This is a genomic window from Streptomyces sp. NPDC090119 (assembly GCF_044747085.1).
Classification (GTDB): domain Bacteria; phylum Actinomycetota; class Actinomycetes; order Streptomycetales; family Streptomycetaceae; genus Streptomyces.
Genome location: NZ_JBIVDK010000002.1, coordinates 895,547 through 952,638, shown reverse-complemented (window position 1 = coordinate 952,638; position 57,092 = coordinate 895,547). Strand labels below are relative to the sequence as shown.

The 57,092-nt window shown below is 71.5% G+C and carries 47 protein-coding genes (2 of these 47 running past the window's edge); 20 read left to right on the top strand and 27 right to left on the bottom strand.

What is annotated here, in order from left to right; all coding sequences use genetic code 11:
* On the top strand, positions 1 to 130 hold the end of the coding sequence (locus ACIPPM_RS11680) for a universal stress protein (RefSeq protein ID WP_388993983.1). The gene continues 398 nt to the left of window position 1, outside the view; the window shows 130 of its 528 coding nt (coding positions 399-528); the start codon falls outside the window, past its left edge; it ends in the stop codon at positions 128 to 130.
* 219 nt (positions 131 to 349) lie between these two features.
* On the opposite strand, the gene glmS is transcribed toward ACIPPM_RS11680, so the two are convergent.
* On the bottom strand, positions 350 to 2,167 hold the full coding sequence (gene glmS, locus ACIPPM_RS11675; RefSeq protein ID WP_401445950.1) for a glutamine--fructose-6-phosphate transaminase (isomerizing): 1,818 nt from the start codon (positions 2,165 to 2,167) through the stop codon (positions 350 to 352).
* Positions 2,168 to 2,192: 25 nt separating this feature from the next.
* Complete coding sequence (locus tag ACIPPM_RS11670; protein ID WP_030816599.1) at positions 2,193 to 2,450, bottom strand: hypothetical protein; 258 nt, start codon at positions 2,448 to 2,450, stop codon at positions 2,193 to 2,195.
* A gap of 163 nt (positions 2,451 to 2,613) precedes the next feature.
* Here ACIPPM_RS11670 and ACIPPM_RS11665 point away from each other — a divergent pair, with 163 nt between their 5' ends.
* Together ACIPPM_RS11665 and ACIPPM_RS11660 are read left to right on the top strand one after the other, a co-directional pair.
* Positions 2,614 to 4,182, top strand: coding sequence for a purple acid phosphatase family protein (locus ACIPPM_RS11665; protein WP_401446450.1), 1,569 nt, complete (start codon positions 2,614 to 2,616; stop codon positions 4,180 to 4,182).
* A gap of 113 nt (positions 4,183 to 4,295) precedes the next feature.
* Entirely contained in the window at positions 4,296 to 5,927 is a 1,632-nt protein-coding gene (locus ACIPPM_RS11660) for a beta-N-acetylhexosaminidase (RefSeq protein ID WP_401445947.1), read from the top strand.
* A 70-nt stretch (positions 5,928 to 5,997) separates the two neighbouring features.
* Here the strand turns inward: ACIPPM_RS11660 and ACIPPM_RS11655 are convergent, their stop codons facing one another.
* The 10 genes from ACIPPM_RS11655 to ACIPPM_RS11610 all read right to left on the bottom strand — a co-directional run bounded on the left by ACIPPM_RS11655 (position 5,998) and on the right by ACIPPM_RS11610 (position 18,847).
* Positions 5,998 to 7,767 carry an IucA/IucC family protein gene (locus tag ACIPPM_RS11655; RefSeq protein ID WP_401445945.1) on the bottom strand — a complete coding sequence of 590 codons (1,770 nt, stop codon included), beginning with the start codon at positions 7,765 to 7,767 and terminating at the stop codon, positions 5,998 to 6,000.
* Positions 7,764 to 8,294, bottom strand: a complete 531-nt coding sequence (locus ACIPPM_RS11650; protein ID WP_401445943.1) for a GNAT family N-acetyltransferase — start codon at positions 8,292 to 8,294, stop codon at positions 7,764 to 7,766. Before ACIPPM_RS11650 ends, ACIPPM_RS11655 begins: the two co-directional genes overlap by 4 nt.
* Positions 8,291 to 9,565 (bottom strand): lysine N(6)-hydroxylase/L-ornithine N(5)-oxygenase family protein, encoded by a 1,275-nt coding sequence (locus tag ACIPPM_RS11645; RefSeq protein WP_401445940.1) that lies wholly within the window; start codon positions 9,563 to 9,565, stop codon positions 8,291 to 8,293. The genes ACIPPM_RS11650 and ACIPPM_RS11645 overlap by 4 nt, the downstream gene beginning before the upstream one ends.
* A complete protein-coding gene (gene desA / locus ACIPPM_RS11640; protein WP_401445938.1) occupies positions 9,549 to 10,991 on the bottom strand; it encodes a lysine decarboxylase DesA in 1,443 nt (480 codons plus the stop codon). Before desA ends, ACIPPM_RS11645 begins: the two co-directional genes overlap by 17 nt.
* A 131-nt stretch (positions 10,992 to 11,122) precedes the next feature.
* Complete coding sequence (locus tag ACIPPM_RS11635; RefSeq protein WP_401445936.1) at positions 11,123 to 11,962, bottom strand: siderophore-interacting protein; 840 nt, start codon at positions 11,960 to 11,962, stop codon at positions 11,123 to 11,125.
* Between the two features lie 41 nt (positions 11,963 to 12,003).
* Positions 12,004 to 13,050 carry an ABC transporter substrate-binding protein gene (locus ACIPPM_RS11630; RefSeq protein WP_401445933.1) on the bottom strand — a complete coding sequence of 349 codons (1,047 nt, stop codon included), beginning with the start codon at positions 13,048 to 13,050 and terminating at the stop codon, positions 12,004 to 12,006.
* 118 nt (positions 13,051 to 13,168) lie between these two features.
* The gene (locus ACIPPM_RS11625) at positions 13,169 to 14,329 is read right to left on the bottom strand and encodes an acyl-CoA dehydrogenase family protein (protein WP_401445931.1); all 1,161 of its coding nucleotides are present in this window, start codon (positions 14,327 to 14,329) and stop codon (positions 13,169 to 13,171) included.
* Between the two features lie 5 nt (positions 14,330 to 14,334).
* Positions 14,335 to 15,285: a hydroxymethylglutaryl-CoA lyase gene (locus tag ACIPPM_RS11620; protein WP_401445929.1), complete on the bottom strand. Its 951-nt coding sequence runs from the start codon at positions 15,283 to 15,285 to the stop codon at positions 14,335 to 14,337.
* Positions 15,282 to 17,213 (bottom strand): acetyl-CoA carboxylase biotin carboxylase subunit, encoded by a 1,932-nt coding sequence (locus ACIPPM_RS11615; RefSeq protein ID WP_401445926.1) that lies wholly within the window; start codon positions 17,211 to 17,213, stop codon positions 15,282 to 15,284. Before ACIPPM_RS11615 ends, ACIPPM_RS11620 begins: the two co-directional genes overlap by 4 nt.
* Before the next feature lie 17 nt (positions 17,214 to 17,230).
* Positions 17,231 to 18,847, bottom strand: coding sequence for a carboxyl transferase domain-containing protein (locus ACIPPM_RS11610; RefSeq protein ID WP_401445923.1), 1,617 nt, complete (start codon positions 18,845 to 18,847; stop codon positions 17,231 to 17,233).
* A gap of 86 nt (positions 18,848 to 18,933) precedes the next feature.
* On the opposite strand from ACIPPM_RS11610, the gene ACIPPM_RS11605 reads away from it, so the two are divergent.
* The 4 genes from ACIPPM_RS11605 (at position 18,934) to ACIPPM_RS11590 (ending at position 22,541) form a co-directional block, all read left to right on the top strand.
* Positions 18,934 to 19,536 carry a TetR/AcrR family transcriptional regulator gene (locus ACIPPM_RS11605; RefSeq protein ID WP_401445921.1) on the top strand — a complete coding sequence of 201 codons (603 nt, stop codon included), beginning with the start codon at positions 18,934 to 18,936 and terminating at the stop codon, positions 19,534 to 19,536.
* A 112-nt stretch (positions 19,537 to 19,648) separates the two neighbouring features.
* Positions 19,649 to 20,806 (top strand): acyl-CoA dehydrogenase family protein, encoded by a 1,158-nt coding sequence (locus ACIPPM_RS11600; protein WP_401445918.1) that lies wholly within the window; start codon positions 19,649 to 19,651, stop codon positions 20,804 to 20,806.
* Between the two features lie 36 nt (positions 20,807 to 20,842).
* A complete protein-coding gene (gene tesB, locus ACIPPM_RS11595; RefSeq protein ID WP_393596799.1) occupies positions 20,843 to 21,709 on the top strand; it encodes an acyl-CoA thioesterase II in 867 nt (288 codons plus the stop codon).
* A gap of 403 nt (positions 21,710 to 22,112) precedes the next feature.
* A complete protein-coding gene (locus ACIPPM_RS11590) occupies positions 22,113 to 22,541 on the top strand; it encodes a hypothetical protein (RefSeq protein ID WP_401445916.1) in 429 nt (142 codons plus the stop codon).
* Between the two features lie 68 nt (positions 22,542 to 22,609).
* Here the strand turns inward: ACIPPM_RS11590 and ACIPPM_RS11585 are convergent, their stop codons facing one another.
* A complete protein-coding gene (locus ACIPPM_RS11585; RefSeq protein WP_401445913.1) occupies positions 22,610 to 23,398 on the bottom strand; it encodes a phosphatase in 789 nt (262 codons plus the stop codon).
* Between the two features lie 82 nt (positions 23,399 to 23,480).
* Positions 23,481 to 24,965 carry a PucR family transcriptional regulator ligand-binding domain-containing protein gene (locus tag ACIPPM_RS11580; protein ID WP_401445910.1) on the bottom strand — a complete coding sequence of 495 codons (1,485 nt, stop codon included), beginning with the start codon at positions 24,963 to 24,965 and terminating at the stop codon, positions 23,481 to 23,483.
* A gap of 196 nt (positions 24,966 to 25,161) precedes the next feature.
* Here ACIPPM_RS11580 and ACIPPM_RS11575 point away from each other — a divergent pair, with 196 nt between their 5' ends.
* From ACIPPM_RS11575 to ACIPPM_RS11565, 3 genes are read left to right on the top strand one after another with little or no spacing between them, the layout of a single operon-like run.
* The gene (locus ACIPPM_RS11575) at positions 25,162 to 26,622 is read left to right on the top strand and encodes a sodium:solute symporter (protein ID WP_401445908.1); all 1,461 of its coding nucleotides are present in this window, start codon (positions 25,162 to 25,164) and stop codon (positions 26,620 to 26,622) included.
* Positions 26,623 to 26,678: 56 nt separating this feature from the next.
* Complete coding sequence (gene speB / locus ACIPPM_RS11570) at positions 26,679 to 27,647, top strand: agmatinase (protein WP_393596808.1); 969 nt, start codon at positions 26,679 to 26,681, stop codon at positions 27,645 to 27,647.
* Complete coding sequence (locus ACIPPM_RS11565) at positions 27,644 to 29,329, top strand: thiamine pyrophosphate-binding protein (protein ID WP_401445906.1); 1,686 nt, start codon at positions 27,644 to 27,646, stop codon at positions 29,327 to 29,329. The genes speB and ACIPPM_RS11565 overlap by 4 nt, the downstream gene beginning before the upstream one ends.
* Positions 29,330 to 29,387: 58 nt before the next feature.
* Here the strand turns inward: ACIPPM_RS11565 and ACIPPM_RS11560 are convergent, their stop codons facing one another.
* The 4 genes from ACIPPM_RS11560 to ACIPPM_RS11545 form a co-directional block, all read right to left on the bottom strand.
* Positions 29,388 to 30,191: an endonuclease I family protein gene (locus ACIPPM_RS11560; protein ID WP_401445903.1), complete on the bottom strand. Its 804-nt coding sequence runs from the start codon at positions 30,189 to 30,191 to the stop codon at positions 29,388 to 29,390.
* 175 nt (positions 30,192 to 30,366) lie between these two features.
* Complete coding sequence (locus ACIPPM_RS11555; protein ID WP_401445901.1) at positions 30,367 to 31,113, bottom strand: YqjF family protein; 747 nt, start codon at positions 31,111 to 31,113, stop codon at positions 30,367 to 30,369.
* Positions 31,110 to 31,805, bottom strand: coding sequence for an SDR family NAD(P)-dependent oxidoreductase (locus ACIPPM_RS11550; protein ID WP_401445899.1), 696 nt, complete (start codon positions 31,803 to 31,805; stop codon positions 31,110 to 31,112). The genes ACIPPM_RS11555 and ACIPPM_RS11550 overlap by 4 nt, the downstream gene beginning before the upstream one ends.
* 19 nt (positions 31,806 to 31,824) lie before the next feature.
* Positions 31,825 to 32,445 (bottom strand): TetR/AcrR family transcriptional regulator, encoded by a 621-nt coding sequence (locus ACIPPM_RS11545; protein ID WP_401445897.1) that lies wholly within the window; start codon positions 32,443 to 32,445, stop codon positions 31,825 to 31,827.
* Positions 32,446 to 32,570: 125 nt separating this feature from the next.
* On the opposite strand from ACIPPM_RS11545, the gene ACIPPM_RS11540 reads away from it, so the two are divergent.
* The gene (locus ACIPPM_RS11540) at positions 32,571 to 33,143 is read left to right on the top strand and encodes a hypothetical protein (RefSeq protein ID WP_401445895.1); all 573 of its coding nucleotides are present in this window, start codon (positions 32,571 to 32,573) and stop codon (positions 33,141 to 33,143) included.
* A 98-nt stretch (positions 33,144 to 33,241) separates the two neighbouring features.
* On the opposite strand, the gene ACIPPM_RS11535 is transcribed toward ACIPPM_RS11540, so the two are convergent.
* Positions 33,242 to 34,639 carry an MFS transporter gene (locus tag ACIPPM_RS11535; protein ID WP_401445893.1) on the bottom strand — a complete coding sequence of 466 codons (1,398 nt, stop codon included), beginning with the start codon at positions 34,637 to 34,639 and terminating at the stop codon, positions 33,242 to 33,244.
* A 124-nt stretch (positions 34,640 to 34,763) separates the two neighbouring features.
* On the opposite strand from ACIPPM_RS11535, the gene ACIPPM_RS11530 reads away from it, so the two are divergent.
* The gene (locus ACIPPM_RS11530) at positions 34,764 to 35,642 is read left to right on the top strand and encodes a helix-turn-helix transcriptional regulator (protein WP_401446447.1); all 879 of its coding nucleotides are present in this window, start codon (positions 34,764 to 34,766) and stop codon (positions 35,640 to 35,642) included.
* 258 nt (positions 35,643 to 35,900) lie between these two features.
* On the opposite strand, the gene ACIPPM_RS11525 is transcribed toward ACIPPM_RS11530, so the two are convergent.
* Both ACIPPM_RS11525 and ACIPPM_RS11520 read right to left on the bottom strand, forming a co-directional pair.
* Complete coding sequence (locus ACIPPM_RS11525; RefSeq protein WP_401445891.1) at positions 35,901 to 36,440, bottom strand: hypothetical protein; 540 nt, start codon at positions 36,438 to 36,440, stop codon at positions 35,901 to 35,903.
* Between the two features lie 29 nt (positions 36,441 to 36,469).
* The gene (locus tag ACIPPM_RS11520; protein WP_401445889.1) at positions 36,470 to 36,982 is read right to left on the bottom strand and encodes a hypothetical protein; all 513 of its coding nucleotides are present in this window, start codon (positions 36,980 to 36,982) and stop codon (positions 36,470 to 36,472) included.
* 187 nt (positions 36,983 to 37,169) lie between these two features.
* Between ACIPPM_RS11520 and ACIPPM_RS11515 the strand changes: the two genes are divergently transcribed.
* Positions 37,170 to 38,093, top strand: coding sequence for a serine hydrolase (locus tag ACIPPM_RS11515; RefSeq protein WP_401445887.1), 924 nt, complete (start codon positions 37,170 to 37,172; stop codon positions 38,091 to 38,093).
* Positions 38,094 to 38,147: 54 nt separating this feature from the next.
* A complete protein-coding gene (locus tag ACIPPM_RS11510; RefSeq protein WP_401445885.1) occupies positions 38,148 to 39,146 on the top strand; it encodes an esterase-like activity of phytase family protein in 999 nt (332 codons plus the stop codon).
* On the opposite strand, the gene ACIPPM_RS11505 is transcribed toward ACIPPM_RS11510, so the two are convergent.
* Positions 39,139 to 39,420, bottom strand: coding sequence for a hypothetical protein (locus tag ACIPPM_RS11505; RefSeq protein WP_401445883.1), 282 nt, complete (start codon positions 39,418 to 39,420; stop codon positions 39,139 to 39,141). The genes ACIPPM_RS11510 and ACIPPM_RS11505 overlap by 8 nt on opposite strands.
* Before the next feature lie 155 nt (positions 39,421 to 39,575).
* On the opposite strand from ACIPPM_RS11505, the gene ACIPPM_RS11500 reads away from it, so the two are divergent.
* The 4 genes from ACIPPM_RS11500 to ACIPPM_RS11485 all read left to right on the top strand — a co-directional run bounded on the left by ACIPPM_RS11500 (position 39,576) and on the right by ACIPPM_RS11485 (position 47,327).
* Complete coding sequence (locus ACIPPM_RS11500; protein ID WP_401445881.1) at positions 39,576 to 43,295, top strand: ABC transporter ATP-binding protein; 3,720 nt, start codon at positions 39,576 to 39,578, stop codon at positions 43,293 to 43,295.
* 108 nt (positions 43,296 to 43,403) lie between these two features.
* Positions 43,404 to 43,793, top strand: a complete 390-nt coding sequence (locus ACIPPM_RS11495) for a hypothetical protein (RefSeq protein WP_401445879.1) — start codon at positions 43,404 to 43,406, stop codon at positions 43,791 to 43,793.
* A gap of 88 nt (positions 43,794 to 43,881) precedes the next feature.
* Positions 43,882 to 45,315, top strand: a complete 1,434-nt coding sequence (locus ACIPPM_RS11490; protein WP_401445877.1) for a S28 family serine protease — start codon at positions 43,882 to 43,884, stop codon at positions 45,313 to 45,315.
* Between the two features lie 164 nt (positions 45,316 to 45,479).
* Positions 45,480 to 47,327, top strand: coding sequence for a glycoside hydrolase family 3 protein (locus ACIPPM_RS11485; protein ID WP_401445875.1), 1,848 nt, complete (start codon positions 45,480 to 45,482; stop codon positions 47,325 to 47,327).
* Positions 47,328 to 47,420: 93 nt separating this feature from the next.
* Here ACIPPM_RS11485 and ACIPPM_RS11480 read toward each other — a convergent pair whose 3' ends face one another.
* Positions 47,421 to 48,362 carry an aldo/keto reductase gene (locus tag ACIPPM_RS11480; protein WP_401445872.1) on the bottom strand — a complete coding sequence of 314 codons (942 nt, stop codon included), beginning with the start codon at positions 48,360 to 48,362 and terminating at the stop codon, positions 47,421 to 47,423.
* Positions 48,363 to 48,489: 127 nt separating this feature from the next.
* Here ACIPPM_RS11480 and ACIPPM_RS11475 point away from each other — a divergent pair, with 127 nt between their 5' ends.
* Positions 48,490 to 49,089: a TetR family transcriptional regulator gene (locus ACIPPM_RS11475; protein ID WP_401445869.1), complete on the top strand. Its 600-nt coding sequence runs from the start codon at positions 48,490 to 48,492 to the stop codon at positions 49,087 to 49,089.
* A gap of 204 nt (positions 49,090 to 49,293) precedes the next feature.
* Here the strand turns inward: ACIPPM_RS11475 and ACIPPM_RS11470 are convergent, their stop codons facing one another.
* Genes ACIPPM_RS11470 through ACIPPM_RS11455 form a run of 4 tightly spaced genes read right to left on the bottom strand, consistent with a single transcriptional unit; the run spans position 49,294 to position 54,766 of the window.
* Positions 49,294 to 50,196 carry a ribokinase gene (locus tag ACIPPM_RS11470; protein ID WP_401445867.1) on the bottom strand — a complete coding sequence of 301 codons (903 nt, stop codon included), beginning with the start codon at positions 50,194 to 50,196 and terminating at the stop codon, positions 49,294 to 49,296.
* Between the two features lie 31 nt (positions 50,197 to 50,227).
* Entirely contained in the window at positions 50,228 to 52,177 is a 1,950-nt protein-coding gene (locus tag ACIPPM_RS11465; protein ID WP_401445864.1) for a substrate-binding domain-containing protein, read from the bottom strand.
* On the bottom strand, positions 52,167 to 53,711 hold the full coding sequence (locus ACIPPM_RS11460; protein WP_401445861.1) for a sugar ABC transporter ATP-binding protein: 1,545 nt from the start codon (positions 53,709 to 53,711) through the stop codon (positions 52,167 to 52,169). Before ACIPPM_RS11460 ends, ACIPPM_RS11465 begins: the two co-directional genes overlap by 11 nt.
* Positions 53,708 to 54,766: a LacI family DNA-binding transcriptional regulator gene (locus ACIPPM_RS11455; protein WP_401445859.1), complete on the bottom strand. Its 1,059-nt coding sequence runs from the start codon at positions 54,764 to 54,766 to the stop codon at positions 53,708 to 53,710. Before ACIPPM_RS11455 ends, ACIPPM_RS11460 begins: the two co-directional genes overlap by 4 nt.
* Positions 54,767 to 54,946: 180 nt before the next feature.
* Between ACIPPM_RS11455 and ACIPPM_RS11450 the strand changes: the two genes are divergently transcribed.
* Positions 54,947 to 57,092, top strand: the 5' portion of a protein-coding gene (locus tag ACIPPM_RS11450) for an ATP-dependent RecD-like DNA helicase (RefSeq protein ID WP_401445856.1). Its footprint extends 143 nt past the window's final position; only the first 2,146 of its 2,289 coding nucleotides appear in the window; the start codon lies at positions 54,947 to 54,949; its stop codon lies off the right edge, out of view.

The window sequence follows — 57,092 nt, the reverse complement described above, 5'->3', positions numbered from 1 at the left end:
GGTCGGGCGGGAGTACGAGGCGGACGCGATCGTCGTCGGCTCCACGCACGGCATCGCCGGGCGGATCTTCGGCTCGGTGGCGGGACGGCTCACCAAGCGGGCCCGGCGGCCCGTCATCGTGATTCCCTGAGCCTCAACTTCCCCTGCTTTCACGCCACTTCGCGCTCCGTGAAGCTACTCGCGCGTAGGGGTGTCCCCCTTCTCCGCGCCGGGCATACAACAGCCGACGCCGCAGGTGAGTCGTGCTGTCGGCCGGTGGGTGACGGCCACCGGCCCGGGCACAGCGGCAAAGAAACGGACCCCCACGACGGCTCGCGCGAGGGTCCGTTTCTCTGTATCCGGGGGAGGACTACTCCACCGTCACCGACTTCGCCAGGTTGCGCGGCTTGTCGATGTCACGGCCCAGGACCTTCGCCGCGTGGTACGCGAGGAGCTGGAGCGGGATGCCCATGAGGATCGGGTCCAGCTCGTCCTCGTTCTTCGGGACGACGATCGTCTGGTCGGCCTTCTCCTGCTCGCGGTGCGCGACGGCGAGGATCTTGCCGCTGCGGGCCTTGATCTCCTCCAGCGCGGCGCGGTTCTTCTCCAGCAGGTCGTCGTCCGGGACGATGGCGACCGTCGGCAGGGCGGGCTCGATCAGGGCCAGCGGGCCGTGCTTCAGCTCGGAGGCGGGGTACGCCTCGGCGTGGATGTAGGTGATCTCCTTGAGCTTCAGGGAAGCCTCACGGGCGACCGGGTAGCCCCGGACACGGCCGATGAAGAGCATCGAGCGGCTCTCCGCGTACTCCTCGGCCAGCTCGCGGACCTGCTCCTCCTGCTTGAGGATCTCGGCGATCTGGCCGGGCAGCTTGCGCAGGCCCTCGATGATCCGCTTGCCGTCACGCACCGACAGGTCACGGGTGCGGCCCAGGTGCAGGGCGAGCAGCGCGAAGGCGACCGTGGTGTTGGTGAAGCACTTGGTGGAGACCACGCACACCTCGGGACCGGCGTGCACGTAGATGCCGCCGTCGGCCTCGCGGGCGATGGCCGAACCGACCACGTTGACCACACCGAGGACGCGGGCGCCCTTCCGCTTCAGCTCCTGCACGGCGGCCAGCACGTCGTACGTCTCACCGGACTGGGAGACCGCGACGTACAGGGTGTCGGGGTCGACGACCGCGTTGCGGTAGCGGAACTCGGACGCCGGCTCGGCGTCGGCGGGGATGCGGGCCAGCTCCTCGATCATCTGGGCGCCGATCATGCCCGCGTGGTACGAGGTGCCGCAGCCGAGGATCTTCACGCGACGGATGCGGCGGGCCTCACGGGCGTCCAGGTTGAGGCCGCCCAGGTGCACGGTGGAGAAGCGGTCGTCGATGCGGCCGCGCAGCACGCGGTCCACGGCGTCGGCCTGCTCGTGGATCTCCTTGTGCATGTAGGTGTCGTGGCCGCCCATGTCGTAGGAGGCGGCCTCCCACTCCACGGTGGTGGGCTCGGCGCTGGTGCGGGTGCCCTCGGTGGTGTAGGTGCGGAAGTCGTCGGCCTTCAGGGTGGCCATCTCGCCGTCGTCCAGGGTGACGATCTGGCGGGTGTGGGCGACCAGGGCGGCGATGTCCGAGGCGACGAACATCTCCTTCTCGCCGATGCCGAGGACGACCGGGGAGCCGTTGCGGGCCACCACGATGCGGTCGGGGAAGTCGGCGTGCATCACGGCGATGCCGTAGGTGCCCTCGACGGCGCGGAGCGCCTCGCGGACCTTGTCCTCGAGCTTCTCGGCCTCGGAGCGGGCGACCAGGTGGACGAGGACCTCGGTGTCGGTGTCGGAGAGGAACTCGACGCCGTCCGCCTCCAGCTTGCGGCGCAGGTCGGAGGCGTTGTCGATGATGCCGTTGTGGACGACGGCGACCTTGTCGTCGGCCGACATGTGCGGGTGGGCGTTCACGTCGGAGGGCGCGCCGTGGGTGGCCCAGCGGGTGTGGGCGATACCGGTGGTGCCCTTGAAGCGCGCGGGGACCTTGGCCTCCAGGTCACGCACCCGGCCCTTGGCCTTGACCATCTTCAGGGCAGGCGTCTTGGGGGAGCTGACGACGACACCCGCCGAGTCGTAACCCCGGTACTCCAGGCGCTGGAGACCCTCCAGCAGCAGGGGAGCGACGTCCCGCTTACCGATGTATCCGACAATCCCGCACATGTAAAAGCTCCCTCACCCTGGCTTGTCAGCCGTAGACCATGCGGCGCAGCTGCCTGAGCGTGAGCTCCGGCGGTGCCACCGCGCGGTATTTCAGGTCCGCATCGATCCGTTCGAAGATCGCCGCGTTCTGCAGGCCCTGGGCCTGCAGTTCTCGGTGTCGACGACGGACGTAGTCCTGGGTCGTCTCGTCGAAGAAGGCGAGCACGTCCTGTATCACTCGCAGCGCCTCGCCCCGGCTGAGCGGGGTGGAGCGCGTCAAATGATCGACAAGTTCCTCGTGCACCCGGTAGATCTTCGGGTACGGACGCCGGTTTCGCAAGAATCGTGCCCGATTCCGGGCAAGCGCTTGTTGGTGTGCTCATGGGGCGCTGTTCGCCCGGAGTCCACTCGCCGTCCCGGATCGCGTTGCCGCCGACCACGAGTTTGCGGTCATGGACATTCCTCGTATGGGCGTACCCGAGAAGCTGGCCGAGCGGATGAGCATGGCCGAGCGGCACGAGTACCTGCGGAGCAGATTCTCCCGGCGCACCCTGATCCGGGGCGGCGCCGTCACCCTCGGCACCGTCGCGGGCGGCGCCTTCGTGCCCGGCGCCGTCACCCCGGCCGCCGCCACCCCCGCGGCCCCGGCGCCGCGCCCCACCGAGCACGTGGACGGCGCCCTGGCCGCCCCCTTCGGCCGCCACCTGGCCTGGGGCAACGACCCGCGCACCGAGGTCACCGTCTCCTGGCAGGTGCCGGTCGCCGTGAAGCGCCCCTTCATCCGGATCGGCGCCCACCCCTGGGACCTCTCCCGCAAGATCGACGCCGAGGTCCGCGCGCTGTACACCCCGGCCGGGGTCGGCGCGAGCGGCGACCACAGCCAGTACTACGTGCACGCGCGGCTGAGCCACCTGCGCCCCGGCCAGACCTACTACTACGGCGTCGGCCACCACGGCTTCGACCCCGCCGAGCCGCACCTGCTCGGCACGCTGGGCACCTTCACCACCGCCCCCGCCCACAAGGCGCCCTTCACCTTCACCGCCTTCGGCGACGAGGGCGTCGGCTACCACGGCCTCGCCAACAACGCCCTGATCCTCGGCCAGAACCCCGCCTTCCACCTGCACGCGGGCGACATCGCCTACGGCGACCCCTCCGGTGCGGGCAAGACCGCCGACACCGGCTTCGACTCCCGCACCTGGGACCAGTTCCTGCACCAGACCGAGTCCGTCGCCAAGCAGATCCCCTGGATGCCCGCCTACGGCAACCACGACATGGAAGCCTGGTACTCGCCCAACGGCTACGGCGGCGAGGAGGCCCGCTGGTCCCTCCCGGACAACGGCCCCGACGCGGCCAACCTCCCCGGCGTCTACTCCTTCGTCTACGGCAACACCGCCGTCATCTCCCTGGACGCCAACGACATCTCCTACGAGATCCCGGCCAACCTCGGCATCTCCGGGGGCACGCAGACCAGGTGGCTGGAGGCCCAGCTCAAGAAGTTCCGGGCCGCGCGGGACGTCGACTTCGTCGTCGTCTTCTTCCACCACTGCGCCTACTGCACCTCCACCGCGCATGCCTCCGAGGGCGGGGTGCGCCAGGAGTGGGTGCCGCTGTTCGAGAAGTACACCGTGGACCTGGTCATCAACGGCCACAACCACCAGTACGAGCGCACCGACGTGATCAAGGGCGACACGGTCACCAAGAAGCTCCCCATCGGCGGCACCGCCTACCCGGAGACCGAGGGCGTCGTCTACGTCACCGCGGGCGCCGCCGGGCGCAGCCTGTACGCCTTCACCGCCCCCGACACCTACGAGGGGCACGAGCACGAGGTCGAGTCCGTCTCCTCCTTCGTCAACCTCAAGGACGGCAAGAAGCCCGAGACGGTCGCCTGGTCCCGGGTGCGCTACCTCGACTACTCGTTCCTCCGCGTGGACGTCACCCCCGCGCCCAGGGGTCGGCACACCACGCTGACCGTGTCCGGCATCGCCGAGACCGGTGAGCGCATCGACCACTTCACGGTGGCCCGCCGCGCCAAGTAGCCGAACGGGCGGAGCGGGCGGTCCTCCCGGCGACCGAGGGCTGCCCGCACGGGTGGGATCGATTCACCGGATCTACGGGAGAGTGGTCTCGACCACTTCCGAAGGGAGCGCATGTGACACGGCACCACAGCACCACTCCCCGAACGACCCGAACCACCCGACCGACCCGAACGCCCCGAATCCTCGGATCGCTGCTGCTCGTCGCGGCGGCCGGTGTCTTCACCTTCGCCGCGAACCCCGCCGCGCAGGCGGCCACCCCGCCCGCGCTGGACCGGGTGGTCCCGGCACCCGCCTCGGTCGAGCCGGGCGGAACCCCGTACCGCATCACCCGCGCGACCGCCGTCCGGGTGGACGGCTCCGCCGAGGTCCGCCGGATCGGCGCCTACCTCACCGGCATCCTGCGGCCCTCCACCGGCTATCCGCTGCCGCTCACCGACCACGGCGGCAAGGGAGGCATCCGACTCCGCCTCCAGAAGGGCGACTTGGGCGCCGAGGGGTACCGGCTGCACAGCGGAGCCGGTGGCGTCACCATCACCGCCGCCGCACCCGCCGGGCTCTTCCACGGCGTGCAGACCCTGCGTCAACTGCTCCCGGCGGCCGTCGAGAAGAAGACCGTCCAGCCCGGCCCCTGGCGGGTCGCGGGCGGCACCGTCGAGGACCGGCCGCGCTACGCCTACCGGGGCGCCATGCTGGACGTCTCCCGGCACTTCCTCACCGTCGCCCAGGTCAAGCGCTACATCGACCAGTTGGCGCTTTACAAGATGAACGAGCTGCATCTGCACCTCAGCGACGACCAGGGCTGGCGCATCGCCATCGACTCCTGGCCGCGCCTGGCCGGATACGGCGGCTCCACCGAGGTCGGCGGCGGCGCGGGCGGCCACTACAGCAAGGCCGACTACCGGGAGATCGTCCGGTACGCGGCCGGCCGCTATCTCGAGGTCGTCCCCGAGATCGACATGCCCGGCCACACCAACGCCGCCCTCGCCTCCTACGCCGAGCTGAACTGCGACGGCGTGGCGCCCCCGCTCTACACCGGCACCCAGGTCGGCTTCAGCTCGCTGTGCGTGCCCAAGCAGGTCACCTACGACTTCGTGGACGACGTGATCCGCGAGCTGGCCGCGCTCACCCCGGGCCGCTATCTGCACATCGGCGGTGACGAGGCGCACTCCACCAGCCACGCGGACTACGTGACGTTCATGGACCGGGTGCAGCCGCTCGTCGCCAAGTACGGCAAGAAGGTCATCGGCTGGCACCAGCTCACCGGCGCCCATCCGGTCAAGGGCGCCCTCGCCCAGTACTGGGGCCTGGACGGCACCAGCGCGGCGGAGAAGGCGCAGGTCGCCGAGGCCGCGCGGAACGGCACCGGGCTGATCATGTCCCCGGCCGACCGGGTCTACCTCGACATGAAGTACACCAAGGACACCCCGCTCGGCCTGGAGTGGGCGGGTCTGGTGGAGGTGCGGCGGTCCTACGACTGGGACCCGGGCGCCTATCTCGACGGGGTGCCCGCCTCGGCGGTCCGGGGTGTGGAGGCGCCCCTGTGGTCGGAGACGCTGAAGAAGTCCCCGGACCTGGAGTACATGGCGTTCCCGCGGCTGCCGGGCGCGGCGGAGCTGGGCTGGTCACCGGCCGCCACCCACGACTGGGACGCCTACCGGGTGCGGCTGGCCGCGCAGGCCCCGCGCTGGGACGCCCTCGGCATCAACTACTACCGCTCACCGCAGGTCCCCTGGCCGACGGGCTGACGGGCTGACGAAAGGGTACGGGCACCCCGGAGGACCGTCTCCGGGGTGCCCGTGGTCTTGGTACGGCCCCTCAGCGCCCGGCCAGCGGGTTCTCCAGGGTGCCGATCAGCTGGAGCGCGCCGGACGGGTCGGCGAGGTCCACCATCTGCTTGTTGTTGCGGAGCTGGAGCCGGTTCAGGCAGGACAGCGCGAACTCCGGCGCGAACATGTCGTACCGCTCGAACTTCTCCGCCAGCTGGGGGTTCGCCCGCTGGTACTCGCGGGTGATCTCCGCGACCGTGTCCCAGAACTCGTCCTCGGTGAGCACGCCGTCGGCGGCCAGGTCGGCGGCGAGGAAGCGGAAGAAGCAGTCGAAGACGTCGGTGAAGATCGACAGCAGCTTCTTGTCCTCGGGCACCTCCACCCGGATGCGCTGGACCTCCGGCGGCAGGGCCGCGTCCGGGTCCATGACGGCGATCTCCTCGGCGATGTCCTTGTACACCGCGCGCCGGACCGCGCCGTCCTCCAGCACCAGGATGACGTTCTCGCCGTGCGGCATGAACACCAGGTCGTAGGCGTAGAAGCTGTGCAGCAGCGGCACGTAGTAGGCGCGCAGGTAGTCACGCAGCCAGTCGGTGGGCGTCTGCCCCGAGCGCTCGATCAGCGCGCCCGCGAAGGAGGCGCCGTCGTGGTCGGTGTGCAGCAGGGAGGCCATCGTCGCCAGCGACTCGCCCTCGGCGAGCCGGGACACCGGGGACTCGCGCCACAGGGCGGCCAGCATCTTGCGGTAGGGGGAGTAGCGGTCGGTGGCCCGCTCGTACTCCAGGTGCCGGTAGCCGACGGCCGCCTGCTCGCGGATGATCGTGAGGCCGGTCGCGGAGAGCACCGGGTCGTTCTCGATCAGCCGGGCCAGCCAGTCGTTGATCGCCGGGGTCGCCTCCATGTACGCGGCCGAAAGCCCGCGCATGAAGCCCATGTTGAGCACGGACAGCGCCGTCTTCACATAGTCCTTCTCCGGGTGCGTCCGGTTGAAGAACGTCCGGATGGACTGCTGGGCCAGGTACTCGTCGTCGCCCTCGCCCAGGCACACCAGGTTGCGGCGGGCCACCTCGGCGGCGAAGGTCACGCTGAGCTTGTTCCACCACTGCCAGGGGTGGACCGGGATCAGCAGATAGTCATCGGCGTCGAGTCCCTGGTCGGTGAGCACGCCCCGGAACCGCTCCAGGGTGGCCTCGCCCAGCTCGCGCCGGAAGAACTCCTCGTACTCGACGCCCGCGCCTGCGGTGAACGCGGCGCGCGAGCGGTGCGCGGCCAGCCAGACCAGCTTGACCGGGCTCGCGGTCTCCGGCGCGTACGCCAGGTACTCCTGGACGCCGAAGCCGAGCCGCCCGTTGTTGGCCACGAAGCAGGGGTGGCCCTCGGTCATCCCGGTCTCGATGTCCTGGAACGAGGCGCCCGCCAGCTCCTTCGCGCTGACCCGGGGCTTGGTCAGCTTGTAGCAGGTGCCGGACAGGGTGGAGGAGATCTCCTCCAGGTAGACCGGCAGGATCTCCTCGCTCAGCCCCAGGGTCTCCTGCAGCTCGATGAAGAAGTCCAGCGCCGCCAGCGGCAGTTCGTCGCCCTCGCGGACGCGGCTGATCGAGTCGGCGTCCACCTGCCAGTGGTCCAGGCCCCGGCGCACGGCGGAGAAGCGGTACGAGGTGAGCTTGTCGTCGCTGCGGACGACGTACTCCTCGCCCTCGGCCTCGGGGGTGAGCAGGCGCTCGTGCGCGAACTCGGAGAGGGCCTTGCGGATCAGCAGGCGGTTGGCCTGCTCCCAGCGCTCGGGGGAGAGGTGGGCCACGGAGTCGGCGAGGGTCATGCCGCCACCCCCGTCGCCGCCTCGAACCGTTCCCGGGTGCAGAAACTCAGCAAGGCGCGCTTCTCCGGCTTCTCTATCTCGCCCTCGGGCACGAACCCGACGGCCTCGTTCAGCGCGTGCACGGCGGTGTTGCGCACATCGGGCTCCACGACCACGCGCAGGGTGCGCGGGTCCGCGAACAGGTGCGCCATCACGGCGGTGATGACCCGCCGGGTGAACCCGTGCACCGGGGTGTCGGTGGGCGCCACCAGGAAGTGCATGCCCACATCGCCCGGCTGCGCCTCGTACAGCCCGGCCAGCTCGCGGTGCGCCGGGTCGTAGGACTCCATCAGAAAGACCGGCACCCCGTCGTCCAGGCCGAGGAAGGCGTGGTGGTGCTCGTCGGCCGCTATCTCCATGTAGGCACGCTCGACGTCCACCAGCTTCGCGTCCTGCATCATCCAGAACGCGGCCTTGGGATCGGTCACCCAGCCGTGCACCAGGCTCGCGTCCTTCAGGGGGTCGAGCGGGCGGATCGTGAAGGTCATACGGCGAACTCCTGGAAAGCGATGGTCTTCTCCACCGGGTAGTACTCCGAGCCGAGCAGCTCGCGGATGATGAAGGCGTTGCGGTAGGCACCCATGCCCAGGTCGGGGCTGGTGATGCTGTGGGTGTGGACACCGGCGTTCTGGAGGAAGACACCCCGGCCGGTGACGTCGATGGCGTAGTTGCGGCCCAGGTCGAAGTTGCCGTGGCCGTCGTAACGCAGGCGGTCGCGGACCGGCTTCAGGAACTCCGGCTCCCGGTACTGGTACCCGGTGGCCAGCACCAGCCCCTCGCTCTCCAGCTCGTAGTCCTTGGCCTGCTCCTCCTGGCGGAGGGAGAGGGTGTACGTGCCGTGCTCGTAAGAGGCGCTGTTCAGCGCGGAGTTGGTGAGCAGACGGGTCTGGACCGGGCCACCGAGGTTCTTCTGGTAGAGCAGGTCGAAGATGGCGTTGATCAGCTCGCCGTCGATGCCCTTGAACAGGCCCTTCTGCTGGGCCGTGATCCGGTACCGGGTGTCCTCGGGGAGCGCGTGGAAGTAGTCGATGTACTCCGGGGAGGTCATCTCCAGCGTGAGCTTGGTGTACTCCAGCGGGAAGAACCGCGGGGAACGGGTGACCCAGTTGAGCCGGTAGCCGTGGACGTCGATCTCGCTGAGCAGGTCGTAGTAGATCTCGGCGGCCGACTGCCCGCTGCCGACCAGGGTGATGGAGCGCTTCTTCTGCAGCTCCGCCTTGTTCGACAGATAACGGGAGTTGTGGATGAAGTCGCCGCCCAGGCCCTCACACGCCTCCGGGATGTACGGCGGGGTGCCGGTGCCGAGGACCAGGTGCTTGGCGCGGTAGGTGTCACCGGTGTCGGTGTGCACCGCGTACAGCCCGTCCTCCCAGGTCACCTCGGTGACCGTGGTGCTGAAGCGGACACTGGTCAGCTTGTTCGCGGCCCAGCGGCAGTAGTCGTCGTACTCGACCCGCAGCGGGTAGAAGTTCTCCCGGATGTAGAACGAGTACAGCCGCCCTTTTTCCTTCAGGTAGTTGAGGAAGGAGTACGGCGAGGTCGGGTCGGCCAGGGTGACCAGGTCCGACATGAACGGCGTCTGCAGGTGGGCGCCGTCCAGGAACATCCCGGCGTGCCACTCGAAGTCGGGCTTGGAGTCGAGGAAGACGCCGTTCAGTTCCTCGATGGGCTCGGTGAGGCAGGCCAGGCCGAGGTTGAAGGGGCCGAGGCCGATCCCCACGAAGTCAAGGACGGGGCTGGCTTCAGGAAGCGCGGTCAAGGGACTCTCCCAGGTACTGCTCGGCGTGGCCGGCGATCAGATCGAGGACGGCGGCCATGTCGGCCACGGTGGTCTCGGGGTTGAGCAGGGTGAACTTCAGGTAGTGGCGGCCGCCGACCTTGGTGCCCGCGACCACGGCGTCGCCGGAGGCGAACAGGGCCTTGCGGGCGTACAGGTTGGCGCGGTCGATCTCGGCCGGGTCGGTGACGTCCGCCGGGATGTAGCGGAAGACCAGGGTGGACAGCGAGGGCGCCACGACGACGTCGTAACGGGGGTCGGCGGCCAGCAACCGCCAGCCCTCCTGGGCCAGTTCGCAGACCTCGTCGAAGAGTTCGCCGATGCCGTCGGCGCCCATCACGCGCAGCGTCATCCACAGCTTGAGCGCGTCGAAGCGGCGGGTGGTCTGCAGGGACTTGTCGACCTGGTTGGGGATGCGCTCCTGCACCATGCGGCGGGGGTTGAGATAGTCCGCGTAGTAGGTGGCGTGGCGCAGGGTGGCCGCGTCCCGGACCAGCACGGCGGAGGAACTCACCGGCTGGAAGAAGGACTTGTGGTAGTCGACGGTGACGGAGTCGGCGCGCTCGATGCCGTCGATGCGGCTCCGGTGCTTCAGCGAGGTGAGCAGTCCGCAGCCGTAGGCGGCGTCCACGTGCATCCACGTCCCGAACTGCGCGCAGAGTTCCGCTATTTCGGGGAGCGGGTCGATGGATCCGAAGTCGGTGGTGCCCGCGGTGGCGACAACGGCCATCGGGACCAGACCGTCCTGGACGCAGCGCTCCAGCTCGCGGGCGAGGGCGACGGTGTGCATCCGCTTCTCGTGGTCGACCGGGATCACGACGACCGCGTCCGGGCCGAGGCCGAGGAGTTTGGCGGACTTCTTCACGCTGAAGTGGCTGACCTCGGAGGTGAAGACGCGCAGTTGACCGAAGGACTCGGCCTTGGCCTCCTCGCGGGCCAGCAGCAGGGCCTGGAGGTTGGACTGGCTGCCGCCGGAGGTGAACACCCCGTCGGCGGCGGGGCCGAAGCCGATGCGGGCGTTGGTCCAGTCGATCAGTTTCCGCTCGATGAGCGTGCCCCCGGCCGACTGGTCCCAGGTGTCCAGCGAGGAGTTGACCGCGGAGAGCACCGCCTCGCCGACCACGGCCGGGATGACGACCGGGCAGTTGAGGTGGGCGAGGTAGCGGGGGTGGTGGAAGTAGACGGCGTCCCGGAGGTAGACCTCCTCCAGCTCGTCCAGCGCGGCCGCGGTGTCGCCGAGCGGCTGGTCGAGGTCGACGGAGTCGACGCGGGGAGCGAGGTCGTCGACCGTGACACCGGTGAACGGGCTTGCGGCGGTGGCGAGTTTGGCCGCCACCCGCTCTACTCCTTCGGTCACGGAGCGGCGGTACGACTCCGCGGTGAGGCCATTGAGCAGGTGCGAGCGCATGAGGGGGTCCTCCGAGGGAAACACGAGGGGGCGTGAAGTTCCGCGGCTTCAACTTAGGTAAGCCTAACCTAAGTCAGAGTCCGGTGATCACCCCCTTCCCGTGACGGCCGTCACTCCGGGGGAGCCGTCCCTCACGCGGCGCGCAGCTGTTCCTCCGTCAGGCCCCGCCGCCAGTACCCGACGAAGGTCACCCGTCGCCGGTCGGTGCCGCGCTCGCCGACGAAGTGCCGGCGCAGCTCCCGCACCTGACCGGCCTCACCCGCGAGCCAGACGTACGGGCTGGTGTGCGCGGGGAGTTCGGCCGTGCGCAGGGCCTCGACGGGCGAGGGGGCGCCCTCGTGCCGTACCAGCCAGGTGATGCGGGCGTCCGCCTCGGTGCGCACGTCCTGGATGTCCCCGGCGTGCGGCACCTCCAGCCAGGCGTGCACCCGGGCCGACGGCGGCAGCGCCTCCAGTGCGGCCGTGGCGGCCGGTACGGCGGTCTCGTCGCCCCACATGACGATCAGGTCGGTGTCCTCCGGCGGCCGGAACCGGATGGCCCGGTTGTCGGCGATCGCCGGGCCGAGCAGCAGCACCCGGTCGCCCGCGACGGCCCCGGCGGCCCAGCGGGAGGCGGGCCCGGCCGGGACCGGGGCGCCGGGCTCGGTGCCGTGCAGGGCGAAGTCGATGTCGATCTCGTCCGGGTCCCGGCGCAGCGCCCGCAGGGTGTACGAGCGCATCACCGCCCTTACGTCGTCCGGGAGTTCACGCCAGCCGTGCCACCAGTCGTCGCCCAGCTCCAGCGGGACCGCGGGCTCGGTCTGGCCCGGTTGCGGCAGGAACAGCGAGAGGGACTGGTCGCGGCCGAGCGAGTGGAACTCGGCCAGCTCGGGGCCGGTGAAGGTGACCCGGAGCAGAGACGGACCGAGCCGCCTCGTCCGGGCCACAGAAAGGGCGAAGAAACGGAACGGGGCGGCTACGGCCGTCGTCATGCTGTGCTCCTGAACGTCAGGAAGGGTTCAGATGGGCAGGGTCAGCCGACCTTCTTGGCCGTCTCGATGGCCTTGGCGAGGTTCTCCAGCAGCGGCGCGCACTTGTCGTAGGACAGGATCGGCTCGGCGGCGCGGGGGATGACCTGGCCGGCCTTGACGGCGGGCAGCTTCTTCCAGGTGGCCTTGGTGATGTCGGCGGGCTGCAGGGCCACCGAGCGGTCGTCCATGATGATGACGTCGGCCGGGTACTTGTCGACGTTCTCCCAGCTCAGCGTCTCGAACCAGCCGCCGGTGGGCTTCTTGGCCGCCTCGGAGGGCTCGATGAAGTTCACGCCGAGGGACTTGAAGTACTCCAGGTCCGCGGAGAGGTTGGTGCCGGAGACGTAGAACGCGTCCTGCGCGGCGGAACCGGCCATGACCCGGATCTCGGGGCGGGACTTGGCCGCCTTGCGCAGCCGGGCCGCGGCCGCCTCGAAGCGCTTCTTGGCGTCGGTGACCTTGGCGGCCTTCATGTCGGCGCCGAGGGACTCGGCCAGCTCCCACACGCGCTGGAGGGGGCCGGTGAGCGGGCGGTCGTAGACCGAGACGGCGACGCTGGGGGCCAGCTTCGCTATCTTCGCGGCGGACTCCAGCGGCACGTACCAGAGAGTGCCCTGGGGGTCGAAGGTCGTGGTGATGAGGACCTGCGGAGCGAAGGCCGCGTACTCCTCGACGTTGAACTGGTTGAAGACGTTGCCGAAGACGGTCAGCTTGCTGACGTCCATGTCACCGGCCTGGGTGTCGGCCTTGCCGTCCTTGGTCTTGGTCGGGCCGAAGACGCCCTTGACCTCGACGCCGTAGTCGAACAGCGCGGCCGCGACACCGGTGAACGCGACGATCTTCGTGGGGACCGAGTCCAGCTTCACGGTCTTGCCGCGGTCGTCCTTGAAGCTCCACGCGCCGGACTTGCCGGGCTTGGCCTGCCCCTCGGAGCCACCGCTCTTCCCCTTGTCGTCACCGCACGCGGCAAGCGCGACGCCGAGACCGAGAACGCCGCCCGCGGCGAGGATGCCGCGACGAGTGGGGTGGGTGGCACGGGTGTGGGACATGGGTATGACTGCTTTCGACCGGGGCGGACACCGCCTGACCAATTCGCAGCAAGGTTAGCCTAACCTTGCCCATTGTCCAGGGCTGGGGCGTCCGCCCCCGTCGGGACGTTCTGCGAGGTCAGCCGGTCAGGCCCAACTCCCGCGCGATCAGCATGCGTTGGACCTCGCTGGTGCCCTCACCGATTTCCAGGATCTTGGAGTCGCGCCACATGCGGGCCACCGGGTACTCGTTCATGAAGCCGTAGCCGCCGTGGATCTGGGTGGCGTCACGGGCGTTGTCGACGGCGACCGTGGAGGAGTGGAGCTTGGCGATGGCGGCCTCCTTCTTGAAGGGTTCGCCCGCCACCAGGCGGGCCGCCGCGTCGCGCCAGGCGAGGCGTGCGGTGTGCGCCTTCATCTCCATGTCGGCCAGCTTGAACTGGATGGCCTGGTTGGTGCCGATGGCCCGGCCGAAGGCGTGCCGCTCCTTGGCGTACCGCACCGACTCGTCCACGCAGCCCTGGGCGAGACCGGTGCCCAGCGCGGCGATGGCGATGCGGCCCTCGTCGAGGATGCGGAGGAACTGGGCGTAGCCGCGGCCCTGTTCGCCGAGCAGGTTGGCCGCGGGAACGCGGACGTCCTGGAAGGACAGCTCACGGGTGTCCGAGGCGTTCCAGCCGACCTTGGAGTAGGGGGCCGCGACCGTGAAACCCGGCGTGCCGGACGGGACGATGATCGAGGAGATCAGCGGCTTGCCGTCCGGCTTGCGGCCGGTGACCGCCGTGACCGTCACCAGGCCGGTGATGTCCGTACCGGAGTTGGTGATGAAGCACTTGGTGCCGTTGATGACCCATTCGTCGGTGTCCGGGTCGAGGCGGGCCGTCGTACGGGTCGCGCCCGCGTCCGAGCCGCCGTCCGGCTCGGTCAGGCCGAACGCGCCCAGGATCTCGCCCGAACACAGCCGGGGCAGCCACTCGGCCTTCTGCTCCTCGGTGCCGAACAGGTGGATCGGCATGGCGCCCAGCGAGACGCCCGCCTCCAGGGTGATGGCCACCGAGGAGTCGACCCGGGCCAGCTCCTCCAGCGCGATGCCCAGCGCCAGGTAGTCGCCGCCCATCCCGCCGTACTCCTCGGGGAACGGCAGCCCGAACAGGCCCATCCGGCCCATCTCGCGGACGATCTCGTACGGGAACTCGTGCCGCTCGTAGAAGTCGCCGATCTTCGGCGCCACGACGTCGTGCGCGAACTCCTTCACCGTGCGGCGGAGTTCCTCCAGCTCGGGGCTGAGGCGGTGGTCCATGCTGATCACTGGTCCTTGTCGGGCTGGGTCGTGGGGCCGAGGGCGCGGACGGTGCGGGAGGGGCTCGGTCGGCCGAGCTGCTCCGCCATCCAGACGCTGGTGGCGGTCAGCAGCTCGAGGTCGACGCCGGTCTCTATGCCGAGGCCGCGCAGCATCCACACCAGGTCCTCGGTGGCCAGGTTGCCGGTGGCGGACTTGGCGTACGGGCAGCCGCCGAGGCCGCCCGCGGAGGCGTCGACCGTGGTGACGCCGTGCTGGAGCGCCGCGTAGGTGTTGGCGAGCGCCTGGCCGTAGGTGTCGTGGAAGTGGACGCCCAGGTCGGCCGTGGGCAGGCCCGCCTCGTTCAGCAGGGTGAGCAGGGCGCGGACCTGGCCCGGGGTGGCGACGCCGATGGTGTCGCCGAGGCTCAGTTCGTCGCAGCCCATGTCCCTGAGGGCCGCGCACACCCGGACGACCTGGGGGAGCGGTACCGCGCCCTCCCAGGGGTCGCCGAAGCACATCGACACGTAGCCGCGGACGTGGGCGCCCGCGTCCTTGGCCTGCCGTACCACCGGCTCGAACACGGCCAGCGACTCGTCCACCGTGCGGTTGAGGTTGGCCTTGGCGAAGGACTCCGTCGCGCTGGCGAACACCGCGATGCGGCGGGCCCCGAGGGCGAGGGCCCGGTCCAGGCCGCGCTGGTTGGGCACCAGCACCGGCAGTTCGGCGTCCACGTCGGACAGCTGCGGGAACAGCTCCTCGGCGTCGGCCAGTTGGGGCACCCACTTGGGGTGCACGAAGCTCGTCGCCTCGATCGTGGTCAGGCCCGCCTCGCGCAGCCGACGGATGAACTCCGCCTTCACCTTGGTCGGTACGGCCGTCTTCTCGTTCTGCAGCCCGTCCCGCGCGCCCACCTCGTGGATACGGACCCGCGCGGGCAGGCCGGGTTCGGGGACGACCATGGGCAGCGCGCTCATGCCGTCTCCTCCTTCGGCGCGATGACGGCCAGCACCTGGTCCATGGCGACCGTGCTGCCGGGCGTCACGTCGAGTTCGGCGACCGTGCCCGCGTGCGGGGCGGAGACGACGTGCTCCATCTTCATCGCCTCCACCACCAGCAGGCTCTGCCCGGCCTCGACCACGTCGCCCACGGCCACCTTCACCACCGTCACCGTGCCCGGCATGGGCGCGGTCAGCGAGTCGGCGCCCGCGTGCGCGGACCGGCTCAGCGAGGCGGCGACCGGGTCGTGGTCCCGCACCTGCCAGGCGTCTCCGTCCCGGCCCAGCCAGTCGGCGGCGCGGCGGAAGGTGTGGCGGACGCCGTCCAGGGTGACGGTCACGTGGTCGTCGGTGACCTCGGCACGGGGGGCCGCCCGAGTGACGGGTTCAAGTCCCGCGACACGCAGCGGGAACGACACCGGCTTCGGGGTGCCGCTCAGCCGCCAGCCGTCCGGCACCGAGAACGGGTCCACCCAGCCGTCGCCCTCGGGGCGCAGCTCCTCCAGGCGTACGGCCGCAGCCGCCTCGTAGACCTCCTCCGGCACCCCGGACGGGATCAGGTCGTCCACCGCGCGCTCCACCAGCCCGGTGTCCAGCTCGCCCGCCACCACCGCGGGATGCGCGAGCAGGCGGCGCAGGAAGCCCGCGTTGGTCGGGACGCCCAGGGTGACCGTCTCCGCGAGGGCCGCGCGGAGCTTGCGCAGGGCGGTCGCGCGGTCGGGGCCGTAGGCGATCACCTTGGACAGCATCGGGTCGTACAGGCTGCCGACCTCGGTGCCCTCGCTGAGCCCGGAGTCGGTGCGGACCCCGTCGCCCTGCGGCTCGGCCAGCAGCAGCACCGTGCCGCCCGAGGGGAGGAACCCGCGGGAGGGGTCCTCGGCGCAGATGCGGGCCTCCACCGCGTGCCCGGTGAGCGTGACGTCCTCCTGGGCGAAGCCCAGCGTCTCCCCGGACGCGACCCTCAACTGCCACTCGACCAGGTCCAGGCCGGTGATCAGCTCGGTCACCGGGTGCTCGACCTGGAGGCGGGTGTTCATCTCCATGAAGTAGTACGAGGACGGGTCGTTGCCCGGCACGATGAACTCCACCGTGCCCGCGCCCCGGTACCCGCAGGAGCGGGCCGCCTGCACGGCCGCCTCGCCCATCGCGGCGCGGGTCGCCTCGTCGAGCAGGACGCTGGGCGCCTCCTCGATGACCTTCTGGTGGCGTCGCTGCAGCGAGCACTCGCGCTCGCCGAGGTGCACCACGTTGCCGTGGCCGTCCGCCAGCACCTGGATCTCGATGTGCCGGGGGCGGTCGATCCACCGCTCCACCAGCAGGGTGTCGTCGCCGAAGGAGGCGCGGGCCTCGCGGCGGGCGGCCGCGATCTCCTCCTCCAGCGCGGCGACGTCCCGTACGAGACGCATGCCCTTGCCGCCGCCGCCCGCCGAGGGCTTGAGCAGCACGGGGGTGCCGATCTCGCGGGCCGCGTCGGCCAGTTCGGCGTCGGTCAGTCCGCTGCCGCTGGAGCCCGGCACGACCGGCACCCCGTACGCCGCCACCGTCTCCTTGGCGCGGATCTTGTCGCCCATCAGGGCGATGGCGTCGGCGGACGGGCCGATGAAGACGAGCCCCGCCTCCTCGCAGGCGCGCGCGAAGCCGGCGTTCTCGGCGAGGAAGCCGTAGCCGGGGTGGACGGCCTGGGCGCCGGTGCGGGCGGCGGCCTCCAGCAGCCGTTCCACCGACAGATAGCTCTCCCCGGCCGGGGCCGGGCCGATCCGGACGGCCGTGTCGGCCTCCCGGACGTGCCGCGCGTCGGCGTCGGCGTCGGAGAAGACCGCCACGGAGCGCACGCCGAGCGCGCGGAGCGTACGGATGACCCGTACGGCGATCTCGCCCCGGTTGGCGACCAGCACTGTGTCGAACACGGAAGTTCCCCTCCCTCTCACATCCGGAAGACGCCGAACCGGGGCTCTCCCAGCGGCGCGTTGGCACAGGCGGTCAGGGCGAGTCCGAGCACCTGACGGGTCTGGAGCGGGTCGATGACGCCGTCGTCCCAGAGGCGGGCGGTGGCGTAGTAGGCGCTGCCCTGGTTCTCGTACTGCGCGCGGATAGGGGCCTTGAAGGCGTCCTCGTCCTCGGCGGGCCACTCCTCGCCGCGCGCCTCCATCTGGTCCCGCTTGACGGTGGCGAGCACCGAGGCGGCCTGTTCGCCGCCCATGACGGAGATCTTGGCGCCGGGCCACATCCAGAGGAAGCGGGGGGAGTAGGCGCGGCCGCACATCGAGTAGTTGCCCGCGCCGTAGGAGCCGCCGACGACGACCGTCAGCTTCGGTACGCGGGTGCAGGCGACGGCGGTGACCATCTTGGCGCCGTGCTTGGCGATGCCGCCCGCCTCGTAGTCCTTGCCGACCATGAAGCCGGAGATGTTCTGGAGGAAGACGAGCGGGATGCCGCGCTGGTCGCACAGCTCGATGAAGTGCGCGCCCTTCTGGGCGGACTCGGAGAACAGGATGCCGTTGTTGGCGACGATGCCGACCGGGTGGCCGTGGATACGGGCGAAGCCGGTGACCAGGGTCTGGCCGAACTCCGACTTGAACTCGCTGAAGCGCGAGCCGTCCACCACGCGGGCGATGATCTCGCGGACGTCGTACGGGGTGCGGGAGTCGACCGGGACCGCGCCGTACAGCCCGAAGGGGTCGACCTTGGGCTCGACGGCCGCCGTCACCTCCCAGGGGGCGTCCTTGCGGGCGGGGAGGGTGGCGACGATGTTCCGCACGATCCTCAGCGCGTGCGCGTCGTCCTCCGCGAGGTGGTCGGTGACGCCGGAGACGCGGGAGTGGACCTCGCCGCCGCCCAGCTCCTCCGCCGTGACGACCTCGCCGGTGGCGGCCTTCACCAGCGGGGGGCCGCCGAGGAAGATGGTGCCCTGGTCGCGGACGATCACGGCCTCGTCGCTCATCGCCGGGACGTACGCGCCGCCCGCCGTGCAGGAGCCGAGGACGGCCGCGATCTGCGGGATTCCGGCCGCCGACATGCGGGCCTGGTTGTAGAAGATGCGGCCGAAGTGGTCGCGGTCGGGGAAGACCTCGTCCTGCATGGGCAGGAAGGCGCCGCCGGAGTCCACCAGGTAGACGCAGGGCAGGCGGTTGTCGAGGGCCACCTCCTGGGCGCGCAGGTGCTTCTTCACCGTCATCGGGTAGTACGTGCCGCCCTTGACGGTCGCGTCGTTGGCGACGATCACGCACTCGCGCCCGCTGACCCGGCCGATCCCGGCGATCACCCCCGCCGCCGGGGCCTGTCCCTCGTACATCCCGTCGGCCGCCAGGGGGGCCAGCTCCAGGAAGGGGGAGCCGGGGTCGAGCAGGGCGTCCACCCGGTCCCGGGGGAGCAGCTTGCCGCGCGCGGTGTGCCGGGCGCGCGCCTTCTCGCCGCCGCCGAGGGCCGCTTGCGCGAGCTTGGCGCGCAGTTCCTCGCCCAGGGCGAGATGGGCCTGTTCATTGGCCCGCCAGGGCTCCGACGCGGGGTCTGCCGCGCTCGTCAGCTCCGGTGCCTCGTGCATCCTGCGAACCCCTCACCTTGTTAATGAGCGTTAACGCATTTCCTTCAGGTTAACGACCGCTAACCTCCCTGTCTACAATGACCCGCATGGCCAGCAGAACCGACGCCCCGACCCGGCGGCAGCAGATCCTCAGGGAGGCCGCCCGCCTCTTCGCCGAGCGCGGGTTCCACGGCGTGGGCGTGGACGAGATAGGGGCGGCGGTCGGCATCAGCGGCCCCGGCCTCTACCGGCACTTCCCCGGCAAGGACGCGATGCTCGCGGAGCTGCTGGTGGGCATCAGCGGCCAGCTCCTCACCGGCGCGCGCCGCCGCCTGGCGGAGACGGACGGCCACGCGGGCCCGTCCGAGGTGCTGGACTCCCTCATCGAGGGCCACATCGACTTCGCCCTGGACGACCGCCCCCTGATCACCCTCCACGACCGCGAGCTGGACCGGCTGCGCGACAGCGACCGCAAGCTGGTCCGCCAGCTCCAGCGCCAGTACGTCGAACTCTGGGTCGGCGTCGTCCGCGAGGCCCACCCCACCCTCACGGAACCCGCCGCCCGCTCCGCCGTCCACTCCGTCTTCGGCCTCCTCAACTCCACCCCCCACCTCGGCCGCTCCGGCACCCTCCCGGGCCGAGCGACGACGGCGACGCTGCTGCACCGGATGGCACGGGGGGCGTTCGCCGCGGCCGACGCCCAGGCGTGACGAGCGTTACGGTCCCCACCCCCTGGACTCCCTTCCGTACTCGCCGGTACCTTCGGTTGAGCAAGCGCTTAGACATGCCCTGTGTCATGCCGAGGTACGTGGAGGTGGCGGCGTGCGCCGTACGGTGTTCAACGAGGATCACGAGGCGTTCCGGGAGACTCTCCGGGACTTCATCGAGTCCGAGGTCGTGCCGGTCTACGACGAGTGGTTCGCCGCCGGTCAGGCTCCGCGCGACTTCTACTACAAGCTCGGCGAGCTGGGCATCTTCGGCATCAACGTGCCCGAGGAGTTCGGCGGCGCGGGCATGGACAGCCACAAGTTCGAGGCGGTCCTCTACGAGGAGACCTCCCGCGCGGGCGTCCAGTTCGGCGGCTCCGGCGTGCACGTGCTGCTCGCCCTCCCCTACATCAAGATGCTGGCCACGGACGAGCAGAAGAAGCGTTTCCTGCCGAAGTTCGTCACCGGCGAGGAGATGTGGGCCATCGCGATGACCGAGCCCGGCACCGGCTCGGACCTCGCGGGCATGAAGACCACCGCCAAGCTCTCCGAGGACGGCACCCACTACGTCCTCAACGGCGCCAAGACCTTCATCACCGGCGGTGTGCACGCCGACAAGGTCATCGTCTGCGCCCGCACCTCCGCCCCGAAGGAGGACGACCGCCGGTTCGGCATCTCCCTCTTCGCCGTGGACACCAAGTCCGAGGGCTACTCGGTGGGCCGCAAGCTGGACAAGCTCGGCCTGAAGACCTCCGACACCGCCGAACTCGCCTTCGTGGACGTCAAGGTCCCCGTCGAGGACCTGCTCGGCGAGGAGAACAAGGGCTTCTCCTACCTCGGCCACAACCTGGCCTCCGAGCGCTGGGGCATCGCCTTCGGCGCCTACGCCCAGGCCAAGGCCGCCGTCCGCTTCGCCAAGCAGTACGTGCAGGACCGTACGGTCTTCGGCAAGCAGGTCTCGCACTTCCAGAACACCAAGTTCGAGCTGGCCGCCTGCCAGGCCGAGGTGGACGCCGCCGAGGCCGTCGCCGACCGCGCCACCGAGGCGCTGGACGCCGGTGAGCTGACCCCCGCCGAGGCTGCCTCCGCCAAGCTGTTCTGCACCGAGGTCGCCCACCGCGTGATCGACCGCTGCCTCCAGCTGCACGGCGGCTACGGCTACATGAACGAGTACCCGATCGCCCGCCTGTACGCGGACAACCGCGTCAACCGCATCTACGGCGGCACCAGCGAGATCATGAAGTCGATCATCGCCAAGGACATGGGCCTGTAAGGCCCCCGCAATGACTGGCCGGTACAACTACACGCCATGAGCCAGGCACTTCAGGACCTCCTCGATCTGCTCGACCTCGAGCGGATCGAGGAGGACATCTACCGCGGGCAGTCCCGCTCCGCCGTCGTCCCCCGCGTCTTCGGCGGCCAGGTCGCCGCACAGGCGCTGGTCGCGGCGGGGCGCACGGTCCCCGCCGACCGCGCCGCCCACTCGCTGCACGCGTACTTCCTGCGCACCGGCGACCCCGGCGCGCCCATCGTGTACAGCGTCGACCGCATCCGCGACGGCCGCTCCTTCACCACCCGCCGCGTGGTCGCCGTCCAGCACGGCAAGCCGATCTTCCACCTCTCCGCGTCCTTCCAGGCGTACGAGGACGGCCTCGACCACCAGGCCCCCATGCCGCCCGCGCCCGACCCGGCCACCCTGCCGACGTCCCAGGAACGCCTGCGCGGCTACGCCCACCTCGACCCCGAGGTGGTGGAACGCTTCCTGGAGGCCCGCGAGGCGATCGACCTGCGGTACGTGGACGAGCCGCCGTACGGCGAGTTCGGCACCCCGCGCGAGCCGCACAGCCAGGTCTGGTTCCGCGCCAACGGCAAGCTGGACGACGACCCCCTGCTGCACGTCGTCCTCGCCACCTACGTCTCCGACATGACCCTGCTCGACTCGGTGCTGCTCGCCCACGGGCGCGGCGGCTGGGCCGTCGGGGACGTCGTCGGGGCCTCCCTGGACCACGCGATGTGGTTCCACCGCCCCTTCCGCGCCGACGAGTGGCTGCTGTACGACCAGGAGTCACCGTCCGCGCACGGCGGCCGGGGTCTGGGCCAGGCCCGGATCTACACGACGGACGGCCGGCTCGCCATCTCCGTCGTCCAGGAGGGCGTGGTCCGCGTCCCCCGCTGAGGCATCAACTCCGCTGCCGGGCGCCGGAGATGACCCCGTCCACGGGGCCTCCGGCGCTCTCGGTTGCGAGGGGTGCCGGGCCGTGCGGACGGTGCCTGCGAGGACCCGTCACTCAGTAGACCGCTCAACAGGACGCGCGACGCATCCGGGACTAGGCTCTATGAGTGAAAGCCGCAGCACACGGTTTGCCCGGCCGACGAGGACTCCGGTGTCCCGGACCTCAGCCGCTGCGCCCGGAGTACATGTCCGGGTGACTCGCAGGCGTCGGCGGTGCGGGACCGTGCCGCTCAGCAGACTGCGGATACCTGAAGACCGTGCCGCATCTTCCTCTTCGCGGTGACGGCCATCCACCTCGCGCCCAGATCGGGATCGCGAGAACGATGGAGATGGAAGGTAATTTCCCATGCGATCACAGCGCGCGAGGCGCCTCGTCGCCCTGTCCGCCACCGGCCTCCTGCTGGCCGGCGGAGCAGCGGTGGGCGCCGCGGGCACCGCTTCGGCGACCCAGAACGGGCACCACAGCTCCTACGACCGGGACTACCGGGACGGTCACCACAACAGGTACAACCACGACCGCGGCTGGTGGAACGATGACGACTGGGGTCGTCACCACCGTCACCACAACAACTGGAACAACTGGAACGACTGGGGTGACAACGACAACTACTGGGGTGGCTACGGCCACGGCGGCTACGGCCACAACGGCTACGGCCACGGCGGCGGCTACGGCGGCGGTCATGGCGGCGGCTACGGTGGCGGCCACGGCGGCGGCTACGGCGGTGGCGGTCACGGTGGTGGCGGTCACGGCGGTGGCGGAGGCCACGGTCGCTGACAGCACCGCGAACTGAGCGCGACGTGCGGCCCTCATCGAGGGCCGCACCTCGCGTTCGGGGCCCGGGCTCAGATCAGCCCGGCCTCGCTCAGCAGATACGCCGTCATCGGGTCGTAGTGCCGGGGGCTGACCACGTGGTCGTCGAGCGGCACCGCCACCTGGAGGGTGCCCTCGGACTCGGCGAGGAACAGCGCCGGGTCGTTGCAGTCGGCGTACCCGGCGGCGTCCACGCCGTGCTGCGCCGCGTACCCGGCCCAGCCGTGGTCGGCCACGACGAGGTCCGGCAGGTCGCGGCCCTCGCGCTCAAGTCCGGTGAGGATGGCGCGCATCGGCTCACCGGAGTGGGTGTGCCAGAGGGTCGCGCCGTGCTCCAGGACGGCCACGTCCGCGAACTGCACGACGTACCCCTCGTCGGTCTGGAGCCGCTCCGGGATGACGACGATCTCGCAGCCCGCGGCGCGCAGCGCGGCGGCGGTGGCCCGGTGCACGTCCAGCAGGCCACCGGGGTGCCCGGTGGCGAACAGCACCCGCTGCCGGTCCTCGGCGGCCTTGCGCAGCCTCAGCGCGAGCCGCTCCAGCGCGTCCACCGTCAGCTCCGGGTCGATGGTGTCCTGCCCGTACCGGTGCTCGGCGTCGTCGTTCACGCCGACCCGCTCGGCCATCACCGCGAGCACGTCCTGCTCGTCGGTCCAGCGGTCGCCCAGCTCCAGGCCGAGCCAGTAGTGCCGGTCGCCGTTGGCCAGCCTGCGGTAGTGGGAGAGGTTGTTCTCGCGGGGCGTGGCCACGTCCCCCGCGATCCGCGTTCTCACCAGATGGTCGACGAGCTGAGCACGGCTGGGCGTCCCGGATATCGGCATGCCCCCCATTGTGGGGCAGCGAACGATCCGCCGTCTCCGGGACGCCCCTCTTCCGGGGGACCCTTGTGGATCTAGTGAGGAGCTAGTTGTTCCGCAGGGCGAACCACAGCTCCATGCGGACGTCCGGATCGTCCAGATCCGTGTCGAGGAGGGCCGCGCAGCGGGTGATGCGCTGGCGGACGGTGTTGCGGTGCACGTCCAGCGCGACCGCCGTGCGGTCCCAACTCCCGTGCAGGGACAGCCAGGTGCGCAGGGTCTCGGTGAGCGCGGGGCCCGCCGCGAGCGGGGCGAGCAGGGCCCGCGCGTGCTCCTCCGCGTCCGCGCGCGGCACCAGCTCCGACAGCCCGGGCCGGGCACCGTGCCGGACCAGCGGGGTACGGGTGGCGCGGGCGCGGGCCAGCGCGCGGGCGGCCTGCGCGTCGGCGGACGGCCAGTCGGCGGGCCCCGCGGGCGCGCCGACGCCCAGCGTCCAGCCGGGCTGCGCGGCCGGTTCCCGCCCGGCGGGCACGAGGACGCGTACGACGTCACGGTCCAGGTCGACCAGGGGTGAGCCGAGCGCGGTGCCGAGGGCGGCCGCGCCCACCGGGTCCGGCGTGCCGTTCTCCGGGCGGGCGTGCACCACGAGCCACCCGGCGTCGTCCGTGCCGCCGAGCAGCGCGGCCACCTCCGCCGGGGCCGCGCCCAGCAGCAGCCTGACCAGCGCGGAGGAGCGGGCCGCGCCCGCCCCGCTCTGGTGCTCACCGGTCAGCAGGGAGAGCAGCACGGCGGCGACGGAGGCGATGGTGTGGTCGGCCGGTTCGCGCCGCCCGGTCGCCACCCCCAGCACGAACCCGCTGCTCCCGCCGAGGGCGTAGGCGGCGAGCTGGATCTCCCCGAGGGAGTCGGTGGCCGAGGCGGGGGCGTCCCGGGCGGTGCCCGGCCGCACGACCCCGGTCAGCTTGCGCAGCGCCTCCTGCGTGCCCGGCACCGGGGCGCGGCCCGCGCTCGCGATCACCGTGCCGTCGGGGCCGTGCAGGAGGGCCTGGGCGGAGAGGCGCTGGGCGAGCTGGCGCAGGACCGAGGGCACCGGGTCGGGGCGGGACGCGGCGGCGGCCAGGCTCTGCTGGGCCTCCGTGACCCGGCGCAGCTCGGCCAGCCGGGCCTGCGCCATCAGCTGCCACACCGCGCGCGCGACCCCGGAGAACGTGGTCCGGGGCGGCACCTCCAGCAGCGGCAGCCCGTACGCGTCGCAGGCCGCGACCAGCGCGCGTGGCACGGTGTCGTGCACCGGGGCCAGCCCGAAGCCGAGGGCCGCGCCACCCGCCGCGACGATCCGGGACACGTAGTCGTCGAAATAGGCGCCCGCCCCCGCCGCCTCCGGCACATGCACCCCCGCCGTCAGCAGCAGCTCGCCGCCCAGCAGGTACGGGTACGGGTCGGCCATCTCCGAGGTGTGCGCCCAGTGGATCACGGTGTCCGGGGCCGGGGGACCGGCGATCTGCCGCAGGCCCAGGTCCTCGCGGGCCAGCAGCGCGGAGAGCGGCACGGGCGGGGTCGGCGGGACGGACGGGGTGGTTGGCTCCGACATGGTGTGCACATCCTCCTGTCCACCCCGTTCATATGGATGAAACGTACACTTCGCAGTCGCTTTCCGGCCACCTAGTGTCTAGGCGGAACGGCAGCCGCGGGTACGGGCGGATGTCCCCGCGAGCCGCTGCCGTCGAAACCCCCACGCCACCGCACGACACGCCACCGGACAAGCGCGCGAAGGAGGGCCCCGCACCATGGCCGTCGACTACACAGTGATCGTCGTCTACCTCGTCGGGATGCTGGCCATGGGCTGGTGGGGCATGCGCCGCGCCAAGTCGAAGAGCGAGTTCCTGGTGGCAGGCCGCAGACTGGGCCCGGCCATGTACTCCGGCACCATGGCCGCCATCGTGCTGGGCGGCGCGTCCACCATCGGCGGGGTCGGCCTCGGCTACAAGTACGGCCTCTCCGGCGCCTGGATGGTCTTCACCATCGGCCTCGGCCTGCTCGCCCTGTCGGTGTTCTTCTCGGCCCGCATCGCCCGGCTGAAGGTCTACACCGTCTCCGAGATGCTCGACCTGCGCTACGGCGGCCGGGCCGGGGTCATCTCCGGCGTCGTCATGTGGGCGTACACCCTGATGCTGGCGGTCACCTCGACCATCGCCTACGCCACGATCTTCGACGTGCTGTTCGACATGAACCGCACCCTGGCGATCGTCCTCGGCGGCTCGATCGTCGTCGCGTACTCCACCCTCGGCGGCATGTGGTCGATCACGCTCACCGACATGGTGCAGTTCGTGGTGAAGACCATCGGCGTGCTGCTCCTGCTGCTGCCCATCGCCGTGGTCAAGGCGGGCGGCTTCTCGGAGATGAAGGCCAAGCTGCCGACCTCGTACTTCGACCCGCTGGGCATCGGCGGCGAGACGATCTTCACCTATGTGCTGATCTACACCTTCGGCATGCTGATCGGCCAGGACATCTGGCAGCGCGTGTTCACCGCCCGCGACGACCGCACCGCCAAGTGGGGCGGCACCGTGGCGGGCACCTACTGCCTGGTCTACGCCGTCGCCGGTGCGGTGATCGGCACCGCCGCCAAGGTGCTCTACCCGAAGCTCTCCAGCCCGGACGACGCCTTCGCCACCATCGTCAAGGACGAACTCCCCATCGGCGTCCGGGGCCTGGTGCTGGCCGCCGCCCTCGCCGCCGTGATGTCGACCTCCTCCGGCGCCCTGATCGCCTGCGCGACCGTCGCCAACAACGACATCTGGTCCCGGCTGCGGGGCCTGGTCCGCTCCGGCGAGGAGGAGCACGACGAGGTGAAGGGCAACCGCGTCTTCATCCTGATCATGGGTCTCGCCGTGATCGGCACCGCCATCGCGCTGAACAACGTCGTCGAGGCGCTGACCGTCGCGTACAACCTCCTCGTCGGCGGCCTCCTCGTGCCGATCCTCGGCGGCCTGCTGTGGAAGCGCGGCACCGTGCAGGGCGCGCTGGCCTCCGTGATCGTCGGCGGTACCGCGGTGATCGGCCTGATGGCGGGCTACGGCATCCTCGCCAACGAGCCCGTCTACTACGGCCTGCTCGCCTCCCTGGCCGCCTACCTCGTGGTCTCCCTGGCCACCAAGCCCACCGACGAACGCGTCCTCGCCGTCTGGCGCGACCGCCTCGCCGGCAAGTCCCCCGAACTCCCGTCCGAACCGGTCCCGGCTCACCAGTAGAGTCGTACGGAAAGCAGTACATGCGCGACGAAGCGCAAGGAAGAAGGCATTTCAGAATGAGCAGCTCCGAGACGCCCCGCGGGCCCGTCGACTCCTCCCGCATCCCGCGCTACGCGGGCCCCGCGACCTTCGCCCGGCTGCCCCGGCTGGACGAGGTCGGCCGCGCCGACGTCGCCGTGGTCGGCGTGCCGTTCGACTCCGGCGTCTCGTACCGGCCGGGCGCCCGCTTCGGCGGCAACGCCATCCGCGAGGCGTCCCGGCTGCTGCGCCCGTACAACCCCGCGCAGGACGCCTCCCCCTTCGCCCTCGCGCAGGTCGCGGACGGCGGCGACATCGCGGTGAACCCGTTCAACATCAACGAGGCAGTCGACACCATCGAGGCCGCCGCCGACGACCTGCTCGGCACCGGCGCCCGCCTGATGACGCTGGGCGGCGACCACACCATCGCGCTGCCGCTGCTGCGCTCGGTCGCCAAGAAGCACGGCCCGGTCGCGCTGCTGCACTTCGACGCGCACCTCGACACCTGGGACACCTACTTCGGCGCCGAGTACACCCACGGCACGCCGTTCCGCCGCGCGGTGGAGGAGGGCATCCTCGACACCGAGGCGCTGTCCCACGTCGGCACCCGCGGCCCGCTGTACGGCAAGCAGGACCTCACCGACGACGAGAAGCTGGGCTTCGGCATCGTCACCTCGGCCGACGTCTACCGCCGGGGCGCCGACGAGGTCGCCGACCAGCTCCGCCAGCGCATCGGGGACCGCCCGCTGTACATCTCCATCGACATCGACTGCCTCGACCCGGCCCACGCCCCCGGCACCGGCACCCCCGAGGCGGGCGGCATGACCTCCCGCGAGCTGCTGGAGATCCTGCGCGGCCTCGCCTCCTGCAACCTGGTCTCGGCCGACGTGGTCGAGGTCGCCCCGGCCTACGACCACGCCGAGATCACCTCGGTCGCCGCCTCGCACACGGCGTACGAACTCACCACCATCATGTCCCGGCAGATCGCGGAGGCACGCGCCAAGTGACGCACGACCACGACCTGGAACTCCGCCCGACCGAGGCGCAGACAGAGGCGGCCCTGAATCCCCCGCCGGGGCGCAACGGCGGCGACCTGGTCGTGGAGACCCTGGCCGGGCTGGGCGCGACGACCGTCTTCGGCCTGCCCGGCCAGCACGCGCTCGGCATGTTCGACGCGCTGCGCCGCTCCTCGCTGCGCTACATCGGCCTGCGGGTCGAGAACAACGCGGGCTTCGCGGCCGACGCGTACGGCCGGATCACCGGGGAGGCGGCGCCGCTGCTGCTCTCCACCGGGCCCGGCGCGCTGACCTCGCTGGCCGCCCTCCAGGAGGCGGCGTCGGCCTCGGCGCCCGTCCTGGCGATCAGCAGCCAGATCCCGACGGCGGGGCTGGGCGGTGGCCGACACGGTTATCTCCACGAACTCCCGGATCAGTCGGCATCCTTCCGGGGCGTGGTGAAGTCGGTCCACACGGTCCGCGCGCAGTCACAGATCCCGTCGGCCATCGCGGAGGCGTGGCGGTCCGCGCTCACCGCTCCGCACGGCCCGGTGTGGGTGGAGATCCCGCAGGACGTGCTCCTCGCGGAGACCTCGCTGCCGGTGGTCACGGCCCCGGACGCGACCCCGGAGGACCTCGCCCCGCGCGTCGAACTCACGGCGGTGGCGGCGGACCTGCTGTCCCGTGCCCAGCGTCCCGCGATCATCGCGGGCGGGGGAGTCGTACGGTCGGACGCCTCGAAGAAGCTTCGGCAGCTCGCGGAGAAGCTGGACGCCCCCGTGGTGACCACCTTCGGCGGCAAGGGCGCCTTCCCCTGGGAGCACCCGCTGTCCCTCCAGTCCTGGCTGGAGGACCGGCACATGACCGACCTGCTGGAGGACGCGGACGTCCTGCTGGTGGTCGGGTCGGGGCTCGGTGAACTCTCCTCGAACTACCACACGTTCAAGCCGCGCGGCCGGGTCGTCCAGATCGAGGCCGACCTCGGCAAGCTGGAGTCCAACCACCCGGCGCTGGGCATCCACGCGGACGCCCGCCTCGCGTTGCAGGCGCTGCTGGAGACAATGACGGAGCGGACGGACCCCACCGCGCCCGAGCGGGTCCGGGACGTGCTGTCCCGTATCGGGGACCGGATCACGGGTCAGGAACTCACCCTGGAACAGGACGTGTTGGCGTCCGTGCGCCGCGCGCTCCCGACGGGCTCACCGTCCTTCTGGGACATGACGATCCTCGCCTACTGGGCCTGGTCCGCCTTCGACCCGCGCGGCGCCAACACCATGCACTCCGCCCAGGGCGCGGGCGGCCTCGGCTACGGCTTCCCCGCCGCCCTCGGCGCGGCCGCCGCCGATCCGACCCACCCGGTCCTCGCTGTCTCCGGCGACGGGGGCGCGCTGTACTCCATCGCCGAGCTGGCCACGGCCAAGCAGTACGAACTGCCGGTGACCTGGCTGATCGTCGACGACGGCGGCTACGGCATCCTCCGCGAGTACATGACGGACGCCTTCGGCGAACCGACCGCGACGGAGCTGACCCGGCCGGACTACGTCGCCCTCGCGGAGTCCTTCGGGGTGCCGGGCGTACGGACCTCCCCGGAGACCCTGGCGGCGGACCTGGCGAAGGCGCTTGCCACGCCCGGCCCTTCGGTGGTCGTGCTCCCGGCGGTGCTGCGGATGTTCGCGCCCACGCACCTGGGCTGACCGGCCGGACGGTGGTGAACTCCTCTCTTCCGCAGGGGAGTTCACCACCGTCGTGCTCCTACCAGATCGCGTCGACCCACTCCGGGTGGTCGATGAACGGATTCCGGTTGTGCTGGTAGGTGTCGTAGATGACCTGGTTGCGCTTCTCCTCGAAGGCGCTCGGCGGGTCCTCGTCGCTCCACTGCTTGAGGACGGACAGCTTGCCGATGTTCGGGCTGCTGCCGTTGTCGACCTTCTCGTTGGGCTCCAGGTCGGCGAAGCCGTCGCCCCCGTCGTAGCGGACCGCCATGTAGAGGATCATCCGGGCCACGTCGCCCTTGTCCGCGTCGCGCGGCTCGAAGGAGTCGGAGTCGGTGAGGCTGCCGCCCCCACCGCTGACCGCGCTGCCGCCGTCGTCGAAGTCCTTGTTGCCGCGGATGCTGTTGACCTGGACGTCCGCCGGGCGCAGGTGGTGCAGGTCGGTGCCGGGACCGGTCACCTCGCCGAAGTCGCCGTGCGACTTGGCCCAGGTGTGCTCGCGGTTCCAGTCGCCGGTGCTGCCGCCGTTGAGGGACTTGGCGCGGGAGACGCCGCTGTAGAGCAGGATCACGTTGTTGCTGTTGTTCGGGTCCTGGTCGGTGACCTTCAACGCGTCCCAGACGGCCGCGTACGAGATCTTGCTCTGGCTGCTGATGATGGTGTGCAGCGAGGACTTGAGACTCGCGCCCGTCTTGCCGACGGCGTTCTTGTAGTACGTCGTGTCGTACGAGGTCGTCGTCGCGCTTGCCGGGGTGGCGACCGCCGCCGGCAGGGTGAGGCCGACGAGCAGGGCCGAAACGGCCAGCGCCGGAGCCTTCCAACGGTGCATGTGCGTCACGGGCATGAGGGTGCCGATCTACGCGGGTTGATTGAGCGGACAACGAGCGTGGCATGGACACGCGTAAATGGCAGTGAAGGGGAGGTGACCGTTGTGTGTCGAGATCCGGTGTGCGTCGAGATCCGGCAAGTCACATGCGCTCAGCGCGATGTGGGACGCGGGGACGGGCGGCCGGAACCCCCTAGGGCAGCCGGAGCGGCGGGCCGAAGCGGACCGGGACGCCGGGTGCGTAGAGCACGCTGACGGGGTCGCCGACCGGGGTGGAGAGCCCGGCCGCCGCGATGGCGGTCTCGTCGTACGAGGTCAGCTCGCACCGGTTGAACGTCCACCGGGGGTGGGTGTTCGGCAAGTAGTAAGTACGTCCCCGGAGTTGGGCGTGGAGTCCCCAGCGGCAGGTGAGGAACTCCTCCAAGGTGTTCGCCTCGTACGGCTCGGGGGAGACCTCGGCCCGGACGCGGGCGCTCGCTCCGGAGCCGTCGCGCCGGAGGCTGCCGTAGGAGATTCCGGCGCCGGTGCGGCGGGTGTGGATGCGGGCCCAGCGGTAGGGCAGGCCGAACGCCGCCCGTGCCGTCAGCACGGGGAGCAGGCGGTCGCAGTCCAGGGAGCGGAACACCACTCCGCGCCGCCCGAGGCTGTCCCTGCTGTACAGGCGGACGTTCACCTCGCCGAAGCTGCCCAGGTAGGGAAGCGCGGGCCCCCGGCCGAGGGCCAGGTCGTCCATGCGGAAGAAGACCAGGCCGACGTAGGTGCGGCCCAGGTGGAGGTCGGGGGACGTGCCCGGCGGCAGCAGGCGGGCCACCTCGTCGGGATCGGCGGCCCAGTGCAGGAAGACCAGTTCGCGCCACCACTGCCGGAACAGCACGTGCGACAGGGGGCGTGGCGGCAGGGGCGTGACGTCCTCCACGTGGACGGACGTGTCCGCCGTCACGACGTGACCCGCTTCGCCCCGGCGCTGTCCACGACCCGCGCGTCCATACGCATACCCTCCACGACCGCCTCGACGGCCTCCGCCACCGTGATGCCCGGTGGCAGCGCCGGAGCGGTGCCGGTCACCGCACGCCGGGCGAAGCCGGACTCGACATGGGGCAGGCAGATCTCCAGCACCCCCACACCGGAGCGCCGCACCTCCCGGCGAGCCGCCGTCAGCCAGGTGGCCAGGGCTGCCTTCGCCGCCGCGTAGTCCGCCATGCCGGCCGGTGCCGAACGGGCGACGGTCCCCGTGACGGCGGCGAGCAGGCCGCCGGAGGACACGTGGGCCGACGCGGAACGCAGGATCGCCATGGGCGCGAGCGCGTTCACCGCCATCACGTGCTCCGCGACCGCCTCGCCGATCTCACCGACCGGCCCGAACGCGGCGACCCCCACGCAGACGACCACGGCGTCGAGCCCGCCCAGCTCCCGTGCCGCCCAGGCGGCCAGGCCCTCGGCGGCGTCGAGGTCCCAGGCGTCGAAGGTCCGGGCGGGGCCGGGGCCGCACCGCTCGCGCACCTCGGCGAGCCGGTCGGCGTCCCGCCCCGTCAGTGCGGTGGCCGCGCCGAGCCGGGCCAGCCGCTCGGCCAGCGCCGACCCGATGTCACCGGTTGCTCCGGCGACCAGAACGCGTGCGCCCCGGATTTCCACACCGCACCTCCCGTCCCGCTCACTGGGAGGACTTCGCCCGGTGAGGGCCGGACGGATGCGGCGGGGTGGCGTTCAGGATGCCCTCGACGCCGTCCAGGAACGTCGCGCAGATCAGGGTCGGGTCGAAGAGGCACCCGGCTGCCATGGCGCCGTCCCGCAGCATGACGAAGTGGCGGCCGGTCACGTCGGCGGGGGCGCGGCCTGCGTCTTCCATGAGCTGCGTGGCGGTGTCCAGGAACCATTGCCGGTGGGCCAGCACGGCCTGGTGGACGGGGTGCGTGGGGTCGGGATACTCGGCCGCCGCGTTCAGGAAGGCGCAGCCGCGGAAGCCCGGGGACCGGATGCCCTCGGCGATGGACCTGCCCACGGCCCGGACCGTCTCGGCCGCCGGAAGGCCCTGTGCCCGGATGGCGTCCACCTGTCCCCGGATGCCGTGATCGGCCTGCTGGAGGTAGGCGAGGATCAGCTCGTCCTTGCCCTTGAAGTGCCGGTACAGGGTGGCGCGGGTCACTTGCGCCTCCGCGATGATCCGGTCGACCCCGACGGAGTGAATCCCCTCCGTGTAGAAGATCCGGGTCGCCGTGTCGAGCAGCCGCGCCCGGGCCTCCGACGTGCGCTTACCTGCTGTGCCCGTGCTCATGGCGGCCACGGTAGCAGGCGGTGAGGGAGAACGTTCGGTCTTGACAGGGGGTGAGGGGGTCCCTTGAATGGGAGGTAGACCGAACGTTCTCCCTCTTTTTCGACTCCTTGCGGAAAGGGCATCCCATGGCCGCCTCCATCACCGCCACCCCTCCCACCGAGAGCGACACCACGGCGCTGCGCCGCCTGTACTTCCTGCGCTTCGCGTTCGCCGCGATCTGGGCCGTCCTGATCTTCGCGACGGCCCACACCCTGAGCCCCCTCAGCGCGGCACTGCTGGTGCTCTATCCCCTGTTCGACGTGGCGTGCGCCGTCGTCGACATCAGGTCCGCCAGGGCGAACCGGGGCCCGGTACGCGGTCTCTACGCGAACGTCGCGCTCAGCACCCTCACCGCCGCGGGGCTGGTCGCCGCGGCCGCGTCAGGCATCCCGGCGGTCCTGCGCGTCTGGGGAGCCTGGGCGGTCACCGCCGGTGCCGTCCAGCTGATCGTCGGCGCCCTGCGACGTCGACGCGGCATGGCAGGACAGTGGCCGATGATCCTCAGCGGAGCCATCTCCACCCTTGCCGGTGCCTCCTTCGTCGCCGGGGCCGCCCAGGCGGATGCCTCCTTGGGCTCGCTGGCGGGGTACGCGTTCCTGGGCGGGGTCTTCTTCCTGATCTCCGCGCTCCGCCTGGGGCGGGCCCGCAGGGCCGACTGAGTCCCCTCATGGGGTTCGTGCGCCGGGCCGGGTGGGGCAACCAGCGCGCGGCGTCTGGTGCGGCAGGCGCCGCGCGCCCGCGAAGATCGAGACACCCCCTAGGCCCGACGGGCGGCCTTGCGACCGGCGAGCACGCCGAGAAGGACCAGCGCCGCGTTCACCGCGATCGCTGTCTTCAGGCCGGTCAGGACGGCCGGGGCGCTCGGGGCGGTCGTGTCCGGCATCGCGGCGGTGGCGATGGCGCTCATGACCGGGGCGCCCATGGTGATGCCGATCTGCTGGGTCATCGTGGCGAGGCCGGTGGCGAGGCCCTGTTCGTGGTCGGCCAGGCCGGACGTGGCGGTGACCATGAAGCCGACGATGACGAGCATGTTGCCGACTCCGCCGGTGAAGGTGGCGGCGAGCAGCAGCGCCAGGGAGCCGTGCCCCTCGCCGAGCCCCAGCAGCGCGGCCGTGGACACCGCCTGGACCAGGCCGCCGACGACCAGCGTCCGCCTGTTGCCCAGCCGCCCGATGACCCGGGGCGCGGCCGAGCCGCCGACGACCGTGCCCGCGCCCAGCACACCGAAGGCCAGCCCGGCCGCGAGCGGGGAGAAGCCGAGTACCTCCTGGAGGTAGAGGGTCAGCAGGAAGACCAGCGAGGTCTCGGTGAGGAACGCGAGCAGTCCGACGACGTTCCCCCAGGCCACGGTGGGCTTCCGCAGCACGCCGACCGGAACCAGCGGAGCTTCCGCGCGGCGCTCCACGGCGTGAAAGGCGAGCAGCAGGGCGGCACCGGCGGCGAGCGGGAGCAGCGCGGACGGGGAGGTCCAGCCGTGCTCACCGGCCTGGGTGAGGCCGAGGACCACGGCGAGCAGGCCGAGGGTGACGGTGAGGGCGCCGGGAACGTCGAGCCCGGGCCGCTGGACCGGCCGGGACTCCGCGACGACCGTCGGGGCGAGGAGCAGTACGGCCAGGGCCACGGGGACGTTGATGAAGAACGCCCAGCGCCAGGAGAGCAGGTCGGTCAGGACGCCGCCGAGGACCGCGCCGGTGGTGAACCCCGCCGACATCAGCGCCCCGTTGAGCCCGAGGGCCTTCTCCCGCAGGGGTCCCTCGGGGAACGAGGTCGTCATCAGCGACAGCCCCGCCGGGGTCACCGCGGCCGTGGCCAGCCCTTGCAGCACGCGGGCGGCGAGCAGTACCCCGGGGCTGGTGGCGAGACCGCCCGCGAGGGAGGCGACGGCGAGTACGGCGAGGCCGCCCAGGAACAGCCGACGGCGCCCGAAGAGGTCGGCGACGCGGCCGAAGAGCAGGGTGAAGCCTGCCGCGCACAGGGCGAAGGAGGTGCCGATCCACTGGAGACGGGCGAGGGGGAAGCCGAGGCCCTCACCGATGACGGGGAGGGCGACGTTGAGGATGGAGAAGTCCACGGCCAGCATGAACTGGGCGGCGAGCAGGAGGACGAGGGTCAGGCGGAGGCGGGGGGTGAGAGTCGGTGCGAGCGTCGTCGTCATGCCCGTCAGGCTGGCCGGAGCGGCGGGGGGCAGCCAGAACCGTGGCGAGGCTGGTCATGACGTGACCACCCTGGGCGGGCCGGAGCACGCCATCATGGAAGCCCCGACCCTTCCGGAGGCAGCGATGGACGTCCCGTCCGACCTGGGCGAGTTCCTCAAGTCCCGCCGTGCCGCGCTGCGCCCGGAGGAGGTGGGCCTCACCCCGCTGCCGACCCGGCGCCGGGTGACCGGCCTGCGCCGGGAGGAGCTGGCCATGCTGTCCGGGGTGAGCGTCACCCACTACACCCGCCTGGAACAGGGCCGCGCGGCGGGCGCCTCCGACTCCGTCCTGACCGCCATCGCCCGCACCCTCCGCCTGACCGACGACGAGACCGCCCACCTGCGCGCCCTGGCCCGCCCGTCGCGCCGTACCACCCCGTCCCGCCCGGAACACGCGAGCGCGTCGGTACGGCAGCTGCTGGCCGCGATGCCGGGCGTCCCCGCCCTGGCCCTGGACCGCCGCAACGACGTCCTGGCCTGGAACGCCCCCGGCCATGCCCTGCTGGCCGCCCATCTCCCCGCCGAAGCACCGGAGTCGGCGACCACCCGCCCCAACCTGACCCGCATGCTCTTCCTGGACCCCGCCTACCGCGCCCTGTTCCGCGACTGGTCCGCAGAAGCGGTGCTGGCGGTCGCCTCCCTCCGCCAGGTGACCGCCCGTCATCCCGACGACCAACGCCTGACGGACCTGGTGGGCCGACTGACCATCCACTCCGACGAATTCACGTCCCACTGGAAGCGCCACCCGGTCCGCACCTGCACCTCGGGCGTGAAGCACCTGCACCACCCGACCGCGGGCCCCCTCGACCTGACCTTCGAAACCCTGACCCTCCCAGCCCCGTCGGGCCAACGCCTGATCACATACACGGCGGAAGCGGACTCACCCTCGGAACGAGCACTCCGTCTCCTGCTGCAGACCAAGCCGAGCGCACCCCCGCTCACTCCCCGGTCCGCAGAGCGGTGACTACGACACCCCGGCCGAGCCCGCGAACCGCCACTCCCGACAGGCGCACCTTCGCACTGAGCGGCGGCTCCAGAAACTCGACCGTCTGTCCGTAACGGAGAATCAAGTCCAAGGTCATGGGCCCCGCGAATTCCTGGCCGACACGGACGACGCCGCCTACACAGCGGACAACGCACACGGCCGAGTCGAGGTCCGCCGACTCGACCGAGTAGATCTGCAACCTGGCTGTCTCTGACATGCGCTCTGCTCTTCGCGGCCTCAGGGAAGATCGGGGATCAGGGCCACCCACGCCGACAGCTCCGGGCGGAGCGGGTCGTCCAGGGGGAGTACGTCCACGATCTCCCGAAGTGGTGTCAGCACGTTCTTCACGTGCCGGAGACGGAGCATCCGTTCTCGGGGAAATTCTCGCCAGCCGTCCGCCTCGGCCGCCACTTCCCCGCGTGACCTCCCGATACCTTGGAAGGCGGTCTCGCACAGCTCGGCCGCGTCGCGGATCGCGTCACCTGGTACGACGCCGAACTCCCGGATGGCGTAGACGCGGACACGCGTCTCGTCGGCAAGCGTCCTCAGCGGCCCGAAGCCGGACGAAGCGTCCCGCTGTCTCCCGGCCGCGATCGCGAGTTCCGCCCACCGGAGCCGGGTCGCGGCGTCCTGGCCGTCGTCGTACATCCGGCCGACGGCCCGGTCGCGCGCTGCTTCCCAGGTCTGCCGCGAGGGGGCCGAGTCCAGCCGAGTCAGCTCGACGGCCTCGGTGGGGAACTGGTGCCGCATGCCGTCGCCGTCTTCTCCGTCGGGCAAGCTCCTCACCCCGAAAACCTGATTTTCCTTCAGAGGTCGTCGCCGAAGGGGTTGGTGAGGTCGCCCCACGTGAAGTCGTATCGGTCCGCTTCCTTGTCGAACGTCACTTGCAGCCCTCTGTCGGGAACACCCAATTCATTCTTGAGCCACCCGTCCATGGCGAGGGCCGCGACTTCCGATCGGAAGTGCGCGACAGGGTAGGTGAGGGAAGTGATGTTCACGACCAGTCCCTCTGGATGCTTCTGCATGAGATCGGGTGCGTGTACCGACAGGCCGAAAGAAAGCCAGGCGGCATCGCGCCAATGAGTTCCGTCAGGAAGTGCCAGGTGGATCTTCTGGCCCACCTGCATTGTGGTGTGGTGGCTTTGATCCGGGGACAGGAAATCAGCCGTGAGGTCGGCGGCGAGGCCGCCCAGCGGACTACGGAAGCGGTACTTGAAGGTGCTGGCCACGAGACTGTGCGTCTGGAAACGCGGAGCCGTCTTCTTCAGATCGGCCATCTTGATGTCGAGTATCTTGCCGTCGCTGCCCTGGTCGCCCATGTGCCGCTCTCGTCCCCTCCGTCGACGCACCAACCCGACGACCCTAGTGGGGGCGGCGGTTTGCAATCGAAGAGAACGTCAAGGGGCGGCAAAGACCGCGTCATGATCACGCAGGGCGGCGGAGTCACCCCCACACCTTCACGAACACCAGTACAACCCTCCCCCCTCCCCGAGGGTCAATCCGTGCATGACGCACCGGATATCACCCCGCGCCCGCAAGGGAGCGCTCGCCGCCGTTGTCGGAGGGGCGCTGCTCGTGCCCGTCCTCGGCGCGGCCCCCGCCTCCGCCGCCACCGCGGTCAGCTGCACCTCCGCCAAGGCGGGCCTCGCGGCCAAGCTGAGCAAGGACATCACCGCCGCCCTCGCCAACCGCAAGGGGAGCGTCGCGCTCGGGGTGTACGAGGGGTCCACGAAGACCACCTGCACGCTGCGCGCGACCAGCGCGTACGACTCGGCCAGCACCGTCAAGGTCACCGTGCTGGCCACTCTGTTGTGGGACGCGAAGAAGCACAACCGGTACCTGACGAGCACCGAGACCTCGCTCGCCACGGCGATGATCACGAAGTCGGACAACACCGCGACCAGCAAGCTGTGGAAGCAGCTCGGCGCGACGAAGGTCAAGGGCTTCATCCAGGCCGCCGGGATGACGAGGACGACGCCGGGCGTCGACGGCTACTGGGGCCTGACCCAGATCAACGTCACCGACGAGCAGAAGCTGCTCAAGCTCGTCACCACCAAGAACACCGTGCTGAGCGACAACTCCCGCGCCTACATCCAGAAGTTGATGGGCCAGGTCGTCTCGTCCCAGCGCTGGGGCACCCCCGCCGGTGCCCCCTCCACCGTCGCCGTGCACGTCAAGAACGGCTGGCTCCAGCGCGCCACCCACGGCTGGCGCGTCCACAGCCTCGGCACCTTCAACGGCGGCGGCCACGACTACACCATCACCGTGCTGACCCAGGACAACAGCACGATGAGCTACGGCGTCACCACCATCCAGAACGTCGCCAAGGCCATCCACAAGGACCTCGTCCCGACGGCGTCCAAGTCCGCCGTCTACGTCCCCACCAGCACCCCGCGCGAGGCGTTCGTCGCGACCCCGCCGCAGGGCTGATCCTTCACCGGGCGCTCTCCCGCCGGTCACCGTGCACGCCCTACGGTGACCGGCATGCGCCCACGCACCGTGCTCGCGGCCCTCGCCGCCGCTACCCTCGCCGCGACCACCCCCGGCACCGCGAACGCCAACACCTCTGAAAAGCACGCCTGTTCGGCCTCCGTCGCCATCGACGGCTTCTCCGACGCCCTCGACAAGACCACCTTCGACGGCACCTACGTCGGCAACCTCTCCGCCCTCGCCGTCGACCGCGACGGTTCGCTCGCCGCGCTATCGGACCGGTCCACCCTGTTCCGGCTGGACGCGCAGGGGCCGACCGCCGCCGTCACCCTCCCCGGCGACCTCGATTCCGAGGGGCTCGCCATCGACCGCGACGGCACCCGCCTGGTCACCTCCGAGACCGAGCCCTCCGTACGCCGGTACTCCCGCGAGGGCAAGCTCCTGGAGCGGCTCCCCGTGCCGCCGGACCTCCAGGTTGCCCCCGCCGGACGCGCCACCGCCAACCAGACCTTCGAGGGCCTGACCCTCCTCCCCGGCGGCCGCACCCTCCTCGCCTCGATGGAGTACGCCCTCGCCGGGGACGACCCCGGCACCGTCCGCTTCCAGACCTGGACGCGGGACCACGGCCGCTTCCGCCTCGGCGCGCAGTACGCGTACCGCACCGACGACCCGAGCCTGGGCGTGCCCGAGGTGCAGGCCACCCCCGACGGGCGCCTGCTCGTGCTGGAGCGCGGCTTCGAGGCGGGCGTCGGCAACACCGTCCGGCTGAGCCTCGCCGACCCGCGCCGTGCCACGGACACCTCACGCGTCGAGCACCTCACCGGGCAGCCCGGCGTACGCCCGATGAGCAAGACCCCGCTCGCCGACCTCGCCGACTGCCCCACCCTCGGCGCGACCGCCCGCCAGCCCCAGCCGAACCCGCTGCTGGACAACATCGAGGGGATGACCGTCACAGGTCACCGGGGCACCCTCAAGGTGCTCCTCGTCAGCGACGACAACCAGAACCCGGCCCAGACGACCCGCCTCTACCGCCTCACGGTCCGCCTCAGCTGAGACTCCCGTCCGCGTTCCAGTCCGACGGGATCTCCGCCGTCAGACCGAGCGCCCCCGCCCGCTCCTCGATGTGCCGCCGGATCTCGTCGTGCGGATCGCGGCGCCCCCGGCCGACCGCGTGGATCGCCCGGTGCAGGTCCTCCGCGCCGTGCCGGTCCGCCGGGCGGACCGGGTAGCTGCCGTCCGGCAGGGACCAGCCCTCCGCCGCGCAGTGGCGCCGGGCCGCCGCGTCCAGATCGGCCGCGTCCGGTGTGTCGATGTTGCCCTCGTCCATGCCCGCCTCCAGCGCAGAGTCCGTACGACGCGACGCATTCCAGCACAAACCCGGACGCCCCGCCCGCCGGGCGACACGCCGATGCCCGGAATACCCCCTCGCACCCCCGTGTTTGTGCCCACGGAAGATCAGGCAGAGCGACGGAGGACACCCGCGTGGGACCGCAACGGGGATGGGCACGACGGCTGGCGGGTTACGCCTGGCGGCATCCGAAGGACGTCGTCCTGGCGCTCGGCGCCTCCCTGGGCGGCATGGCCGTCATGGCCGTGGTCCCGCTGATCACCAAGGTGATCATCGACGACGTGATCGGCGACCACAGCCGGGACATGGCCCCCTGGGCGGGCGCCCTGCTCGGCGCCGCCGTGGTGATCTACGCCCTCACCTACGTCCGCCGCTATTACGGCGGCAGGCTCGCCCTGGACGTCCAGCACGACCTGCGCACCGGGATGTACGACACGATCACCCGGCTCGACGGCCGCCGCCAGGACGAGCTGTCCACCGGGCAGGTCGTCGGCCGCGCCACCAGCGACCTCCAGCTGATCCAGGGCCTGCTGTTCATGCTCCCGATGACCATCGGGAACGTCCTGCTCTTCCTGATCTCGCTCGGCATCATGGCCTGGCTGTCGCTGCCGCTGACCCTGGTCGCGCTCGCCGTCGCCCCCGCCCTCGGCTGGATCGCCCGCCGCAGCCGCACCAGGCTGCACCCCGCCACCTGGTACGCCCAGGCCCAGGCCGCCGCCGTCGCCGGTGTGGTGGACGGCGCGGTCAGCGGTGTCCGCGTGGTGAAGGGGTTCGGGCAGGAGGAGCAGGAGACCGGGAAGCTGCGCGAGGTCGGCCGCAGGCTGTTCGCGGGGCGGCTGCGCACCATCCGGCTGAACAGCAAGTACACCCCCGCCCTCCAGGCCGTCCCGGCGCTCGGCCAGGTCGCGATGCTGGCCCTCGGCGGCTGGCTGGCGGTGCGCGGGCACATCACGCTGGGCACCTTCGTCGCCTTCTCCACCTACCTCGCCCAGCTCGTCGGCCCGGTGCGGATGCTCGCCGTGGTCCTCACCATCGGCCAGCAGGCCCGCGCGGGCACCGAGCGCGTGCTGGAGCTGATCGACACCGAGCCGTCCCTGAAGGACGGCACCAAGACCCTCCCCGCCGACGCCCCCGCCTCCGTCGAGTTCGACGACGTCTCCTTCGGCTACGACCCCGAGCGCCCCGTGCTCGACGGGCTCAGCCTGGAGATCCGCCCCGGCGAGACCCTGGCCGTCGTCGGCTCCTCCGGCTCCGGCAAGTCCACCCTCTCCCTGCTGCTGCCGCGCTTCTACGACGTCACCCACGGCGCCGTCCTGGTCGGCGGCCACGACGTGCGCGAGCTGACGCTCGACTCGCTGCGCGCCGCGATCGGGCTGGTCCCGGAGGACTCCTTCCTGTTCTCCACCACCGTCCGCGAGAACATCGCGTACGGCCGTCCCGACGCCACCCAGGACGAGATCGAGGCCGCCGCCCGCGCCGCCCAGGCCGACGGTTTCGTCCGCGAGCTGCCCGAGGGGTACGACACCAAGGTCGGCGAGCACGGCCTCACCCTCTCCGGCGGCCAGCGCCAGCGCCTCGCGCTCGCCCGCGCCCTGCTCACCGACCCCCGCCTGCTGGTGCTGGACGACGCCACCTCGGCGGTGGACGTCCGGGTCGAGCACGAGATCCACGAGGCGCTGGCCCACGTCATGGCGGGCCGCACCACCCTCCTGATCGCGCACCGCCGCTCCACCCTCAGCCTCGCCGACCGCATCGCCGTGCTGGACGGCGGCCGCCTGGTCGACCTCGGCACCGACGAGGAACTCCAGGAGCGCTGTCCGCTCTACCGCAGGCTCCTCACCGACCCCGACGAACTGGGCGCCCCCTCGCCGGGCCACGCCCGCCCGGCCGAGCCGACCGAGGACACCTCCGTACGCGATGAGCTGGACGCCGAGTTCGACGCCGAGCGCGGGGTCACCCCCCGGCTGTGGACCGGCGACCGTACGCCGAGGGAGGAGACTCTCTCCGGCACGCCCGCCACCCCCGAGCTGCTCGCCCAGGTCGAGGCGCTGCCCCCGGCCACCGACACCCCGGACGTCGACGAGGCCCGCGCGGTCCGCGCCGAGGACTCCTACGGGCTGCGCCGCCTGCTGCACGGCTTCGGGCGCCCGCTGCTGATCAGCCTCGCGCTGGTCGCCGTCGACGCGGGCTCCGGCCTGCTGCTGCCCGTGCTGATCCGGCACGGCATCGACGAGGGCGTCACCCGGACCGCCCTCGGCGCGGTCTGGGCGGCCTCCCTGCTCGGCCTGCTCACCGTGCTGGTGCAGTGGACCGCGCAGTACGGCGAGACCCGGATGACCGGCCGCACCGGCGAACGCGTGCTGTACGCGCTGCGGCTGAAGATCTTCACCCAGCTCCAGCGGCTCGGCCTGGACTACTACGAGCGTGAGCTGACCGGCCGGATCATGACCCGGATGACCACCGACGTGGACGCGCTGTCCACGTTCCTGCAGACCGGTCTGGTCACCGCGTTCGTCTCGGTCGTCACCTTCTTCGGCATCATGGGCACCCTGCTGGTGCTGGACGTCCAGCTCGCGCTGGTCGTGTTCGCCACGCTGCCCCCGCTGATCATCGCCACCTTCTTCTTCCGCCGGGCCAGCGTGAAGGCGTACGAGCTGGCGCGGGAGCGGGTGTCGGTGGTCAACGCCGACCTGCAGGAGTCGGTGGCGGGCCTGCGGATCGTGCAGGCGTTCCGCCGCGAGCGGGACGGCGGGCGCCGGTTCGCCGAGCGCAGCGCCGACTACCGGCGGGCCCGTATCCGCGGCCAGTGGCTGATCTCGATCTACTTCCCGTTCGTGCAGCTGCTGTCCTCGGTCGCGGCCGCCGCCGTGCTGATCTCCGGCGCCGGGCGGGTGGAGGCGGCGACGCTGACCACGGGCGCGCTGGTCGCCTACCTGCTCTACATCGACCTGTTCTTCGCCCCGGTGCAGCAGCTCTCGCAGGTCTTCGACGGCTACCAGCAGGCCACCGTGTCGCTGGGCCGCATCCAGGAGCTGCTGCGCGAACCCGCCTCCACCGGGTCCGCCGACGCCCCGCTGGATGTGCTCTCGCTGCGCGGCGACATCGCCTTCGAGGACGTGTCCTTCGCGTACGGCGACGAGGAGGAGGCGCTCACCGGGATCGACCTCGCCATCCCGGCCGGGCAGACCGTGGCGTTCGTCGGGGAGACCGGCGCGGGCAAGTCGACCCTGGTCAAGCTGGTCGCCCGGTTCTACGACCCGACCTCGGGCCGGGTCACCGCCGACGGCACCGATCTGCGCGCGCTGGACCTCACCTCGTACCGGCACCGGCTCGGGGTGGTGCCGCAGGAGGCGTACCTGTTCCCCGGCACGATCCGGGACGCCATCGCGTACGGGCGGCCCGCGGCGAGTGACGCCGAGGTGGAGGCGGCGGCGCGGGCGGTCGGCGCGCACGAGATGATCGCCACCCTGGACGGCGGCTATCTGCACGAGGTCGCCGAGCGAGGCCGCAACCTCTCGGCGGGCCAGCGCCAGCTGATCGCGCTCGCCCGCGCCGAACTCGTCGACCCCGACGTGCTGCTGCTGGACGAGGCGACCGCCGCGCTGGACCTGGCCACCGAGGCGCAGGTCAACCACGCCACCGACCGGCTCGCGGGCCGCCGTACCACCCTGGTGGTCGCGCACCGGCTGACCACGGCCGCCCGCGCCGACCGGGTCGTGGTGATGGAGCACGGCCGGGTCGTGGAGGACGGCCACCACACGGAACTCCTCGCTCTCGACGGCCGGTACGCCGACATGTGGCGCACCTTCGTCGGCCAGTCGGAGCCGGAGGAGCCGGTCGGCGTCACCCCCTGAGTGACGCGCCTCGCTGGCGGCCGCGCAACCATCCGGCACACCCGGTGCGTCCGTACATCAGTACGTTGATCGCAAAAGTGTGCCCATGGGGGCGGGGGAGGGACGGCCGTGGACGGTGGGGCGATACGGCGGTTCACAGTGCTCGGCGCGGCCGCGCTGACCTTGTCCGGGGTGTTCGCCCTCGCGGCCCCCGGCACGGCCGAGGCCGCCACCGCCGGGCGGTGCGCCGGGCGCCAGGTGCGCGCCCTGCCGTTCGCCACCGGCACCGTCCACCTCTACCGGCACAACGGCTATGTCTGCGCCACCACCGTCGCCAGGAAACCCGGCTCCGGCGTCCTCCTGGTCAGTGTGCAGGCGCGCGGCAACCGGCCGGTGACCGACCGGGGCCGCTACCGGTACCAGGCCGGGCCCGTCACCGTCCACGCCGGGCACCGGTGCGTCAAGGTGCGCGGCGCGGCCGGCCGGGGTGCCGTCAGTTCCGGCTGGATTCTGTGCTGATCGCGCGAACCGGCCAATCCCCCCTGGTGTGAAGGCAGTTGCTCGGATAGCTTCCGGCGGACATCTGTCTCACAGGGGAGAGTGCGCAATGCGCAAGGCGCTGAGATGGCTGCTGGCGCTCACGGTGCTCATCGGCACACTGGGCACGGCGGGCACAGCGGGGGCGGCCACCACCGCACCGCAGGCACCCACGGACATCAAGGACCGGCTGCTGGCGATACCCGGCGTCAGCCTGGTGGAGGAGAAGCCGTACACCGGCTACCGCTACTTCGTCCTGAACTTCACCCAGCCGGTCGACCACCGGCACCCGGCCAGGGGCACCTTCCAGCAGCGGATCACCGTGCTGCACAAGGACACCAGCCGCCCGACCGTCTTCTACACCGGCGGCTACAACGTCTCCACCACGCCGTCCCGCCGCGAGCCCACCCAGATCGTGGATGGCAACCAGGTCTCGCTGGAGTACCGCTTCTTCACCCCGTCCCGCCCGGCCCCGGCCGACTGGTCCAAGCTGGACATCTGGCAGGCCGCCAGCGACCAGCACGCCGTCTACGAGGCGCTGAAGCCGCTGTACTCCGCCAACTGGCTGGCCACCGGCGGCTCCAAGGGCGGCATGACGGCCACCTACTACGAGCGTTTCTACCCCCGCGACATGGACGGCGTCGTCGCCTACGTCGCCCCCAACGACGTGGTCAACGACGAGGACTCGGCCTACGACCGCTTCTTCGAGCGCGTCGGCACCAAGGAGTGCCGCGACAAGCTGAACGCCGTCCAGCGCGAGGCCCTCGTCCGCCGCGCGCCGCTGGAGCAGCGGTACGCGGCGTACGCCGCCGACAACGGCTACACCTTCACCACCATCGGCTCCCTGGACAAGGCGTACGAGGCCGTCGTCCTGGACTACGTGTGGGGCTTCTGGCAGTACAGCGGCCTCGCCGACTGCGACTCGATCCCGGCCGGCGCGGCCACCGCGACCGACGACGCGATCTGGGACTCGGTCGACACCATCTCCGGCTTCTCCGCCTACACCGACCAGGGCCTGGAGCAGTACACGCCGTACTACTACCAGGCGGGCACCCAGCTCGGCGCGCCCACCATCGGCTTCCCGCACATCGAGCGGAAGCTGATCCGCTACGGCTACCAGCCGCCGCGCAACTTCGTGCCCCGCTCCATCCCGATGCGCTTCCAGAAGGGCGCCATGCGGGACGTGGACAACTGGGTCCGGCACGACGCCCGGCACATGCTCTGGGTGTACGGGCAGAACGACCCGTGGGGCTCCGAGCGGTTCCGTCCCGGCGCGGGCGCCCGTGACTCCTACGTGTTCACCGCGCCCGGCATGAACCACGGCGCGAACGTCGCCGGGCTCGTCGCCGACGAGCGGGCCTTCGCCACCGCCCGCATCCTCAAGTGGGCCGGGGTGGCGTCCCCGGCGGTCCAGGCCGACCCGTCGGCGGCGAAGCCGCTGGCCCGGTTCGACGGCCGACTGGACGTACGGGACGTGGAGCGCGAGCCCGCGCTGCGCCCGTAAGGCATGTCGGGGGAGGGGGTGCCGGTGTCGTCCGGCGCCCCCTTCCGCGTTTTCCGGCCCGGTGGACGACGCCCCGTGCGTTCCCTTGACGGAAAGAAACTTCCCGGATATTGGTGACTTCCGAAAGTTTCCTTCAGCGGTTCTCTCCTTCGGAAGGGGCGCACGTGCACCACACCAGCACGGGAAGCACGGGAAACACCGCGGGGCCCTCCAGACGGTCCCTGTTCGCGAGCGCGGCCGGCCTCGGCGCCGCGCTCGCCGTCCCCGCCGCCTCCGGCAACGCACAGGCCCACGCCGCCGCCCCGAACGACGCGGCGCTGCGCGCGGTCATCGCCCGGATGACGCTGGAGGAGAAGGTCGGCCAGCTCTTCGTCTCCCGGATCTACGGCCACTCCGCCACCGCCCCCGACCAGGCGGACATCGACGCCAACGTCGAGGAACTCGGCGTCCGCACCGCGGACGAGCTGATCGAGCGGTACCGGGTCGGCGGCATCATCTACTTCACCTGGGCGCACAACACCCGCGACCCGCACCAGATCGCCGACCTCTCCAACGGCATCCAGCGCTCCTCGCTGACCCGGCCGCGCGGGCTGCCCATGCTCATCTCCACCGACCAGGAGCACGGCGCCGTCTGCCGGATCGGCAAGCCCGCCACCCTGCTCCCCGGCGCCATGGCCCTGGCCGCGGGCCGCTCGAGCACCGACGTCCGCACCACCGGCCGCATCTCCGGCACCGAGCTGCGCGCGCTGGGCGTCAACCAGGACTACGCGCCCGACGCCGACGTCAACGTCAACCCGGCCAACCCGGTCATCGGCGTACGGTCCTTCGGCGCCGACCCCGAGCTGGTCGGCACCCTGGTGGCGGCCGAGGTGAAGGGCTACCAGTCGGCCGGGGTCGCCGCCACGGCCAAGCACTTCCCGGGCCACGGCGACACCGCCGTCGACAGCCACACCGGCTTCCCGGTCATCACCCACAGCCGGGAACTGTGGGACCGGCTGGACGCGGTGCCGTTCCGGGCCGCCGTCGCCGCGGGCATCGACTCGGTGATGACCGCGCACATCCAGTTCCCCGCGCTCGACCCCTCCGGCGACCCCGCGACCCTCTCCCACCCCATCGTCACCGGCATCCTGCGCGGCGAACTCGGCTACGACGGCGTCGTCATCACCGACTCCCTCGGCATGGAGGGCGTCCGCACCAAGTACGGCGACGACCGGGTACCGGTGCTCGCGCTCAAGGCCGGGGTGGACCAACTCCTCAACCCGCCCTCGATGGACGTGGCCTACAACGCGGTGCTGGCCGCCGTGCGCGGCGGCGAGCTGACCGAGGCCCGCGTGGAGGAATCGGTTCTCCGCATCCTGCGCATGAAGGCGAAGCTCGGCCTGTTCCAGGGCACCCGCGTCACCCGCGCCGGAGTCGACCGGACCGTCGGCAACCGGCAGCACCTGGCCGCCGCCGACCACATCGCCGAGCGCACCACGACCCTGCTCGTCAACGAGGGCCGCCTGCTCCCGCTCGACCGCCGCAGGCAACCGAAGATCCTGGTCGTCGGCGCCGACCCGGCCTCCCCGTCCGGCACCACCGGCCCGCCCACCGGCGTACTGGCCACCGCACTCACCGAACTGGGCTTCACCGCCACGGCGTTGTCCACCGGCACCGCCCCCACGGCAGACGCCATCACCAAGGCGGTCACCGCCGCCCAGGACGCCGACGCGGTGATCGTCGCCACGTACAACGTGACCGCGTCCAGCACCCAGCGCACCCTGGTCCAGCGGCTGCTGGCCACCGGCCGCCCGGTGATCGCCCTGGCGATCCGCAACCCGTACGACGTCGCCCAGCTCACCGAGGTCAGGGCACACCTGGCCGCCTACTGCTGGACCGACGTCGAACTCCGCGCCGCCGCCCGGGTGATCGCGGGCCGGGTGAAGCCCCGCGGCAAGCTCCCGGTACCGATCGCGCGGGCGGACGACCCGGCGAAGGAGCTGTATCCCCTCGGCCACGGGCTGACGTACTAGAGACTCCCTGAACGCCGTACGGCCTCCCACCGGTTCGGCACCGGTCGGAGGCCGTGCCCGGCCGCACGTCGAGCCGGGCTCCGCGAGCGGGCGTCAGCCCAGGTGTCCGCCCACGGCCCCGGTCGGGGCGATCTCCGCGATGCGGGCGAGGTCCCCGGCGGTCAGGGTGACGTCGGCCGCGGCGACGTTCTGGGCGACGCGTCCGGCGTCGCGCGAGCCGGGGATGGGGACGATGTAGTCCTTCTGCGCGAGCAGCCAGGCGAGCGCGAGCTGGGAGAGGGAGACACCCTTGTCGGTCGCGAGGCGGCCCAGTCCGGCCGCGATGGCACGGTTCGCGTCGATGTTCTCCGGAGCCCACCAGGCCAGGAGCTGACGGAAGTCGTCGGCGGCGTAGTGCTCCCTGGACCGGACCGGGGCGCCGCTGAGGAAGCCGCGCGCGAGGGGCGAGTAGGCGACGAGACCGATGCCCAGCTCCTCCAGGACGGGCAGCAGGGGCCGCACCCCGTGCTCGAAGACCGAGTACTCCTGCTGCAGCACCGAGATCGGGTGCACGGCGTGGGCCCGGCGAAGGGCGTCCGCGTCGGTGTTGGACAGCCCGAGGTACCGCACCTTGCCCGCGTCGACGAGCTCCTTCATCACGCCGACCACGTCCTCGACCGGGACCTCGGGGTCGGGCATGTGCTGGTAGAGCACGTCGATCACGTCGATGCCGAGGTTGCGCAGGCTGTTGTCGACGACCTCACGGATGTGCCCGGGCCGCGAGTCACTGCCGTAGGTGGGGGTGAGGCCGAACTTCGTCGCGATGGTGACCTCGTCGCGGATCGGCGCCAGGGCGTGTCCGAGCAGCTTCTCGCCCTCGCCCCAGCCGTACATCTCCGCCGTGTCGAAATGCGTGACGCCGAGCTCGTGCGCGTGCCGGATCGCCGCGATCGACCGGGTGTCGTCCGACGGCCCGTACCCCATCGCCGTGCCCATCGCGCCGTAGCCGAGGGCGGAGACCTTGAGCCCCTGTGACCCCAGAGTCCGCAGTTCCATGTGCGCTCCCGCATGTCCGTAGAGGGTCTCCGCCCGGAAGCGGGACCAAACCAAACCGTTCGGTTCTACCGTACGCCTCGACCGGCCTCCCGCCAAACCGAACAGTTCGGTCCGTTATTCTGGGTCCATGCCCTCCGCGACGACGCCCGCTCCCGACTCGACCCGCGACCGCATCCTCGCCGCGGCCACCTCCGAGTTCGCCCGGTACGGGATCGCCGGGGCCCGCATCGAGCGGATCGCCAAGGCCGCGCGGACCAGCAAGGAGCGCCTCTACGCCCACTTCCGGGGCAAGGAGGAGCTGTACGCCACCGTCGCCGCCCGTGAGTTGACGGCCGTCACCGAGGCCACCCGGCTCGACCCCCTGGACCTGCCGGGCTACGCGGGCCGGCTCCACGACCACTTCGCGGCCCACCCCGAGCGGCTGCGGCTGATGGACTGGGGCCGCCTGGAACTGGGCGGGTCCGCGTCCGCGAACGCCGATGACCCGGTGCGGGCGGCCATGCGGCACAAGACCGAGCAGCTCCGCGCCGCACAGCGGTCCGGCGGACTCGACCCGGACTGGGACCCGGCCGACATCCTGCTGTTCGTCAGCCAGCTCGCCATGTCCTGGGTCGGCCAGAGCGAGCTCCTGCCCGCCGACGAGGCCGAACGGACCGCCTTCCTCGCCGCCCGCCGGGGCGCCGTCGTCGCGGCGGTACAGCGCCTGTTCCCGGCCACCGCGCCCTGAGGGACAGCCACCCGGAGGCTGCCGGTGAGGGACCGCGAAAAAATCTTGGGCGGGCGTGCAACCCTTCGCCGCCATCCGGTGTCGTACTACGCGTCAGGGCTTCGGGGGGGATTCCGTGGGGGGATCGCGAAGTTCTGGCGAGCAGGGGGAAAGCCGAGGGGGCGTCCCCGGTCGATTCGACCGGGGACGCCCCCTCGAAACATGTCAGGCGTCCAGCGCCGCCACTTCCGCCCCCGTCGGGTACGACTCCTGCGCCCCGCGCCGGGTCACCGCGGCCGCGCCCACCCGGGCCGCGTACGCCGCCGCCTCGGCCAGCTCCTCGCCCGCGCCCAGCCGCCAGGCCAGCGCGGCCGTGAACGCGTCCCCGGCACCCGTGGTGTCCACCGCGGCCACCGCCACCGACGGCACCGCCCGCGCACCCGAGGCGTCGCACACCAGCGCGCCCTTCGCGCCCAGCGTCACCACCACCGAACGCGGGCCGAGGGCCAGCAGCCGCCGCGCCCAGTCGGCGGGATCGTCACCGGGGTCCGCGTCGTCCAGCAACACCCGCGCCTCGTGCTCGTTGACCACCAGCGGATCGCAGGCGGCCAGCACCTCGGCGGGCAGCGGACGCGGCGGGGACGGGTTCAGCACGAACCGGGTGCCCTCGGGCAGCGCCCGCACCACGGCCGCCACCGTCTCCAGCGGGATCTCCAGCTGCGCCGACACCACCCGGGCGGCCCCCGGCACCGCCGCCCGTACGTCGTCCTCGGTGAGGCGGGCGTTGGCGCCGGGGGAGACCACGATGCTGTTGTCCCCGGACGGGTCGACGGTGATCAGCGCGACCCCGGTCGGCGCCCCGCCGGTCAGCACGGCCGAGGTGTCCACCCCGGCCGAGCCGAGCGAGTCCAGCAGCAGTCGGCCGTGGCCGTCGTCGCCGACCCGCGCCAGCAGCGCCGTACGGGCGCCGAGGCGGGCGGCGGCGACCGCCTGGTTGGCGCCCTTGCCGCCCGGATGGACGGCCAGGTCACCGCCGAGCACCGTCTCCCCGGCACCCGGCCGCCGCTCCACCCCGACCACCAGGTCGGCATTGGCGGACCCCACGACCAGCAGGTCGTAGTCGTACATCAAGAGGCTCCCTAAGAGATGTGAGGCGCGGTCAGCCGGTGAAGCCGGACACGTTCTCGCGGGTGACCACCTTGACCGGCACCTTCACCATCGGCGCGAGCTTGCCGCCGTCCAGTGCCTTGAGGGCGTTGGTGACGGCGATCCGGCCGAGCTGGGTCGGCTGCTGCGCCACCGACGCGTACAGACTGCCGTCCTTGACCGCCTTCAGACCGTCCGGGGTGCCGTCGAAGCCGACGACCTGCACGGACTTGCCCGCCTTCGCGCCGAGCGCCTTGATGGCGCCGAGCGCCATCTCGTCGTTGGCCGCGATGACGCCCTGCACGTCGGGGTGGGCCTGGAGCAGGTTGGACATCACGTCCAGACCCTTGGCCCGGTCGAAGTCGGCGGGCTGCTGGGCCAGCACCTTGATACCGGGGAACCGCTTGAGCCCCTTGGCGAAGCCCTCGGCCCGCTCACGGGCGGCGGAGGTGCCCGCCTGGCCCTGGAGGACGATGATCCGCCCCTTGCCGCCGAGCTTCTCCGCGACCGTCTGCGCGGCCAGCTCGCCGCCCGCCACGTTGTCCGAGGCGACCAGCGCGGCCACCTTCGCCTTGTTGACCCCGCGGTCCACCGCGATCACCGGGATGTCCGCCTTGCCCGCGGCCTTCACCGAGTTGCCCGCCGCGTCGGAGTCCACCGGGTTCACGATGACCGCGCCGTAGCCGGAGCTGGTGAAGTTCTGCAGCTGGTCGGCCTGCTGGGAGGCGTCGTCACGGGCGTCGGTGACGGTGAGGTCCACGCCCCGCTTCTTCGCCTCCGCCTGGGCGCCGTCCCGGATCTGCACGAAGAACGGGTTGTTCAGCGTCGACAGGGACAGACCCAGCTTCGGGTTGGCGGAGGCCGAGCCGTTGTGCAGGAAGGAGGTCGCGCCGACGATCGCCACCGTCACCACGGCCGCGAGCCCGTACGTCGCCGCCTGCTTGCCCCGGTTCCCGCCCCCGGTACCGGCCGCCACCGGGGTCGCCCCCGCCTTGCGGCGCACGGTGTCCAGCAGCACCGCCAGCGCGATGACCACACCGATGACGACCTGCTGCCAGAACGCGGAGACGGAGAGCAGGTTGAGGCCGTTGCGCAGCACCGCAAGGATCAGCGCGCCGATCAGGGTGCCCGACGCCTTGCCGGTGCCGCCCGCCAGCGAGGCACCGCCGATGACGACGGCCGCGATGGCGTCCAGCTCGTAGCCGTCGGCGGCCTGCGGCTGCGCCGAGGACAGCCGGGAGGCCAGCACCACACCGGCGACGGCCGCGAACACCCCGGACAGCGCGTACACGGCGAGCTTCTGCCGCTTCACCCGCAGGCCGGAGAGGCGCGCGGCCTCCTCGTTGCCGCCGATCGCGTACATCGACCGGCCGATGTAGGTCCGCCCCAGCACGAACGCCGCGAGCAGCCCCATCACCACCATGACCAGTACCGGCACCGGCAGCCACGAACCGAGGGTGTCCCCGAGGTGGGAGACGGAGTCCGGGAACGGGATCGGCACGCCCCCGGAGATCACCAGCGACAGACCGCGCGCCACCGACAGCATGGCCAGCGTCGCGATGAACGGCGGCAGCTTCCCGTACGCCGTCAGGAAGCCGTTGACCAGGCCCGCCGCGATACCCGTGGCGAGCGCGAGGACCACCGCGAGGGCCACCGGTACGCCGTGCGAGGTGGCGCTCCAGGCCAGTACGGTCGCCGACAGCGCGGCCACCGAGCCCACCGACAGGTCGATGCCCGCCGAGACGATCACGAAGGTCACACCGAAGGCGAGGATCGCCGTCACGGCCGCCTGCACACCGATGTTGAGCAGGTTGTCGGTGGTCAGGAAGTCGCCCGACAGCACCGACAGGGCTATGACGAGGACGATCAGCGCGGTCAGCGCGCCGTTGTCGAGCAGCAGCTGGCCGAAGCCGCCTACGGAACTGCCGGATTCCGCCCGGCTCTTGAGGGTGTCAGCGGCCACCGGGGGCCTCCGTTTCGATACTGGGGTCGGTCGTGGGGTCGGTCGTGGGGGTGCCCACGGCGAGGGACATGACGGCGTCCTGGGTGGCCTCGGCGGCGTCGAGTTCGCCCGCGATCCGGCCCTGGGCCATCACCAGCACCCGGTCGCTCATGCCGAGCACCTCGGGCAGATCGCTGGAGATCATCAGGACGGCGGCACCGGCCGCGGTGAGTTCGTTGACGAGCTGGTAGATCTCGACCTTGGCGCCGACGTCGATGCCGCGCGTCGGTTCGTCGAGGATCAGCACCCGGGCGTCGGCCAGCAGCCACTTGCCGATGACGACCTTCTGCTGGTTGCCCCCGGACAGAGTGCGCGTGTGCTGGCCGAGGCCCGCCATCCGCACGTTCAGCCGCTCGGCGATCCGCCCGGCCGCCGCGTGCTGGCCCTTGCGGTCCACCAGCCCGCCCCGGCTGGCCGAACGCAGGGTCACCAGACCCAGGTTCTCCGCCACGGAGGCGTCCAGCACCAGTCCCTGGCCCTTGCGGTCCTCGGGCACCAGCCCGATCCCGGCGGTCAGCGCCGCGTCCACGTCGTGCCGCCGCAGCACGGTGCCGCGCACCGTGACCGTGCCCGCGTCGTACGGGTCGGCGCCGAACACCGCCCGCGCCACCTCCGTACGGCCCGCGCCGACCAGCCCGGCGATGCCGACGACCTCACCGGCGCGCACCTCGAAGCTCACGTCGTGGAAGACGCCGTCCCGCGTCAGCCCCTCGACGGCGAGCAACGGCTCGCCCCGCTCGGGGCGTTCACGCGGGTACTGCTGCTCGATGGAGCGGCCCACCATCAGCCGGACGAGTTCGTCCTCGGGCGTGGACGCCGGGACCTGGCCGACGCTGCGGCCGTCCCGGATCACGGTGACCCGGTCGCCGAGCGCGGCGATCTCGTCCAGGTGGTGGGTGATGAACACGATGCCGACGCCGTCCGCGCGCAGCGAGCGCACCAGCGTGAACAGCCGGCCGACCTCCTCGGAGGTGAGCACCGCGGTCGGCTCATCCATGATCAGCACGCGGGCGTCCAGGCTGAGCGCCTTGGCGATCTCCACCATCTGGAGCCGGGCGATGCCCAGTTCACGCACCCGGGTGCGCGGGTGGACGTCCAGCCCGACCCGCTTCAGCAGGACCTCGGCGTCCGCCTCCATCCGCCCCCGGTCCACCATGCCGAACCGGCGCGGCTGGCGGCCCAGGAAGATGTTCTCGGCCACCGTCAGATCGGGGACCAGGTTGAACTCCTGGTAGATCGTGGCGATACCGAGTGCCTCCGCGTCCCGCGCGGTACGCACCCGGACCTCGCTGCCGTCGACCAGGATGCGCCCGGAGTCGGGCGGGCAGGCGCCGGACAGGGTCTTGATCAGCGTGGACTTGCCCGCGCCGTTCTCGCCGAGCAGGACATGGACCTCGCCCCGGCGCAGGCCGAAGTCGACGCCGTCCAGCGCGATCACACCGGGGAATGCCTTGCGGATGCCCTCGACGCGCAGCAGTTCGTCGGGATCGCTCACGGTGTGCTCCTCTGCACCGGGGTGCTCCTTCGCATGGGGGTTGTGGGAGGAATCAGTACGGGCGCCGGGGCCCCGCACGAGCGGCGCACCACCAGTCGGGCGTCGAGGGTCACGGACTCCGCGGTCCGCCCCTCGATCCGGTCGACCAGGGCGCGCACGGCGGCCCGGCCCAGTTCGCCGGTGGGCTGGGCGATGGCGGTGATCGGCGGATCGGTGTGCACGAACCACGGGATGTCGTCGAACACCGCCAGCGCGATGTCGTCAGGCACCCGCAGCCCGCGCGCCCGGATCGCGTCCAGCGCGCCCAGCGCCATCAGGTTGTCGGCGGCGAACACCGCGTCGGGCGGCTCGGGCAGGTCGAGGAAGCCCTCGGTGACCCGCCGCCCGCTGGCCGCCTGGAAGTCGCCGTGGCCGATGTACTCGGCCGCCAGCGGCAGCCCGTACACGGCCAGCGCGTCCCGGAACGCGGTGACCCGCTCGCTGCCGGTCGTGGTGCCCGCCGGGCCCGCGATGATGGCGAGCCGCCGGTGCCCGAGCAGATGCAGATGCGCCACCAGGTCCCGTACCGCCCGGCGCCCGTCGGCCCGGACCACCGGCACCTCCGCGCCCGGAATCCAGCGGTCCACGAAGACCACCGGGGTGCCCGCGCGGGCCGCGTCCAGCAGCAGCGGGGAGTCGCCGGGGGCCGGGGAGACCAGCAGACCGTCGATCCGGCGGTCCAGCAGGGTCATGACGTGGTGGTCCTGGAGGTCGGGGCGCTCGTCGGCGTTGCCGATGATCACGCTGTAACCGAGGTCGCGGGCCGCCTCCTCCACCGAGCGGGCCAGCTCGGTGAAGTACGGGTTCAGCACATCGCCGATCACCAGGCCGAGGGCGTGGGTCTGGTCGGTGCGCAGGGAGCGGGCCACGGCGTTGGGCCGGTAGCCCAGCGCGGCCACGGCGGCCAGCACACGGGAGCGCGCCTCGGCGCTCACCGAGGGATGAGCGTTCAGCACGCGCGAGACCGTGGCGACGGAGACACCCGCCGCGGCGGCGACGTCCTTGATGCTCGCCATCGACGGCTCCACCTCCTTGTGGAATCGTTTTCAACGACGTGTTCCGGAGGATTGGAATCGATTACACGGGCCCTGGACAACCCCCTCGAGGGTGGCTGAAATCAAACTGTGATGAACTCCGCTCAGATGAGCGCAACCGGGGCACGGCTCGCTGTCGGCCCTCGCCGGTACCGTCGCCCCATGGCACGACAGACGGGGAACACCACGGGCGAACGGCAGTTGGCCGTACTGGAAGGTGTGCTGGAGCGCATCACCTACGCCGACGAGGAGACCGGGTACACCGTCGCCCGCCTCGACACCGGCCGGGGCGGCGGCGACCTGCTCACCGTGGTCGGCGCGCTGCTCGGCGCCCAGGTGGGGGAGTCACTGCGGATGCAGGGCCGCTGGGGCTCGCATCCGCAGTACGGCAAGCAGTTCACCTGCGAGAACTACACGACCGTCCTCCCCGCCACCATCCAGGGCATCCGCCGCTATCTCGGCTCCGGACTGGTCAAGGGCATCGGCCCGGTCTTCGCCGACCGCATCACCCGGCACTTCGGCCTGGACACCCTGCGGATCATCGAGGAGGAGCCCAAGCGCCTGATCGAGGTCCCCGGCCTCGGCCCCAAGCGCACCGCGCGCATCACCGACGCCTGGGAGGAGCAGAAGGCGATCAAGGAGGTGATGCTCTTCCTCCAGACCGTCGAGGTCTCCACCTCCATCGCCGTGCGCATCTACAAGAAGTACGGCGACGCCTCCATCTCCGTGGTGAAGAACCAGCCGTACCGGCTCGCCGCCGACGTCTGGGGCATCGGCTTCCTCACCGCCGACAAGATCGCCCAGTCGGTCGGCATCCCGCACGACAGCCCCGAACGCGTCAAGGCCGGGCTCCAGTACGCCCTCTCCCAGTCCACCGACCAGGGCCACTGCCATCTCCCCGAGGAACGCCTCATCGCGGACGCGGTCAAGCTCCTCCAGGTCGACACCGGCCTGGTCATCGAGTGCCTGGCCGAGTTGGCGGCCCCCGGCGAGGAGGGCGAGGAGCCCGGTGTCGTACGGGAGAAGGTCCCCGGACCGGACGGCGGCGAGCCCGTCACCGCCGTGTACCTCGTCCCCTTCCACCGGGCCGAACTCTCCCTCGCCGCCCAGCTGTCGCGCCTGCTGCGCACCGGGGAGGACCGGATGCCCGTCTTCCGGGACGTGAACTGGGACAAGGCGCTCGGCTGGCTGAAGGCCCGTACCGGCACCGACCTCGCGCCCGAGCAGGAGGCGGCCGTCCGGCTCGCGCTCACCGAGAAGGTCGCCGTCCTCACCGGCGGGCCCGGCTGCGGCAAGTCCTTCACCGTCCGCTCGGTGGTCGAACTCGCCCGCGCCCGCCGGGCCAAGGTGGTGCTCGCCGCGCCCACCGGACGCGCCGCCAAGCGGCTGGCCGAGCTGACCGGCACCGAGGCGTCCACCGTGCACCGGCTGCTGGAGCTGAAGCCCGGCGGGGACGCCGCCTACGACCGCGACCGCCCGCTGGACGCCGACCTCGTGGTGGTGGACGAGGCGTCCATGCTGGACCTCCTCCTCGCCAACAAGCTGGTCAAGGCCGTACCGCCCGGCGCCCATCTGCTCTTCGTCGGCGACGTGGACCAGCTGCCCAGCGTCGGCGCGGGGGAGGTGCTGCGCGATCTGCTGGCCGAGGGCAGCCCGGTGCCCGCCGTCCGGCTCACCCGCGTCTTCCGCCAGGCCCAGCGGTCCGGCGTGGTCACCAACGCGCACCGGATCAATGCGGGCCAACACCCGCTCACCGACGGGCTGGACGACTTCTTCCTGTTCGTCGAGGACGACACCGAGGAGGCCGGGCGGCTCACCGTGGACGTGGCCGCCCGCCGCATCCCGGCCCGCTTCGGCCTCGACCCCCGCCGCGACGTGCAGGTCCTCGCCCCCATGCACCGGGGCCCGGCGGGTGCCGGTGCCCTCAACGCCCTGCTCCAGCAGGCCGTCACCCCCGGCCGCCCCGACGTGCCGGAGAAGCGGTTCGGCGGCCGGGTCTTCCGGGTCGGCGACAAGGTCACCCAGATCCGCAACAACTACGACAAGGGCGAGAACGGCGTCTTCAACGGCACCGTGGGCGTGGTGACCTCACTCGATCCGGTCGAGCAGCGGCTGACGGTGCTGACGGACGAGGACGAGGAGGTGGGGTACGAGTTCGACGAACTGGACGAACTGGCCCACGCCTACGCCGTGACCATTCACCGCTCCCAGGGCAGTGAATACCCGGCCGTGGTGATCCCGGTCACCACCGGGGCCTGGATGATGCTCCAGCGCAACCTGCTGTACACGGCGGTCACCCGCGCCAAGA

What these genes read in the sequence shown, in the direction of transcription:
- ACIPPM_RS11535 (WP_401445893.1), bottom strand. Translation starts at nt 34,639, where the DNA reads ATGACGACGACGCTCGCACCGACTCTCACCCCCCGCCTCCGCCTGACC.
- ACIPPM_RS11575 (WP_401445908.1), top strand. Translation starts at nt 25,162, where the DNA reads ATGGCCGTCGACTACACAGTGATCGTCGTCTACCTCGTCGGGATGCTG.
- ACIPPM_RS11515 (WP_401445887.1), top strand. Translation starts at nt 37,170, where the DNA reads ATGACGCACCGGATATCACCCCGCGCCCGCAAGGGAGCGCTCGCCGCC.
- ACIPPM_RS11650 (WP_401445943.1), bottom strand. Translation starts at nt 8,294, where the DNA reads ATGACCTTCACGATCCGCCCGCTCGACCCCCTGAAGGACGCGAGCCTG.
- ACIPPM_RS11545 (WP_401445897.1), bottom strand. Translation starts at nt 32,445, where the DNA reads ATGAGCACGGGCACAGCAGGTAAGCGCACGTCGGAGGCCCGGGCGCGG.
- tesB (WP_393596799.1), top strand. Translation starts at nt 20,843, where the DNA reads ATGAGCCAGGCACTTCAGGACCTCCTCGATCTGCTCGACCTCGAGCGG.
- ACIPPM_RS11470 (WP_401445867.1), bottom strand. Translation starts at nt 50,196, where the DNA reads ATGTACGACTACGACCTGCTGGTCGTGGGGTCCGCCAATGCCGACCTG.
- ACIPPM_RS11475 (WP_401445869.1), top strand. Translation starts at nt 48,490, where the DNA reads ATGCCCTCCGCGACGACGCCCGCTCCCGACTCGACCCGCGACCGCATC.
- ACIPPM_RS11625 (WP_401445931.1), bottom strand. Translation starts at nt 14,329, where the DNA reads ATGGACCACCGCCTCAGCCCCGAGCTGGAGGAACTCCGCCGCACGGTG.
- ACIPPM_RS11455 (WP_401445859.1), bottom strand. Translation starts at nt 54,766, where the DNA reads ATGGCGAGCATCAAGGACGTCGCCGCCGCGGCGGGTGTCTCCGTCGCC.
- ACIPPM_RS11585 (WP_401445913.1), bottom strand. Translation starts at nt 23,398, where the DNA reads ATGCCGATATCCGGGACGCCCAGCCGTGCTCAGCTCGTCGACCATCTG.
- ACIPPM_RS11505 (WP_401445883.1), bottom strand. Translation starts at nt 39,420, where the DNA reads ATGGACGAGGGCAACATCGACACACCGGACGCGGCCGATCTGGACGCG.
- ACIPPM_RS11520 (WP_401445889.1), bottom strand. Translation starts at nt 36,982, where the DNA reads ATGGGCGACCAGGGCAGCGACGGCAAGATACTCGACATCAAGATGGCC.
- ACIPPM_RS11590 (WP_401445916.1), top strand. Translation starts at nt 22,113, where the DNA reads ATGCGATCACAGCGCGCGAGGCGCCTCGTCGCCCTGTCCGCCACCGGC.
- ACIPPM_RS11630 (WP_401445933.1), bottom strand. Translation starts at nt 13,050, where the DNA reads ATGTCCCACACCCGTGCCACCCACCCCACTCGTCGCGGCATCCTCGCC.
- ACIPPM_RS11610 (WP_401445923.1), bottom strand. Translation starts at nt 18,847, where the DNA reads ATGCACGAGGCACCGGAGCTGACGAGCGCGGCAGACCCCGCGTCGGAG.
- ACIPPM_RS11490 (WP_401445877.1), top strand. Translation starts at nt 43,882, where the DNA reads ATGCGCAAGGCGCTGAGATGGCTGCTGGCGCTCACGGTGCTCATCGGC.
- ACIPPM_RS11530 (WP_401446447.1), top strand. Translation starts at nt 34,764, where the DNA reads ATGGACGTCCCGTCCGACCTGGGCGAGTTCCTCAAGTCCCGCCGTGCC.
- ACIPPM_RS11560 (WP_401445903.1), bottom strand. Translation starts at nt 30,191, where the DNA reads ATGCCCGTGACGCACATGCACCGTTGGAAGGCTCCGGCGCTGGCCGTT.
- ACIPPM_RS11540 (WP_401445895.1), top strand. Translation starts at nt 32,571, where the DNA reads ATGGCCGCCTCCATCACCGCCACCCCTCCCACCGAGAGCGACACCACG.
- speB (WP_393596808.1), top strand. Translation starts at nt 26,679, where the DNA reads ATGAGCAGCTCCGAGACGCCCCGCGGGCCCGTCGACTCCTCCCGCATC.
- glmS (WP_401445950.1), bottom strand. Translation starts at nt 2,167, where the DNA reads ATGTGCGGGATTGTCGGATACATCGGTAAGCGGGACGTCGCTCCCCTG.
- desA (WP_401445938.1), bottom strand. Translation starts at nt 10,991, where the DNA reads ATGCGCTCGCACCTGCTCAATGGCCTCACCGCGGAGTCGTACCGCCGC.
- ACIPPM_RS11480 (WP_401445872.1), bottom strand. Translation starts at nt 48,362, where the DNA reads ATGGAACTGCGGACTCTGGGGTCACAGGGGCTCAAGGTCTCCGCCCTC.
- ACIPPM_RS11665 (WP_401446450.1), top strand. Translation starts at nt 2,614, where the DNA reads ATGGGCGTACCCGAGAAGCTGGCCGAGCGGATGAGCATGGCCGAGCGG.
- ACIPPM_RS11580 (WP_401445910.1), bottom strand. Translation starts at nt 24,965, where the DNA reads ATGTCGGAGCCAACCACCCCGTCCGTCCCGCCGACCCCGCCCGTGCCG.
- ACIPPM_RS11510 (WP_401445885.1), top strand. Translation starts at nt 38,148, where the DNA reads ATGCGCCCACGCACCGTGCTCGCGGCCCTCGCCGCCGCTACCCTCGCC.
- ACIPPM_RS11605 (WP_401445921.1), top strand. Translation starts at nt 18,934, where the DNA reads ATGGCCAGCAGAACCGACGCCCCGACCCGGCGGCAGCAGATCCTCAGG.
- ACIPPM_RS11620 (WP_401445929.1), bottom strand. Translation starts at nt 15,285, where the DNA reads ATGAGCGCGCTGCCCATGGTCGTCCCCGAACCCGGCCTGCCCGCGCGG.
- ACIPPM_RS11655 (WP_401445945.1), bottom strand. Translation starts at nt 7,767, where the DNA reads ATGACCCTCGCCGACTCCGTGGCCCACCTCTCCCCCGAGCGCTGGGAG.
- ACIPPM_RS11635 (WP_401445936.1), bottom strand. Translation starts at nt 11,962, where the DNA reads ATGACGACGGCCGTAGCCGCCCCGTTCCGTTTCTTCGCCCTTTCTGTG.